Origin of the sequence: Sneathia sp. DSM 16631, from assembly GCF_014892235.1 — a bacterium.
GTDB lineage: Bacteria > Fusobacteriota > Fusobacteriia > Fusobacteriales > Leptotrichiaceae > Sneathia > Sneathia vaginalis.
This window is the reverse complement of the sequence record NZ_JADBHL010000005.1, coordinates 1-55,393: the sequence shown is the minus strand read 5'-3', so window position 1 is coordinate 55,393 and position 55,393 is coordinate 1. Positions and strand designations below refer to the sequence as shown.

The window sequence follows — 55,393 nt, the reverse complement described above, 5'->3', positions numbered from 1 at the left end:
CTCCAGGTTGTCCTGGATCTCCTTTTGGCCCTTTTTCTCCAGGTTGTCCAGGATCTCCTTTTGGCCCTTTTTCTCCAGGTTGTCCAGGATCTCCTTTTGGTCCTTTTTCTCCAGGTTGTCCTGGATCTCCTTTTGGCCCTTTTTCTCCAGGTTGTCCTGGATCTCCTTTTGGTCCTTTTTCTCCAGGTTGTCCTGGATCTCCTTTTGGTCCTTTTTCTCCAGGTTGTCCTGGATCTCCTTTCGGTCCTTTTTCTCCAGGTTGTCCTGGATCTCCTTTTGGTCCTTTTTCACCAGGTTGTCCTGGATCTCCTTTTGGCCCTTTTTCTCCAGGTTGTCCAGGATCTCCTTTTGGCCCTTTTTCTCCAGGTTGTCCAGGATCTCCTTTTGGTCCTTTTTCTCCAGGTTGTCCTGGATCTCCTTTTGGCCCTTTTTCTCCAGGTTGTCCTGGATCTCCTTTCGGTCCTTTTTCACCAGGTTGTCCAGGATCTCCTTTTGGTCCTTGCTTTCCATCTGCTCCTTTATCACCTTTAGGTCCTTTTAATGATTCTATGAATTTTTCCTCTGTTAATTCTGTTTCTTTTTTTCCTTTATTTTTATCAAGATTCTTCCAAATATAGTAAGGTGATATTTTCTTTAATTGTGATACATTGACTGCATCTGTATCATCTGTACCTTCTGCAACAAATTTTAATTGTCTTTTAGTAGTACTATTACCAATTGAAACTGCATTTGTTACTGGTGTACTACCATCTCCAATAACTATAGCGTTATTAACATTATCTATTGTTATATTACTACCTAAAACAATATTGTTGTTTACATTAGTTCCTTCTTTACCTATCTTATTATTTAAACCAAATGATATATTTTCATTTCCATATACCTTATTTTTATTACCATGTACTTGATTTGAATCACCATATACTTCATTTTCATTACCTATTGAGTAAGTTCCATCTCCTTTTGAAAATGACTTATCTCCTAATGTAAAGGAATTATCTCCCAATGTTGTTGTATCAGCACCTATAGTATAGCTGTCTTTGCTTTCCTTTTTATGCAAATCTAATAATTCTTTTTCTTTTTTACCTCTTTCATCTATTATTTTCTTTATTTCTTCTAATATCTTAATCTTTTCATTTGTATCGTTTTCTTTATCCATTTTTTTTCTTAAATCTGCTTCTTTTACTTCTAATTCTTTCTTTTCTTTTTCTAATTTTTTTATTTTTTCTATATCTTCTTCTGTTAATTCTTTATCACCAACTATTGAATTATTCCCTATTACAAATCCACCTCTTGAGTAGCTATCTTTACCTATAACCTTATTCGTTCCACTTGATATACCGTTAAAACTTCCCGTAATCATAAACAAAATTATTAGCGCCCTATTTACTGTAATCTTCTTTTTCAAACTAGACTTGACATATTTTTCAATATTTTTCATTTTTTACCCCCTATTTTTTTAAACACATATTTATCGAATCTAGTAGTATCCTACCCTCCCCCCGCAAGGTTTTGTCAAGTATTTTTGCAAAAAAAAATGACCATTTTGGTCATTTTCCTCTCTATATCACACAACTTGTGCAAGTGTGGTCTTCACTTCCTTCCAATATATCCTGTCTTATTCTCACATAATATATTGATGGACACTTCTTACTAAATGATCTAATATATGCCTTATTTAAATCTCTTGTTGTTGCCTTATCTGTCATGAATAGAGTTAATGAAATTGCTTGGTCAACATGTTTTGCTGCAGCTGCTGCTACATCTATTATCCATTCTGATCCTATTTCATACGCCCCTTTTTCATAGTACTTATAGTTCTTATCATCTATCATATATGCAGGCACATATACTCTTCCTAACTTACCTTCTTTTCTAACCTCTATTGGTGATACAACTGGTTGTAAGCTTGGAGTACATGATGACACATAACTAATTGACCCTGTTGGTGCAACTGCTAATAGATGGGCATTAGCAAGTCCAGATTCCTTAATATCTTTTGCTAATTTTATCCAATCTTCTTTTGTTGGAAGTTTTAACATATATTTTTTTAATAAGTTCTTTACTTTTTCACTACTTATTGTAAATTCATGTTCTGTATACTTTTTGAAATATTCTCCTGTGGCATATTCACTATCCTCAAATCCTTCAAATACTCCTACACTTTTTGCCAGCTTATTTGACGCCTTAAACGCATAATATGCTAGAGCATAGAAGAAAGCATCAGTAAAGTCTACTGCATCATTTGATGCATAATATATTTCGTTTGTTGCTAAAAAACCATGTAAATTCATTGCACCTAGTCCAACAGCATGATTTTTTTCATTACCCTTACGTATACTTGGTGCACAGTCTATATCCGTTAATCTTGAAACACTATCAAGACTTACAATACAAGTGTCTATTATCTTCTCCATATCGCAAGCATTTTCCATCATCTTCGCAATGTTAATAGATCCTAAGTTACAGCAAACATCTTCTCCAATATTTTCAAAACTCAAATCTTGTTTAAAGGTACTAATCGTATTAACTTGTGCTATTTCAGAACACAAATTAGACATTACTATTCTTCCTTTTTTCTTTTGAGGATTTCTCATATTTACTGTGTCATCGAATAATATATATGGATATCCTGATTCAAAATGCAATTCTGCTATCGTTTGGAATAGCTTTCTTGCACTAATATATGTCTTTTTGATTCTATCATCTTTTAGTAGGTTATAGTACTCCTTAGTTATACTAATATCACTCATAGGTACTCCATACACTCTTTGTATGTCATATGGTGAAAAAAGTGCCATGTCTTCATTGTTTTTTGCTAAGGTAAATGTAATGTCTGGTATAACTAAACCTAGGGCTAGTGATTTAATTCTAATCTTTTCATCTGCATTTTCTCTTTTAGTATCAAGGAAAGTCATAACTTCTGGATGGTGTACATTAAGATATACAGCACCTGCTCCTTGACGTTGACCTAATTGATTAGCATATGAGAAGCTATCTTCTAATAACTTCATAACTGGCACTATACCTGTGCATTGATTTTGTATTTTCTTAATAGGAGCTCCAAATTCTCTTAAATTTGTTAAACATAACGCAACTCCACCACCACGTTTTGATAATTGAAGGCTTGTTGATATTGCCCTTGAGATTGACTCCATATTATCTTCAACTCTTACTAGATAACATGATACATACTCACCACGTTTTTTCTTACCTGCATTTAAAAATGTAGGTGTTGCTGGTTGGAATATTCCTTTTAGCATTGCATCTAATATATCATATGCACTTTTAATGTTACCTTTTGCTAATAGTAGGGCGTTCATAGATACTCTATCAGTATATTCTTCAAGATAATATTTACCATCAAAGCTTTTTAAACAGTATGAGTTATAGAACTTATACGCACCCATAAAGTTTAGAAATTTAAAGTTATACTCCTTAGCTTTTTTGAATAGGTCTATTACATCTTTTCTATCATACTTATCTAATACTTCTTCATCATAATAGTCATTCTCTATTAAATACCCTATTTTTTCTTCTATGCTAGAAAACTTTTTTGTATTAGGTTCTACGTGTTCTTTAAAATACATATCAACTGCCTGTTTATCAGCATAAAAATTATGCGTATTATCTTGATTTTGTATCTTTGTAACTGCATTTAATGATATATACTCTTGTGACAAATCTTTCATTACTTCATCCCTTCTAATATTTTCTTTACTTCTTCTACATCCTTTGTAGTTCCTAAAAGCTCAAATTGGTATAGCAAAGGTACATTTATCTTCTTTGAGATTATGGGTCCTGCTATACAATATGTATCTCCAAAGTTTGTATTACCCGAAGCTATTACACCACGGCACAACTTCCTATTATTCTCATCATTTAAAAAATGTATAACTTGTTTTGGTACAGCTCCTCTAGTATCACCATTACCTCCACTGTATGTTGGAACTATTAAAATATATTCTTCATCTACAGTTATACTTTCTTTTATCTTAATCGGTATTCTAATTCCATCTACTCCCAATTTATCTACAAATCTTTTTGTATTATTTGATATTGAAGAAAAAAATACTACTCTCATTTAAAACTCCCAATCCTCATCTTCTGTTTCTTCTGTTACACCCATAACATATGATGAACCATTACCTGAGAAGAAATCATGATTTTCATCTGCTCTTGCAGATAATTGTGCAAATACTTCTGGCTTTATTTGTGTTTCTTCTTCAGTAAAAGGAGAATCATATCCTAAATTTTGCAAGAATTTTCCAGCATTATACACACTAAATTTAATTGCATCTTCTGCTAGAGAAAAGCCTTCATACAACTCATTTAAGTAATCTTTTTCTAAGTCTATTAATTTATACAATAAATTAAATACAAACTCTTTCATTTCTTTTTGCTTTTCAACAGATAATTTCTTTACCTTTTGTTGGTATTTGTATCCACTGTAGTAATTATGTATTACCTTATCACGTAGTATTAGACGTATAATATCTGATGTATTAGGTAATTTTGCACGTGATGCTAAGTAGAAAGGTAAATAGAATCCTCCGTATAGCAAGAAACCTGGCATAAGTGCTGCTGCTACCTTTGATTTTAAAGGATCGTCTCCTGTGTAATATGGTATTAATATTTCTGCTCTTTTTTGTAAGCTTTTGGTATGTATGACCCACTCATGTGCTTCCTCTATTTGTTCACTTGTACATAGTGTTGAAAATATTGTTCCATATGATCTTGCATGTACAGCAACCATAAATGCAAAGTTAGTGTATATTACTTGTTCATGATCTGTAAGTGAATTTTTAACTTGGGCAACATCACCTATTGTTGCTTGAATTGTATCTAATAGTGTTAATCCTGTAAATGTTCTTGTTATTAACCTTTGCCAATTTTCATCCAATGTATTCCATGATGGTAAATCATTTGATACTGGTATTTTTTCTGGCAACCAAAAGTTTTGAACTACTCTATTCCAAACTTCTAAGTCTTTTTCATCATCTATTTTATTCCAGTTAACCGATCTCATCGGCTTATTCACACCTTTTGAAAATTCTAAAGGTGAAACTGACTCTTCAAAATATTTTGACATAGTTTTCTCCTTTTTTGTATATTATACTTTACTATACCACAAAATATATGAAACGTCAATTTGATTTTACACAATATATTGTTGTGTATTATCTATTAGATATGCCCCTATAGGTGCTGTGAAAAGTATGGCAATAGCTGAAATTGTAAGCACAAGACTTCCACAATTAAGACCCATAGCTAAAGGTACTCCACCTATAGCTGCTTGAACTGTAGCTTTTGGTATGTATGCTAACATACAAAATACTCTTTCTTTTGTATTTAGATTTGTTCTTAATACACAAATATATACTGCCAACATTCTGAACATTAGTATTAATAATATTAGTAATATTCCTAGTATGAAGTTTTCTTTTAAATACTCTACCTTTATACTTACTCCAACTAGGACGAAAAGTAAGATTTCAAATACTTTCCATAAGTTCATATATGAAGTATTTAGCTTTTGACATATGTCCTTACTTCTATTTATTGTCATACCCATAACCATTAAACTAAGTAAAACAGCTATTGGTAAAAAATCTTGTATTTTAATAGCTAAAAATGATATTGATATTAGGGTAATTGTCATGCTAACACTACTCATCTCTATTTTTTTGTATATGTACAACATTATCTTACCTAAAATTATACCAAACACTATACCTAGAACTATTGATATTGGAAGTTTAACAAATTCCATATATGATAGAGTATTTTTGGATAATAGGGTTAAAAAGCTTGTGAAAAATACAATAACATACACATCATCAACACTAGCACCTGCTAAAATCATTTCTGGTATTCCCTTTTTAATACCCACCTTATTCTCTATCATTCTTATCATACGTGGTGAAACAACTGCTGGACTAACTGCTGCTAAAACTGAACCTAATAATGCACCTTCTAGATGTGAAATTTTAAATATCATAGGTGCTATTATACTGCAAGCTATCATCTCAAATGTTGCTGGTAAAAAGCATAAAAGCATTGCAGGTCTACCTACTTTTTTTAAATTATCTAAATTAAGTGAAAGACCTGATCTAGTAAGTATTACTATTAATGCAATTTGTCTTAAATCGCTGGATATATTAAATATTTTAGGATGCATAAACTTAGATATACATATACCTACTATTATCATACCAATAAGGCCTGGAATCTTAAATTTTTCTAATATTTTTGAAAAAACTAATCCTAATAAAAGGATTATTGCTAAACTTTGTAACATATTTACCTCCAAAAAAAAATGATTTCTAGCACTAAAAAAATCTTAGTGTAGAAGTCATTAGCATAAAGCAGTTTTGATATTTAATCATGGAGAACTTCATCTCCAATTTTATTATATACCTTTTTAAAAAAAATAGCTAGCCCAAAGGCTAGCATAATTTAATTTTAATTTCCATTTGTTAAGTTAAATTTGTTTAATACGTAGAATATTAAGCTAATAATTACAGCTACAACACTTGCTAATACCATTCCTTTTAATTGGATACTGAAGAAGTTAACTTCTAGTCCACTTAATCCTGCGATAAATATTACTGAAGTTAATATTAGATTTTGTGTCTTTGAATAGTCTACTTTTTGGTCAACTAATAGTCTAATACCTGATGCACCTATCATTCCGTAAAGTAGGAATGTTACTCCACCTATAACATCACCTGGTATAGTTTGGATTAACATATTAAGTGGTCCTATGAACGCCATACATATTGATATTATTGCAGCTCCTGCTATTACGTATACTGAATATACTTTAGTTACTGCCATTACCCCTATATTTTCTCCGTATGTTGTTGTTGGAACTCCACCAACTAATCCTGATAACATAGTAGAAAAGTTATCTGCAAATATACTTCTGTGTAATCCTGGATCTTCTAGTAGATTTGTTCCTATTATATTACTTGTTACTACTTGGTGACTAACATGTTCTGATGTTATTACCAACAACACTGGTAGCATTGTTAATGATGCACTTAGTGAGAATGAAGGTAATTGGAATGCTGGCATTGTGAATAGTTTTGCTTGTACTACTGGTGTGAAATCTATCATACCAAAGTACATTGCAGCAATATATCCTACTATTATTGAAATTAATATAGGTATAGTAGCGAAAAATTTTCTAAATATTACTGAACCTATTATTGCTGTTCCTAAAGTAATTAGAAATACTATAGCATCTGCTCTTGTTGCAGTATCTGTTAAGATGTTAGCTCCTATCTTTCCACCTCTGATAGTTACTCCTGCTAATTCAAACCCTATTAGTGATACAACAGCCCCCATAGATGCTGGTGGCAATACTATATCTATCCAGTTAGTTTTAAACTTGTAAATTAATAGAGCAAGAATACACCCTAAAAATCCAGTTGTTGCAAATGCTCCTGTTGCATAAGAAAATCCCATGTTTTGTATAATTAGTGTTCCAACACCTATAAACGCAAAACTTGACCCTAAATATGCTGGTGCTTTAGCTTTTGTTATTAGAATGAATAATAGGGTACCTATACCATTCATTAATAAGACTATACCTGGATTTACATTAAATAATATAGGTACTAAAACTGATGCTCCAAACATTGCAAATGTATGTTGTAAACTAAGTGGTAATAATAGTGCTGCTGGCACTTTATCCCTAACTCCAATAATTCCTTTAACCACGATTATCCTCCTTTATTTTAAAAAAAAAGAAATAACAAAATTGCTACTTCTCAATGGTTAATTCCTGTAAAGTGTAAAGAATTCTAATAAGTTTTTATTTCTTTTCTTTTTTATCATTCCTAACACCTCCAACACTTCTTCAGATACTATACTACATTTTTTGGAAAATGTAAAGTTTTTTTTTGAATTTTTAATATAAAAATGCTATTTTCTATGATTTATATATTCCATCATAAAAGATAACATCATTATTTATTTGATTTATTTTTCAATTTTTACTTTTACATCCAAATTCTTTTAAAAATTTAATTTTATTATCTTCTGTCCAGTAAATTAATGACATCCCATCAAATTCACTAACTACATTATCATAAACACACTTAAATTTCCACTCTACAACAGTTTGATCTCCCTTATGAAAAAATTGTAATATGTCCCATAGAATAACTTCACCTTTCATATTCCATTCATTAAACCATTGTTTTACACTTTTACAATCTTTATACTTTGGTCCCCAACTTTCAATATATATTACATTATTTGTAAAAATATCTTCTATACCTAAATCTTCTCGTTTAAGCCACATTGAAAACCACAAATAAATTATTTTTTCTCTTTTTTCCATAATATTTCCCTTATTAAATCACATATTATTTTAATAGCTATTTTCATATTCCTTTATTATTCTAACTATTTCCTTTTCTTTAGGTGGCAACATGTCCATTACATATGTTGAAGGTTTGTACCAAGATTTTTTAGAAAAATATTCCTTGTATTTAACGTCAGTAAAAATATATCCTCTTCTTGCATAGAAGGTATTACGTATTATTCCAAGTTCATCTTTATTAAAATTATTTAAATAATCATAGTTCCCCTTATTTATCACTTCGTCATATACTGTATCTGCTGTTGTTAGATCATCATCTGTATAGTCTGTAGATTCTGTTGTAGATTCTGTTGTAGATTCTGTATTTTGACTTGTATCTTCTGTACTATTTTGTGTATTTTCTGAGTAATTTTGTGTTTGTTCATATGTTTGTGTTTCCATATCCTTACCCTTTAAATCACTAAAAATATTTGTTGCAAAAGGAAAAAATGATATTAAGACTGCGTATTCTATAATACTGATTATGCTAAATATTCCACTAATTATTTGGGAGATAATAAAGATAATAGCCTTTGTATTTTCGCCACTATCAGCTATAATTTTGTATTTTACTATATCTATAGTATTATCTATAGGTATATATCCATAAATCATAAGTAGTGCTTTTGAGTATTCATCTGCTGGAACTAGTCCGTTTAAAAGCAATCTTCTTGTATATGCCTTATTATACCAAAAACCTAAATATATTCTGTATAAAAAAATACCAATGTACATTAAAGCATATATCACAATACTACCACTAAAGGCCATTAAAACACATATTACAAATACAAGTATTTCTGATAGAAGCACTTCCAAGAACCCTATAATATCAAGTCTAAATAGTGGAACTAGCAACCCAAAATATACTGTAATATAACTAAATCCTACAGCAGAATTCTTAATTTTTGTTTCACTTTTTAAAATTATTCTCTTTGCCATACATAATACTCCCGTTTTTTCCTTTATTATATACCCAAAAAATTTTAAGTTCAATTTTTTATTACATTTTTTTTTGTATTATGATAATATATGTAAAAGCAAAGGAGTGAAAAAATTTATGAGTATATTAATTAAAAATATTTCCTATCTTGATATAGAGAATGAAAAGATAGTAGATAATATAGATATACTAATTGAAGGCAATGTATTTAAAAAAATCGGAACAAATTTAAATATATGTGCTGATAAAATAATAGACGGAAATAATATGCTAGCAACACCTGGATTTATTAATTCTCATACTCACCTTGGAATGAGCTACTTTAGAAATTATGCAGATGATTTAAGTTTAATGGACTGGCTTCAGACTAAAATTTGGCCAATTGAAGATAAATTAAATGATGACGATATTTACTGGTCATCTGTATTATCTTTAATTGAAAATATTAAAAGTGGTGTTACAACAGTTTGTGATATGTATTGTTCAATGGAAAAAGTTGCAGATGCAACTATACTACTAGGAATACGTGGTGTTTTAACAAGAGGTCTAACAGATTTTGATGGTAAAGGCAAACAAAAGCTATTAGAACTTGATGAATTGTATAATAAATACAACAATGCAGGTAATGGTAGAATTAAAATAGTTCCTGGTCCTCATGCAATATATACTTGTAGTACAGAATACTTAAAAGAAATATCAAAATTAGCAAAAGAAAAATATGATAATATAATTAACATACATTTATCAGAAACTATTACCGAAATAGAAGATTCAAAAAAACAACATAACCTTACTCCTATTGAATATATATCATCTATAGGTCTATTAGAAAACCATGTAATAGCAGCTCACTGTGTACATATTACTGATAAAGAGATAGAGCTAATAAAAGGAAAAGACTTCTATCCTGTGTATAATCCAAGCTCAAATTTAAAACTTGCAAGTGGATTTACACCTATTGATAAACTTTTAAAGAATAAGATAACTGTAGGTATAGGAACAGATGGTGATTCTTCAAATAATAATCAGGATATCCTAGAAGAAATTCATATAGGTGGAATAGTTAATAAGGCTATTGAAATGAATGAAAAAGTTGTCCCAGCAATAGAAATGCTTAAAATGGCAACAATTAATGGTGCTACTTCATTAGGACTTAAAAATCTTGGGGTAATAAAGGAAGGATTTTTAGCAGACTTAAATATATTTAATTTAGATTCTAATTCTTTTACACCAAGAAACAACCTTATCTCAGCATTAGTATATTCAGCTAAAGCATCTGATATACAAACTGTTATCTGTAACGGTAAAATAGTAATGGAAGATCAAAAAATTCTAAGTATTAATGAAAAAGATGTACGAAGTATTATACAAAACAGATGGGAAGAAATACAAAAAAGATAAACCGAAATGCAGCTGTGCTGCATTTTTTCATTATACGAAATATTAAATTTAAATATTTTTGCTTATCCCTTTAATTTCTTAATTGTTACAAGAATATTTTTTTAATTTGTAAAATATACTTGAAATTTGTTATTGTAAATAATACTATACAATTAAGGAGGCAAAATGATTAAGGTTACTAATTTAAAAAAACAATTGCCAGAATTCTGTATTGACTTAAATTTTACTATACAAAAATCATGTATATTTGGAATAGTTGGTAGGTCTGGTAGTGGTAAAACAACCACTTTAAAAATGCTACAAGGTCTTTTAAAGTATGATAGTGGCAATATACAACTAAATGGAAGTAGTAATTTAATATTCCAAGATTTTAATTTGTTAAATAATTTAAATGTATTTGACAATGTTAATCTGGCCCTTAAATTAAAGGGTATAAAAGAAAAAGATACTGTAGTTGAAATTTTAAGTTTCGTAGGTTTAAAAGATTTTATGAATAAGTTTCCTAGTCAATTATCTGGTGGACAAAAACAAAGAGTCTGTATAGCAAGAGCCTTAGTTACAAGACCAGATATCATATTTTGTGATGAACCTACTGCATCACTAGATACAAAAACAAGTTTTGAAATTATACGCCTTTTCAAAAAAATACGAGAAGAGTACAAAACTACCATAGTTATTGTAAGTCATGATCTTGATGTTATCAAATACCTTTGTGACAAGGTTATGATAATGAAAGATGGTAAGGGGTTGATAAAAGATGGACTATGAATTAATACAAGCACTGCGTGAAACACTTATCATGATTACCATACCCACTGTAATATCAATATTATTTGGTATTCCAATAGGGGCTTGTATCTATTTAAAAAATAGATTCAGTATATTTTGTAATATATTCGTAAATACAATAAGAAGTATACCATACTTACTATTTGTAATACTCCTAATACCATTTACAAGATTAATATTCTCAACAGCATTTGGTGTTTTACCTGCAACTTTACCATTATGTTTTGTAGGTATTGCTACTTTTTCAAGATTTGTAGAACAATCATTTTGTGATGTAAATACAGGTGTAATTGAATTAGCAAAATCTATGAAAGTTTCAAATTATCAATTAGTTAGATACTTTTTAATAGTTGAATCAAGACAAAGCTTAGTCCTAGGATTAACATCAAGCATGATAAGTATAATCTCATATTCAACTGTAATGGGTATTGTTGGTGGAGGTGGTATAGGTGACTATGCTATTCGCTATGGATACTATGAATTCAATATGCAAGTTGTATACAAAGCTATTCTTTGTATAGTAATTTTAGTATTCACTATACAAATATTAGGTAAAAAAATATCAGAGATACTAGATAAGAAAGGAATAGATAAATGAAGAAAATTTTAACAGTATGTTTTAGTATGTTTTTAACAGTATTATCATTCTCAAATGATAAATTAATTAGAATTGCAGCTTCAGTATATCCAATGGAGAAAATTGTAAGAATTGCTGCAAAAGACTTAGAAAAAAAGGGATACAAAGTAGAAGTTAGAGTTTTAACTGACTACAAAACAGCAAATATTGGATTAAACGCTGGAGACTTAGATGCCAACTTTCATCAACATGAACCTTTTATGAATTTTTTCAATAAAAAAGCTAATGCACATTTAGTGAAAGTAAGAGCAATATATGATGTGTATGTTGGATTTTACTCAAAGAAACATAAATCAATTAACCAATTACCTAAAGGTAGTACAATAGCTATACCTAATGATCCAACTAATCAATCTCGTGCACTTTTAATACTACAAAAAGCTGGATTAATTAGACTAAACAAACATAATGGATTAGCTTCAGTAAATGATGTTATATGGACAAAAAATTCATACAAATTTATGCAAATACCTATACCATCATTAGTACAAGCATACCAAGAAGCAGATCTTGTATTTAACTGGCCTTCACATATGAGAAAAATAGGGGTTAGTGTAAAAGATGCATTATTAAAAGAAAAAGATGGTAATAATACATATGCAATAATACTAGCTTCAAGAAGCGATAACAAGAACTCTAAGAAAATTAAGGACCTTGAAAAAGCAATGACAAGTAAAAGTGTTAAAGATTTTCTAAGAAAAGAGTATAAGGAAGAAGGATATCCTGTATTCTAGATGTATATAAAAAAAGGCTACTTGTTCAGTAGCCTTTTTTCACCATTTTTCCTTTTTTTCTCAATTATGATAAATAATTTATAAAAATACTATCCATGATTATATGCACTATAATCAAAATCAAATCCTATTATGTGCAATACATTTTTATAATCTATAGACTTTATACATATAAGTCTATATTTTGTTGAATTAAACCTTATTGATATAACTTTATCATCTGACGATAAATCCAGTCCATTTGGTTTGAAATTCAACTGATTATAAAGTATTGTTTCTAAACCTTTTGCTTTATTTAATAAATTAAAACTTTCTGTAGTATAATTTGATATTTCTATTATCTTTTCCATCAAATTATCATAAGCTATTAATTTGTTCCTTTTATCATTAAAAAATTTAAAATTATATTTTTTATTTCTTGTTATATATTTAAAATCAAATATATAGTACTCTTGTTTGTAATTGTTTCTTAACTTTTTATTGGCATTAATAAACTTTAGACTATTCGACATAATTTTCCTTGAAATATTTTTTTATCTTATCTATTGTTATAACTTCATTTCTTTTTGTTTCTAACCAAGGAGATTCTTGATGTGTCATATTTCTTAATCCCCATGCTGAATATCTTCCAAATATATTATATACTTGAATCAAAACTTGTTCTGTATCATTATCAACTGAAATATTTTCAAAATATTCATCTATTCCATTAGAACCATTATGTTTAAATTCATCATATACTACTTTTACAACAGGTCCATGTGACCATGCTAATATTTCATCGCTGAACAATAACTTATCTTTTAATGCTAACATTGACCCTTGTGCATAGTATAACAACTTTTGTAGCTTTAAATTAGTTATATTGTCAGTATCTTCATTGTCTATATCCCTTAATTTTAAATTATAATTTATAAACCATTTAGCAATATCTAATGCTTTATACATTTATACTCCTCCCTAAAATAATAACTATAATTATTTATCCCTATATTACAATAATTTTAACTTATTTTTTTTTGAAAGTCAATTTTTTTAACTACTAATTACACATAAGTAAAAATGCACTCCCATGAGAGTGCAAAATAATACATTTTTAAAAATTTATTATCCTAGTGCTTTAACTTTTAGAGATAATCTAGACTTGTATCTTGAAGCAGTATTTTTCTTTAATACTCCTTTAGTAACTGATTTATCTAATTCTTTGAAAGCTAATGATAAAGTTGATTTTGCTTCTTCAACATTCTTAGCTTCAACAGCTACAAGAACTTTTTTAACGAAAGTCTTAACTCTGCTTTTTATTGCTTGATTTCTAAGTCTATTTCTTTCTCCTAAAACAACTCTTTTTTTAGATGATTTAGTATGTGCCATTTTTCCTCCTTCATTAATTCAATAGTACCTTACAATATTAACATTTTTTATACAAAAAATCAAGTGTTTAATATTCCACAATTTTACTATATAATATTTTACCTTCTTTGTCTATTCTAACTTCATATTGTTTACCATTTTGCATGGTAACAAAGTGGAAAATATCATTTTTTACATAAAATCCTACATCCTTATTATCCACTTTTTTTTGATATTTTTGTTCTAAATATTCCTTATTCGTAGCATAAAGCTTCTTTCTAAGCCTTATACCATCTACTTGTGTACAAGATAAAACAAAGAACAATGAAAGTATAATTATTTTCTTCATTTTAATAACCTCTTTGTAACTTCTATTATTTCCTCTAACTTCTTATCTGTTTTAAAGCCTGATGCTAATATATGTCCACCACCATTAAATTTAGAAGCTATCATATTTACATCTGGTCCTTTAGATCTAAAGCTACCCTTAATTGTGTTATCACTTTCTTCTTGTAAGAATAATGATACATCAACATCGTCTATAGTCAACATATATTCTGATACACCATCTGTATCATCCTTTGTATATTCACTATCCTTAGGTAAGAAGAAGTACATGAATTTTAAACTTTCATCGTATACACCATTTACTATACTCTTTGAAAAAAGACTAGCCTTCTTTCTTGTTTTAGAGAATAGTACTTGATATATTTTATTCATATTTATACCAGATTCAGCTAATTTTGAAGCAACTAAAAATGTTTTATCTGTAACATTGTTATGCTTAAAATTACCAGTATCATTTATTATACCTAAATACATATATGTTGCTATCTTTTTATCTAGAGTAATATTAAATACATCTAAAAATCTATAGATTAACTCTGATGCTGATGAAATATCTACAACGTAATTTATATCAAAATATTTTTTGTTACTTATATGATGATCTATGGCTATAGTTTTTTTAGCCTTACTTATACTTTCAGTGTCTATAGCAACCCTTTCAATATTAGCAACATCTAAAGAGATTAATAAGTCTATTTCATCATTTACTTTATCATATATTTTAGGTAAATATTCTAGTTTTTCTAAATACTTTGGCAATTCATCATTTATACAAACCTTTACTTGCTTAGTTGCATCCATTTTTTCTATCATATATTTAAACGCTACACAAGCACCTATACAATCTCCATCTGGTCTAACATGACCAACCAATACAATCTTATTAGCCTTTAATATTTCTTCCTTTATTTTTTCTAACATTCCATACACCTCATATATATTTAAATACATCTTGTATCATTACTATTATAGTCAAAGTTATTAAGAATAAAAAGCCTATAACATATATCTTTTCTTCTAATTTTTTATCTATTTTAACACCCACCATTTTTATTAATGTTAAATAGATTCTACTTCCATCAAGCCCTGGTATGGGTAGTAGGTTTATTATCCCAAGATTTATTGAGATGATAATAAGTAAAAAGGCACTTCCTTTAAATATTCCTAGAGCCTTTGTAGTGCTTACAACAGCACTATGTATACCAATAGGACCTGATAAGTCTTTTAATCCTGTTATATGTAAAAATGCTTCTACCATCTTGTATATCACACCTGTTAAGGAAACAAATGCTTTTACTACATCAAACTTACTAAAGTATAGTATTAATATATACGCTAAAAGAAAATTCATAAATATTCCTGCAAGCATTATTACAATTTGACGTGGTTTACTAGTATTTTCTAAGCTTTCTTCATCTAATTTTACATAACCACCTAGTGGTAATAGTCTTATAGAGAATTTATTATACCCAAATATTTTAGGCCCCATACCTATTGAAAATTCTAGAACCTTAGTCTTAAAAAATACTGCTGTTAAAAAATGCCCTAATTCATGCACCACTATCACTATGCTTATTATCACTATCGTTAAAACTACTAACATTTAATTCCTTTCACAATCAAGCTATTTCTTGTGTATACAGCATTTGCATATACATCATTAATATTTGCAATTAACGCTATTTCGTCATCAACTATGCAAATTAATTTTTCAGTATCCTCTGTATTAATATGCTCTATTTTACTAGTATCTTCAAAATATATGTCTGTATATCCAGAAATTACTACCTTATTCTTAGCCTCCATAACCATATCTTTTATCTTTTCCTTTATATTCTCAAGACCTTCAATATTGAATACTTTTTCATATTTTTCTTTGTTGTACATTTTATCTAAGTCTTGACCTATAGTTTCTAGGATATAGCTATATTCCCTTTTTAGTCTTTTTACTAAGTCTTGGGGATATATGGGGTTATAGTTTTTCTTGTCTGTTTGTGTTGGTATTAGGTATATTATATTCTTTTTAAGTAAACTTTCTAGACCCATATACACTGTACTTCTAGGTTGATTCATAGCCTTTGATAACTGTGTACCATTTTGACCTTGTTTTTCTAATAACTCTATATATATTAAGGCTTCTATTTCACTAAAACCTATACACATTAATTTTTCTTTTACACTCATATTTTTCTCTTTATCCATTCCTTACTAACATATCTTCTTATACAAGGATATAGCTTTATCAAATCATCAATTCTTGCAACTATATACACATAGTATACTGATAAGTGAAATACATTAATTGATATATATGTTAAAGGTATTCCGACTATCCACATTATCAATAGTTCAACTACCATACAGAACATTACATCTCCACCTGCACGTAATATACCAGATAAGTACAACATACTGTATGAATAGAATACCATGCTTATTGATTGTGAATACACTAATTTTCTAGTAATACTATACATATTGCTATCCAAATTCATAAATCTTAATACTATAGGTGAGAATATATTCAATGCAATTACAACTATTACAGTAAAGATGGTATATAGCTTAAGACAATCATTAGCATATCTATACACTTTTTCTCTATCACTTTTACCTATTTCATTACCAATAATTATTGAACTTGCATTTGATAGACCTATGAATAATGTGAATAAAAGTCCATTTATCCCTATTACTATCTGTATTCCAGAAAAAGCTTCCGTCCCAAGACTACCAAACATCATTACTTTCATCGCATCAGCTATTACCCATAAAAGTTCATGTACAAAAGTTAGAACAGATATGGCTAAAAGTTTTTTTGTAAATTCTATGTCTATATCCTTAAACTCTCTAACTTTAGGTAGTATAGGTATTCTTTTTATGATAAGGATAATGTATAGATATATTGTAGTTACAATTCTTGCTATTAATGTTGCAATAGCTGCCCCTTGTACACCATATCTTGGTATCAGTATCATATTTAAAACTACGTTTATAACAAGGGCTGACATTGAAGAATACAGCGAATACTTTGGCTTATTAATCGCTCTTAATTGCATTGCAAATGAAAAACCTATGGAAAATAGAGGGAAAGTATATATTGAATACTTTAAATATTGTTTTGCATATTCAATAACCATACTATCTTTTGTATAAAATGTTATTACATTTTCTGGGCTATGATTTATTAGTATAAAAAAAGGAAGTGACATTAATAGTCCTAGTCCTATTGTTAATGTCATTATTTTCCTAAGATTCTTATAGTTTTTAACTCCATAATACTGTGCTGCTAGTACATTAGCACCACTTAGTAAACCATAAACACTGCAAGTGAATATGAAAAATACTTGATTTGCTATTCCTAGTGCACTAATAGCTGATGTCCCTATCTTACCTATCATAAATATATCAACAAAATTTATTAAACTAAATATCATATTTTCAAATGCTATGGGTAGTGCCATTATTAGGATTCTTTTATATATCTTTTTCATGCTAATCCCTTTCATTATTTAACTCAATAAATATTAAAAGATGGTCTGATATATATTTTCTTACTTGTTCATAATTAGACTTTGTAAAATTATACACACCATATCTTTTAGTAAATGCTTTTAAATTTTTTAAATTTAGGAATATGTTGTCATAAGAATTAGCTAAACCTTTTTTAGATAAAGTCGTTTTATCTTCAATTGGATTTAATATATTTACCAGATTAAAATCCTTCTTTAGAATAGAAAAAGCCTTATCATTAGCTGGTAAATTAAAATCTCCTAGTATTATTATATCATCCTGATGTGTTTTATTAAAAAAATACTTATACACTTTTTTGTATTGGCTTGCCTCATAGGCCCTTTGTTTTTCATTTTTACCAAATACTGAATGAACTGGTATTAACACCATATCTAACTTATTAGATTTAATGTAAAAGCCTGATGGTTCTCTTATGAAGTCATCATCTTTGTCTATATAGCTTCCTAAATCTTTAATAATATCTACACTATCTTTTCTATAAATTACTGCATAATGTTCTTTATACTTCTTAGTTCCAACAGCTTTTGTCATTACATAATCATAATTATTAAGCCTTTGTTTCAACTCTTCTAAACCTTTATTATTCATAACCTCTTCTAGGGCTATAATATCGAATTTTGAGATTATCTTGCAAAATGCATCATAATCTTTTTTTGATTCTCCTAATCTTTCTGCATTAAATGATGCTAGAGTTATATTCTTAGAAAATGATATTAATTGTATGAATAATATTAAGGCTATTAATATTTTCTTCATAATCTCCTTTTTAAAAAAGACCTCATAGAGATCTTTTATTATTAATTTGCTCTTTCTATATATTCTCCTGTACGAGTATCTATTTTAATTTTATCTCCTATTTTACAGAATAATGGAACTTGTAATTGGTAACCTGTATTTATTGTTGCAGGTTTAGTTGCTCTACCTATAGTATCTCCCTTTAAACCTGGTTCAGTATAAGTTATTTCTCTTATAACTGTATTAGGTAATTCAACACCTACTGGAGTTCCTTCATACATTAATACTTGTATTATCATTTCTTCTACTAAATAGTTTACAGCATCTCCTAAATCTTCTTCACGCATACTTATTTGTTCAAAAGTTTCTTGATTCATAAAATTGTATTCATGGTCCATTGCGTATAGGAATTGCATTTGATATCTATCTAGCATAATATCATCCATAATATCTGTAGTTAATACTATTATTTCTTGAGTCTTACCACTAATTAAATCTCTTATTTTAAATTTCATTTCAGCAGCTCTTTGTCTTTTACCTGATGTTGATTGATGTCTTTCTGCTTTTAAAATTATGTATGGAACACCATCCTTTCTATATGTGCTTCCTTGTCTTAATTCCATTGCTGGTTTCATATTTTCCTCCTAAAATTATTAATTTATTTCATATGTTGCTGTAACAGTTACAGAAACATTTTTATCGTTTATAACTAATCTTTCTTGCTTTATTTTAACTATTGAGCCTAAGCCTTTAGAATTTTCTTTAGCTAGGTTATATGCCTTATTCTTTGCATCTTTTGAAGCTTTTTCTATTAGAGAATTTGCATTAATTTCTCCATATTTTACATCTATATCTGACAATGATATGTCTGGATATTGTGCACTGAACTTATTAACATCTTCTCTAATCTTCTTTATATCATCTAAATTTTTAGATGTAAATGTATATACAGATGTTAGATCATATCCTATTACAGTCTTATCATCTTTTTTTGTAATAGGTGTTAAGTCTACCTTATCTTTTGTGTACTTATACTGTATATTATTAGAAATCTTATCTTCCTTATCGTACATTGCTTCATATACACTATCTATTTCTTTTGATGTAGTATCCAATGTCATTGTAAAACTATACTCATCTATGGGTCTTTCCATAGTAGCTGTACCTTTGACTATAACTACCTCACTTTTTTTGTTTATTCTATCTATTGCATTAGAAAATATCGCAACTGATATTATTGCACCCAAAGCTAATATTATTGCAATAACTATATCATACATTTTTTTCATATCTACACATCCTTAATATGATCCATAATAATTTTGATATTCTTCACCTATGGTAGTCGAGTCTCCATGCCCAGGATAAACTATGATATCACTATCTAATTTTAATAATCTATTTAAACTATCACGCATCTTGTAGCTATCTCCTGTTGGAAAGTCCACTCTTCCATAAGCCATTTTAAATAAGGTATCACCTGTAAATATTATTTTATCTGATTCAATATAGTAACAAACACTACCAGATGTATGACCTGGTGTATGTAAGACTGTAATATCATCAAATATCACATCATTATCATTTAATTCTACTATTTTAGCATCCTTATTTATCATATACTCTGTACCATTAAATATTCTAGCTAATGAAATACTTGGGTCATATAGCTTTTCCTTATCTTCTTTTCCTATGTAGATAGGAACATCAAAGTTATCTAATAGCTCATTAATACTCAAAATATGGTCAAAATGTCCATGTGTTACAAGTATAGCCAAAAGATTTAACTTATTTTCTTTGATATAACTAACAACTTCACTAATATTATCCCCTCCAGGATCTATTAATAAGCAATCTTGTTTTTTTGATAATAAGTAGATGTTTTCATCTAGCACCGTACTTATGAATCTTTTAATTTCCATAAAAAATCCTTCCTTACTTCATATATACATCTAATTTATTATATGGTATTTCAATATTATTTTCATCAAAAACTTTCTTTATATTTTCTAAAATATAGTATCGGGCTTCTTGGTATTTACCTTTTTTTACATATACTTTAATGTCAAAGTCTATTGATGAAGAATTTAAATCCACTACTCCTATTATAGGCTCACTTATAGTATAATCAAATAATTTTTCTTTTTCCCTATTAATTATAGATAATATCAGATTTTTTACTTTTTGTATATCACTTTCGTATGAAACACCAACTTTTAAGTCTAATCTTCGTATATTATTAATATCAATATTCTTTATTTCATTATTTATCAAATTCCCATTAGGTATTATCAAATACTCATTTTGTAGAGTTAAAATGGTTGTATAGAATATTTCAATTTTTTTAATTGTCCCTATATTTGAATTATAGCTTATTAAATCTCCAACTTTAAATGGCTTAAATGTTAGTAAAATAACACCACCACAAATATTACTTATTGTTTCCTTAAATGCAAACCCTAAAACTAGTCCTAATGCACCTACTAAGGCAAAGATGCTACTTAAATTTATACCCACTAACTGTAATATTATTGTTAATAACACTAACTTTATTACTATATTACTAAGTGAATTAAAAAATGTTCTAACAGCTTTTTCTTTTAAAATCTTGCTATTTACCTTACATAATATTTTATGAAATATACTAGCTATTTGATTAAAAAATATTAATAGTAATATTGCTAATATAACATTAAAAAAATGTAACTTTACATATTTCAATAAATTATCTAAAGATAATAGATTGTATACCTCTTTCATGAATATCTCCTTATACATTAAATCTAAAGAACATTACATCTCCATCTTTAACTATATATTCTTTACCTTCTAATCTCATTGCTGCATTTGTCTTAGCACCATTCCATCCTGAATATTCAATAAATTTATCAAAGTCTACTACTTCTGCTCTAATAAATCCTCTTTGTATATCTGTATGTATTTCACCTGCTGCATTTTGTGCATTTGTTCCTTGCTTTATAGTCCATGCACGTACTTCTTTTTCTCCTGCTGTAAAGAATGTAATTAATCCAAGTAGTTCATAACCCTTAGAAATTAGTCTATTTAAACTAGGTTCTTTTATTCCTAATGATTCTATAAATTCTTTTCTTAATTCTTCATCTTCAATTTCAATTAATTCTGACTCAACTTTTGCAGAAAATACTACTGCTTCACTCATATTTTCCTTTGCATACTCTTTAACTATCTTTACATACTTATTCTTATCAGGATCTGCTAAGTCATCTTCTGAAACATTTAGAGCATACATCATTTGCTTTATTGTTAAAAATTGATATTGTTTAATTAATTCTAATTCATCTTCATCTAAATCTAAACTTTTTAGTAACTTTCCTTTTTCTAGGTGTTCTTTACACTTAATTAGTGTATCTACTAAAAATTTAATATCTTTATTCCCACCTCTTAACATCTTTTGATTCTTAGTTAAATTTCTTTCAACTGTTTCAAGGTCTGAGAATATTAATTCATAGTTAATAATTTCTATGTCTCTTATAGGGTCTATACTACCCTCCACATGTATTATATCATTATTTTCAAAACATCTAACAACTTGACATATTGCTTGAGTATTACGTATATTACTTAAAAATTGATTTCCAAGTCCTTCACCCTTAGATGCTCCTTTTACTAACCCTGCTATATCAACAAATTCTACTGTCGCATTAACAACTGATTTAGGATTAATTAAATCTACTAATTTTTGTATTCTTTCATCTGGAACTGCTACTGTACCTACATTTGGTTCTATAGTTGCAAACGGATAATTTGCTGCCAGTGCGTTTTGTGTTTTTGTTATTGCATTAAATAATGTTGATTTACCTACATTAGGTAATCCTACTATTCCTATTGCTATCATTTATTTACTCCTCTTAATATATCTGCCATTTTCTTTTTTTCGTTATATGTCAAACTTTTAACTTTAAACATATCGTATATAGGGATTAAACCTATTCCGTAAAAATCATATACATTCCCTACACACTTTGAAATATCTATTACTAACTTTTCATTTTTTGTATTTGTATAGTATTTGTATAAGTAGTTAAAGACTTCTTCACCTATACATACTATATATTTAGGTTTAACTAAGTATATTTCTTGTAATAGATATATCATGCTCTCTTTTCTTTCACTTTCTTCCACCAAATTTAATGGTTCATACTTAACTAAGTATGTAAAATAGCAATTATTTAAGTCTATTTTTACAAAATTAAATATATTACTTAAAACCTTAAAGTTCTCACTTCCAACAAGTTGCTTTTCAAAAGGATGGTCAAATACTACCAATATATCTGCATCCTTATTACCTTCTCCAAAGTATGGAGTATTTTTAGCATATATTTTTATTCCTGTTTCTAATTCTTCCCACATAATACCTACTTTTTAAAATCAAATAGCTTAGTCGCTACTTGTCCTGTTATATTAATTTTAATTCTTTTATCAATTTTTTCTTCAAGTGTCTTATACGCTATATTCGGTGTATTATTCTCTTCGCTAAGATGTAGCAAAAAAATTTCCTTTAATCTGTTATTTGATATATTTTCTAAAAAAGTTGATGCTTCATCATTTGAAATATGACCAACATTACTTTTTACTCTATTTTTTAAATCCCATGAATACCTACCATTTAAAAGCATTCCTAAATCATAGTTACTTTCAAATGCAATATAGTCACTATCCATACAATTTTGTCTTACAATATTTGTAATCTTCCCTATATCTGTAACATATGATAGTTTTTCATTTTGATAATTAAATGTATAGCCCAAATTATGTTTTGAATCATGCATAACATCAAAATTTTCAACTAATACATTATCTAAAAAAACTTTTCTATCTTCTAGTACTACTATATTATCAGTATTAACATTACCTAATTTTCTTTGTATTTGTCTTAGTGACTCTTTATGAATGTATATAGGTATATTTTGTCTTCTTGATAGAGTACTAACAGACTTCATATGGTCGCCATGATCATGGGTGATAAAGATAGCATCTATATCCTCTAAATTTTGGTCTATAGTCGAAAGCTTTTCACGTATTTTTTTTACGCTATATCCTACATCAACTAAAATTTTCTTGCCACCTATTTCAATATAGCTACAATTACCTTTACTTCCACTACCTAATACTGCTAATTTCAATTTTATTAAATTCCTTTTCTATTGTGTTTATAGATATATTGTATATTATACCTAATATGATTAATATGAATATTATTTTTTTTATCATAACATTTCATCTTGCCTTTTATTTGCGTACTTTATTTTCTCTCTAACAACTACCTTAACTTCTTCAGGGTGCTTTATACTTAAAGTTACACTACTATTAGCTTCAACATACCCTAGACCTAATATATCTAGTGCATCATCTCTTGTTAATGATATTGTATCTATTACAAATTTGTGGTTATAGTACTCATCAGTTTCTTCTTTACTTAACAACGTAAAGAAACCATTGGTCATAAGCTCATCTACCTTTTGCTTATTTGTTACATGAAATTGTATATTTTTAGAAGCATAACAGTCTAATTCACATTTATTCTCTACCTTAATATATATTAAATTAGAAAATGTTAAGTACTGCCCTTCATTTAATCTCACCTTATTTTTCTGAACAGATTTACTATTTAAAAGTAGTACTGCTTTATCCTTAGGAAGCATCTCATTCATTCTACCTTCTGGAACTATACCAGGTGTATCTATGAATGTTATCTTTATATCCTTGTATTTTACAGTAGTCTTTATACTTCTTTTTGTAGTTCCAGAATATTTTGATGTAGTTAACTTATTAGACCCTATTAATCTATTAAGTAAACTTGACTTGCCTACATTTGAAGCACCTAGTACACAAACTTTAACTTGTTTTTTACCACATATGTCCTTTATTTTATGTAATATACCATTTATACCCTCATTTGTCTTAGATGAAACAAAGCAAAAACTTTGAGGAAATATATTGTTTTCTATTATCTTTTTTCTAAACCATGAAGATATTTCTGGCATAGTGTAATTTTTTTCTAGTAAGTCTATCTTGTTTAATACTACTATTGATTCTTTTTCATCTAATAAGTCTAAAATTTCAGTTACCATAGAAGATTCAATATCAACAGCATCAAATATACCAAGCACTATATCTGCTTCTTTTATGCTTGCTATAGCTACATCTTTATACTCTTTCTTACTCATTGTTTCTTCAGGTATCTTACCATAATTTTTTAATCTAAAACAATTTTGACATATTAAATTATCTTGTAATAGAAGCTTTTCAAAGGGTACATATCCTTTTAAATTTTTATCTTCACTTTGTAATTTTTCTCCACAACCTTTACATTGTTTATCACTCATCTACTTCTTCTCCTTTTGAAAACGGCCTTGTTTTTAAATACATCTCTCTTAACTTAGTTTTACTTATATGGGTATAGAATTGAGTGGTTGCAATAGTTGAATGTCCTAATAGTTCTTGAACATAACGTATATCTACACCACTATTTAATAGTTCTGTTGCAAATGTATGTCTAAATACATGGGGTGTAATTTCCTTATCTATACCACTTTTTTTAGCATAGAACTCTATTATTCTTCTTAGTGATCTTGTTGTAAGTCTTCCACCTTTAGAATTACAAAAAACTATATCTTTATCATATATATTTTTTTGCTTTTTAGCTTCTATATATTCTTTTAAATATTTTTTGGCTGTATTGCTAAAAAAAGTTATTCTTTCCTTGTCACCCTTACCAATTACACGCAATTCTCTTTTATCAATATCTATCATACTTTCAGATAATTCTAATAATTCCATAGATCTTAGTCCACTTGAATAGAGTACCTCTAAAATTGTTCTATCACGAAGACCTAGTATATTATTTGTATCTATACACTCTCTTAGCTTTGCTATATCATCTTTCAATAAAAAATTAGGCAATTTATTCTCAAACTTAGGTGTACTTACATATATTGCCTTATTTTCTTCTATTACATTGTTTCTTACCAAGTAATCAAAAAAACTTCTAACTGCTGAAACTTTTCTATTAATACTTCTTTTAGAAGACTTTTTCTCTACACTAAGGTAAGCTATAAAGGACCTAAGCGTTATTATCTCAACCTTACTAAAGTCCTTTATTCCCTCATTTTCTTCTAAGTATTCTATTAGTTGCGTTATATCATTCCTGTATGATCTTATGGTATTATAGCTTTTACCTAGTATTACCTCGTTATAATAAAGGTATGCATCTAACTGTTTTCTCATTATTTACTCTTCTTTTTTAAGTTTTTAATGTTTTTACAATCTGGATATCCACTACAAGCTAGAAACTTTCCAAATCTTCCTTTCTTTATTGTAAATGGTTTTCCACATTTTTCACATTTACCTGCTTGTTTTATTAGTTTTTCATTTTCTTCTTTTTCTTTTAAGATGTATTCGTTAAGTTCTAATACACCTTCATTTTCCTTTATTTCACCCTTTTTTAGCTTTGCTCTAATAAGGGGTGTAAGTGTAATTCTTTTGTTATCTTCACTAAAGTTTTCACTTTCAAGATAAGGTCCGAATCTTCCTATTTTTAAATAGAATTTAACACCTTGTTCTGTATAGTCTGTAAGTTTACCTTGTTTTTCTTTTAATATCTTTTCTACTTTATCCTTAACTGCTACCTTACCACTTTTTATTTCTTCTTTAGGGACATCTATACCCTTTAGAGAAATTTTTTCTTCTTCATTAGTTTCACTTATTAAGTATTTACCATATATACCTGTTTTAAGTATCATAGGAAGGCCCTTACTATCCATTACATCACTAACTACTTTAAGACTTTGCATCTTATTTATATCTTCTTCATATTTTATTACATCTTGGTTTATAGTATTGTAGTATCTAGATAAAATATCGTGCCATTCTTTATGACCTTCTGCTATTTCATCTAACTCACTTTCCATATTAGCTGTAAACTTAATATCCATGATGTTTTTAAAATGTTCTTCTAATTCTTCTTTAACGCTATAACCTTGAACAGTTGGTATTAATTTTTTTTCTTCTATTACTACATACTCTCTTGTAATTAATGTGTCTATTATACTAGCATATGTAGATGGTCTACCTATACCTTCAGATTCAAGTTTCTTTATTATACTAGCTTCTGTAAATCTTGCAGGTGGCTTAGTTACACCTTCTTTTGTATTAACTTTTTCTATTTCTAATTTGTCATTTTCATGTATGTCTGGTAAGTCTTCTGTTAAGATATCTTCTTCTGATTTTTGATATTTATAGTACCCATCAAATGTTATCTTATTTGCTGTCCCTGTAAATTCTAAATTATCTTTTATAGATGTTATTTGCATTTGATCATATTTAACTGCAGCGATTTGTGATGTAATAAATCGTCTAAATATTAGGCTATATAGCTTGTTTTGATCTTTTGATAAGTATCCACTTATTTTATCTGGTTCAAGCTCTATATATGATGGTCTAATACCTTCGTGGGCATCTTGTGCATCACTCTTATTCTTTGATATGTATTTACCAACATACTCTTGTCCTAAATTTTTAACAATATATTCTTTTGCTTTTTCTTGTGCTTCTTTAGAAATTCTTGTAGAATCTGTTCTCATGTATGTTATTAAACCTTTTGTTTGCCCCGCTATATCTAATCCTTCATATAGCTGTTGAGCTATTCTCATAGTTTTAGATGCTGAAAAACCTAAATATGACGCTGCCAATTGTTGCAACGTACTAGTTTTAAATACTAATGGAGGTCTTTGTGTTTTCTTTTTAATTTCCACCTTATTAGCAATTAAATACTTATCAAGTTCTAATTTAAAGTCTTCATCAAAAACTTTATCTACTTTTTTACCATCTATTTTTGATAATTTTAATTCTACACCATTTTTTAATAAGACACTAAATTCCCTATAATTCTTAGGAACAAAATTTTTAATTTCATCTTCTAAATCACAAATTATCTTAAGTGCAACAGATTGTACTCTCCCTGCACTTGCATTTCTATTTACTGTCTTCCATAATAGGGGGCTTATCCTGTATCCCACTATTCTGTCTAATAACCGACGTGTTTGTTGAGCATCAACTAAGTTTAAATCTATTTCTCTAGGTGATTTTATAGCGTGCTTAACGGCTGTTGCTGTTATTTCATTAAATACTATTCTCTTAGTCTTTTCTGGGAATTTTATATAATTAGATATGTGCCACGCTATAGCTTCTCCTTCTCTATCTAAGTCGGATGCAAGATATACAATGTCTGCATTCTTAGATCTAGATTTCAAGTCTTTTAATATCTCACCTTTCCCTTTTATTGTCTTATACTTCGGTATAAATCCATTTTCAATATCTATACCTAATGTTGTTGTTGGTAAGTCTATTACATGACCGTATGAAGCTTTTACTTCATAATTTTTACCTAATATTTTTTCAATAGTTTTCGCTTTAGACGGTGATTCAACTATTACTAGATATTTTTTCACTTTTTTTCCTCCAACCATACTCATAAGCTATGTCATCAGAACTCCTAACAAGTTTTGCAATATTTTTAGCTATTAATTCATTACAACCTTCAAACGACTTGTTAAATATATCAGCTGGGCTAGTATATATTTCTTTATTGTACATATTAGCAAATTTTGCAGTTATTAATGAACCTCCACTAATGTATGACTCTGGTATATACACAAGTCTAGATAAACCTGCTATCAACCGATTTCTAATAACAAAATTGGCTTTTGTTAATTTAGTGTTAGGTTTAAATTCTGATACAACAGTACCATTACAAGATATATATTCTTTTAATTTCATATTTTCAATTGGATAACAACTAAATATATCCGTTGGCAATATTGCTATGGTATTCATACCATATTCTATTGCACTTTTATGTGCTATAGAATCTATACCTCTTGCCATACCACTAACTATTGTTATATCATAATCAGATAACCCCTTTATTATCTTCTTACAAGTAAGTTCCCCTAGTTTTGTATTTTTTCTTGTGCCCACTACAGCTACTTTAAGACTCTCATCAAGTCTTTTACCTCTAAGAAACAAAAATGTTGGAAAGTCCTTTAAATCCCTCAAGTATTCAGGATATTCATCATCAAAATACGAGATTACTCTAACATCTTCGTCTATATTATAACTTTTACAGTTTTCTATCTCTCTTTTCATATCATCACTTAATTTAGAAAAATTGGATAATAGCAAGTCCATACTACTGTATTTTTTCATAAGTCTACGTATATCACAATTTCTAATGTTTGTATTAAGTAAATCAATCCATTTCATAACTCTCCTTAATGTGAGCTTAAAACATTGATGTCTTGTTGTATTCTTCTTGAATTATCATGACTTTGATATGTTCTTAAGTAAGATAGGGCTTGTTTGTAATTACCCTTACCCTTGTATGCCATTGCTAAACCTAAATATGTCTTAGGATGACCAGAATCTCTTTTTAATAATTCATTGTACAATTGTATTGATCTATCAAATCTTCCTATCATTCTTGCTGCTGTTGCTGCTAAATATATATTTCTTGTACTTCTTGATTTATCACGCAATGCCAAATTCATGGCACTTTCATAAAGTCCTTCTCTAACATACATCATTGCTAATGAGTGTATTGCTTCTGAATTACCTGTTGCAACTACTTGATTTTCATACTTTTTGTATCTTGCAAAAGTTGCACTATCAAATGTTTTTTCACTTGGTAAACTAGGTAAAGTACCTGTATCTGTTGCTGATAATTCATCATTGTTTTCTATATCAATACTTTCACCAAGATTATTAATCACATTAGTTGCTGCATCTTTAATTTTTTTCTGTACATCATTTAATACTGACTCAATAGCACGTCTATCATCTTCTGAAGTTACCTTTTTTAGTGCTTCTTTCCCTTTATTTATTGCACTATCATATTTTTTATTTTGTACATCTTTATCTATATTTTGTAAATCACCAATAATATCAGCAAAAACTAGTGTTGCAATTGAAATATATATTACAACTAATAATCTTTTCATATTCCCTCCTAATATTCAAGAGATTTGTTTGTTCTTGGAAATGGTAATACATCTCTAATATTTTCTACTCCTGTAACATACATTAACATTCTTTCAAATCCTAATCCAAATCCAGAATGTGGAACAGAACCATATTTTCTTAAGTCTAAATACCATTCATAATTATCTATGTTTAAGCCTTTTTCCTTCATTATTTTAACTAATTTATCATAATCTTCTTCTCTTTGGCTTCCACCTACTATTTCACCTATACCTGGTGCTAGAAGATCAACTGCTCTTACTGTTTTAGCATCTTCATTTAATTTCATATAAAATGCCTTAATGTCTTTAGGATAATCTGTTACAAATACTGGACGTTTAAAGATTTGTTCTGCAAGGTATCTTTCATGTTCTGTCCCTAAATCCATACCCCAAACTACCTTTTCTTCAAATGTATGTTTTGAAGCTATTAATTTTTCTATAGCTTCTGTGTATGTAACTCTTGCGAAACCATTTTCTAGTATATTATTTAATCTATCTAATAATCCTTTATGAACAAAGGTATTGAAAAATTCCATTTCATCCTTTGCATTTTCCAACACATACCCTATTATATACTTCATCATATCTTCAATTACTTCTAGTAAAACATTTAAATCTGCAAATGCTATTTCAGGTTCTACCATCCAGAACTCTGCAGCATGTTTTTTAGTATTTGATTCTTCAGCTCTAAATGTTGGACCAAATGTATATGTATTTTTGAATGCACTAGCAAATGCTTCAACATGTAATTGACCTGTAACTGTTAAGTATGCAGGCTTACCGAAGAAATCGTCTTTGTAATCTAATTTCTTTAAATTTTCTAAATCTAATGTTGTAACTTGGAACATTTCTCCAGCACCTTCAGCATCTGTACCTGTTATTAGAGGAGTTTGAACATATACAAAGCCTCTTTCTTGGAAAAATTTATGAATTGCATATGAAAGTAATGATCTTACTTTGAATACTGCATTAAATGTGTTTGTTCTTGGACGTAGATGAGCTATAGTACGTAAAAACTCAACACTATGTCTCTTATTTTGCAATGGATAATTTTCATCACACGCATTATATACACTAATATTACTTGCTGATATTTCATAAGCTTGACCCTTACCTATAGACTTAACAACCTTACCAGTAACTTTTATTGATGAGTAAATATTTAATTTAGCTATTTCATCAAAATTACTTATCTTTTCATCATAAACTACTTGTATTCCTTTAAATGAAGTACCATCATTAAATTCAATAAATCCAAAGTTCTTTTGATCACGATTCTTCTTTATCCATCCTGATAATGTAACTTCCTTATCTAAATATTTATCTATATCTTTCAATAATATTCTTAACTCCATAATCAATCTCCTTCTTGTTCTTTATAGGGAATTATACCATTTTTTAGTATAAAAAAACAAGGTAAAAGAAAAATAGCTAGTGAATCTAGCTATAAATTTAGTGTATAGTATTGAGTCTTATTCGTTTTCTTAACACTTATCATACTTTTCTTAACACCACTTACAACACTAGTATTTACTAGGTTTACAGCTATTGTTTTCCTATATTATTCGTTTTCTTAACACTTATCATACTTTTCTTAGCACCACTTACAACACTAGTATTTACTAGCTTTATTCCATTTCATTTAACTTCTTAACCTAACTTCTTCGTTTTTTCTTCATTTTCTTCGTTTTTTCTTACCACTAAAAAAATGCCCTAAGGCATTTTCTTAAAATTGATTTATTCTATCTAAACATCTCTTCTTACCTATTACTGCAATTACTGTGTATAAGTCTGCTCCTCTTGATTTGCCTGTTAATACAGCACGAAGTGGCATTAACACTGCTGATGGACCTTCATTTAGTTCATCTTGTAATTCTTGTAATATATTCTTAGCTTCTTCTTCACTAATTTCTTCATCATGTTTTTCTAATTTTTGTTTGAATAGTTCTATAGCTTTTTTACCTACTTCACTATTTAATGCATCTAATATTCTAGTAACTGATTTTCTTTCTTTTTTGTTCATACCTTCCTTTATTTCAGGTAAAGTATATTTATCTTCAAAGTAGATATCACTATTTTGTGCTAGTTCTTTTAGTGTGTGTGAACCTTCACGTATTATTTCAACTATTCTTTCATATTTTTCATTAGATATTGTTGATAGATCATATAGTTCTTCATAGAAAGGACGAGCTAATTCTGCTAACTCTTTAACTGGTTTTAGTCTCATATGTTGGTTATTAACCCAAGCTAATTTAACTAAATCAAATACTGGACCTCCTAATGAGATTCTATCAAATGTAAACTCTTTAACCATTTCATCTAGAGTGAAGATTTCCTTTTCACCTTCCATGCTCCATCCCATTAATGCTAAGAAGTTTAACATTCCTTCTTTTAAATATCCTTCTTGTCTATAGTAATTTAATGACACTGGATTTTTTCTCTTTGAGATCTTAGTTTTATCTGCATTTCTAAGAAGAGGCATATGATACCAATTAGGTTCTTGCCATCCAAATGCTTTATACAATTGTACGTGCTTAGGTGTTGAAGCTATCCATTCTTCTGCACGTATTACATCAGTTATTCCCATCAAGTGATCATCTACAATATTTGCTAAGTGATATGTAGGGAATCCATCTGATTTTAATAGTACTTGATCATCAATACCACTATTATCAAATGCAATATCTCCTCTTAACTTATCTTTTACTATTGTTTGACCATCATACGGCATCTTTAATCTTATTGTATATGGTGTATTTTTCTTTTTTAAGTCTTCTACTTCTTCTTTTGTTAATTTTCTACAATGTCCATCATACCCTGGTGCTTGATGCATTGCTTCTTGTCTTTCTCTTAAAGCTTTTAATCTTTCTTGAGTACAAAAACAATAATATGCTTCTCCTTTTTCAACTAATTGTTCAGCATATTTAGCATACATTCCCATTCTTTCAGATTGTCTATATGGACCACAAGGCCCTCCTACATCTGGACCTTCCTCATAATTTAGACCTAACCATTTCATTGCATCAAATATTTGTTGTTCAGATGTTTCTGAATATCTTGTTCTATCTGTATCTTCTATACGGAGTATGAATTTACCTCCGTTGTGTTTTGCAAATGCGTAATTGAATAATCCAATATACGCTGTACCTACATGTGGATCTCCTGTTGGTGAGGGAGCTATTCTTACTTTAACTTTTCTATCCATTAAATTAGGTTCTCCTTTTTTCATATATGTTTTATGATATCATTAATATTTTTACTTGTCAATTTATGCTTCTTTCACACAAAAACTGTATAATCCCATTTTAGATAATTATCATTAACTTTTTGATATACACCAAATTCTCTATTTCTAGTATCTTCTGTTTCTAGTAAATACGAGACTTGATAATATTCTTTCAATATTTTTTTCATTTGTGCCTACAACATCTTTTTTATCTTTTAATAAAGGTGTTAAATACTCTAACAGTTCTATATCTGTTTTAATTTTCAACAATTCCAATGTAGATTTCCCTACACGTCTCATTCCTGTTATAACTTCTATTACAGGCTTATTAATAAAGGGCTTTATTTTATCAATATATTCTTTTCTTTTAACAAAATCCATAGCACCACCTTATGTAGATTATACTATGGATTTTTATATATTTTAACATTTTTGTAGACTATACTCGACAAATTATTTTCTTAATTTCTTCCTTGTATTCTTTTGCTTTTTCTTCACCTATAGCATAAATATATACCTTTAATTTAGGTTCTGTTCCTGATGGTCTAATTAGAATTCTTGTTTTATCAGGATAGTCAAATTGTAATACATTAGATTTTGGTAAGTTAGTATCATCATTTAAGTAGTCTATCTTCTTAATATCTAACTTTCTAAATTCTTCCATAATCTTTTTGATTTTTTCCTTACCTTTTTCACCATCAATAGTTAGGTTTATTCTTTCTTCCCTGTAATCCCCATATTTATTACGTATACTTTCTAATTGTTCTATTAGATTACTTCCATTATTCTTGTAATATGCTGCCATTTCAGCAACCATCATAGTAGCACTAACTCCATCTTTATCCCTTGTTGTTGTTCCATAAAGGAATCCAAAGCTTTCTTCAAAACCAAATAAGTAGTCTTCTTCACTCTTCTTTATTATCTCACCTATATACTTAAATCCTGTCAAAGTCTTTTTAACCCGTATACCTTTAACATTATCAACCATAGGTGTAGATACTATTGTAGTGGCAACGACATTTCTTTTTGATGTATCTCTTGTTTTTAGGATATAGTCTAGGACTAACATACCTATTTCATTTCCAGTTAAATATACAAATTTACCCTTATTAGGTACTACAACACCTATTCTGTCTGAATCTGGATCATTTCCTATTAATATATCACTATCTTTATCTACATATTTTAAAGCTTCATCAAACGCTTCCTTATACTCTGGATTGGGACTTTTTACAGTAGGAAAGTTCCCATCTGGTTTAAATTGTGTATCCACTATTTTAACTGTATATCCCATTTCTTTTAATATTTTTGTTACAGGTATACCTGCTGTACCATGTAATGGTGTATATACAATATTTACATTGCCTTGCTTTATACTAAGTTTTTTTATATCGGTTATAAAGCAATCGTCTATTGTTTTATCTAGTACAAAAATATTTTCTTTAACTTCATCTAGTTTAACGTCTTCTAAACCAACCTTCTTTATTTCCTCTATTATCCCATCAACATATGGAGGTACAACTTGCCCACCATCTTGCAAATATACCTTATACCCATTATACTCCTTAGTATTATGGCTAGCAGTTATTGCTATACCTGCATTTGTTTTTAATTTACGTATAGCATATGTCATTTCAGGTGTACTTCTAACTCCATCGTAAATATATACCTTTATTCCATTGGAAGATAGGACTTTTGCTGCCTCATTTTGAAATAGTTCTGAATTAATTCTACAATCTCTTGCGATTACTACACTAAGTTCTCCTGTATATTCTTTTTTGATATAGTTTGCTAGACCTTGTGTTGCAAGGCGAATAATATACTTATTTAATTTATTAGACCCTAGCCCCATCTTAGCCCTTATACCACCTGTACCAAAGCTAATATACTTACAAAAGTTTTCATCAATCTCATCTTTATTCATTTTTCTCATTATCTTCTTATCTTCTTCGTCTATATATGGGCTATTTATCCATTCATCATATATCATTTTGTATTTCCTCCAATATTTTTTCACTGCATTTGATTCCATCAACAGCAGCTGTCATTATACCACCTGCATACCCTGCACCCTCACCACAAGGTATTAATCCTAAAATATTACAATACATTGTATCTTTATCCCTATTAATTCTAACTGGGGATGAACTTCTACTTTCTACACCTGTTAATACACTAGACTTATTAGAAAAATCTTTTAATTTTCTATTAAGACCAACAAGTCCTTCTTTTAGTGCATCATTTAAATATTTTGGTAATATTTCATTTAAATCTGCTAGTGTATACCCTATACTATAGCTTGGCTTAACATCTAATAACTTAGTTGTCTTAACTCCTGCGATATAGTCTTTGGCTAGTTGTACAGGTGCTTTGTAATTAGAACCACCTAGTAAGAATGCCTTATGTTCTATTTCTCTTTGAAACTCTATACCACTCATAACATCTTCTGGTAAATCACTAGGTTCTACATTAACTAAAACTGCAGAATTTGCATTTTCTAAATTTCTTTTATTGTAACTCATACCATTTATTGCAAGATAACCTTGTTCACTAGAAGCTGGTACAACTACACCACCTGGGCACATACAAAAAGTGTATACACCTCTACCTGTTTTTGTTCTAACATTTATCTTGTACTCAGCTGGTGGTAATTTTTTTGAATAGTTCTTACCATATTGACATTCGTTTATATACCCCTGCTTATGTTCTATTCTAAATCCTACAGCAAAAGATTTCTTTGTTAAGTAAACTCCACGATTTTTTAGCATATATATTGTATCTCTTGCACTATGACCTATTGCTAGGATACAATAATCTGTCTCTATTTCATAGGTACTCCCATCAGCTTTTTTCACCACTAAAGCCTTGAGTCTATCGTTAGTATACTTAATATCCACTAACTGATTTAAAAATCTATACTCTCCACCTAATTTTTCTATCTTTTCTCTAACTTTTTTTACTACATTTACAAGTATATCTGTTCCGATATGTGGTTTTGCAATATATGATATACTCTCATCTGCTCCAGCATTAATTAATTCGTCTATAACTATTCTTATTCTACTATTATGGCTATTAGTAGTTAACTTACCATCAGAAAATGTTCCAGCACCACCTTCACCAAATTGTACGTTAGATGTAACATCTAACTTACCTGTATTAAAAAAATTATACACATCAGTTATTCTATCATCTACTGCCTTACCACGTTCTAAGATTATGGGATTAAGTCCTGCTTTGGCTAGGATTAACCCTGCAAATATTCCTCCTGGTCCACTACCTACTATTACAGGTCTTAAACCCTTATACTCACTTAAGTTTGGTATAACATACTTTTCGTTTACTAACTTTTTAATTGTATTACCATCTACATATTTATCTTCGTTATCAACTTCAATATCTACTGAATATACTATATATATATTAGGCTTTTTTCTTGCATCTATTGCCTTATTTGAAATCTTAAATTCCTTTATTTTAACTTTTTCTCCCAATTTATCGTATATCGCTGTATATATATCACTTTTTTCATGATCTACGCTTAATTTTAATCCTGTTAATCTTATCATATACTATCTCCTACTAATAGACCTGTTGCAAAAGCAAATTGCAGATTATACCCTCCGCATTCTCCATAAATATCAAGAATTTCACCAGTAAAGTAAAGATTTTCTACTTTTTTAGACTCTAATGTTGTATCTACATCATTTGTATCTACTCCACCTGCTGTAACTTGAGCATTATTAAATCCCATAGTATCATTTGCTTTTATCCTATACCCTTTTAAAAGTGTAGCCAATCTTTCTATACTCTCATTCTCTATATCCCTTATTAAGATATTTAATTTTTCAAGTCCAGATTTTTTTAATAAGAACATACCTAATTTTTTAGGCAAAAATCCATTTAAAAATTCAGTTGTTTCTAAGTCTTTTAACATATTTTTTCTTTTGTATAAGTAAGGTAATAGGTCTTTTTTTGATATTTCTGGGACAAAGTCTACTACATATTCCATCTTAAACTTATACTTCGGTAAAAGATATGTTAAATTAAAAATCGTAGGCCCTGATATACCATAAGTTGTGAATAGCAATTCACCTTTTTCTTGCCTTACAATCTCACCTTTATACATTGCACTAACTATACAATCTACCTTTATGCCTTCTAACCCCTTTATATATTCTTTTTCTGTTTTAAGTTGCACTAAAATTGGTGTAAGTTCTGTTATCTTATGACCTAATTTTTTAGAAATTTCATATCCTGAACCATCAGACCCTAAATTAGGATAACTATAGCCACCTGTTGCAAGTACTAATGACTTAGCAAAAAATTCATTATTAATACAAAAAACGCCATCTCTTTTTTTGACACTTTTTACTTCATATCCTAACTTTGTATCTACTCCTAAAACTTCTAACTTTAAACGTATGCTATCAACCATAGAAGCTGCTTGAAGAGATCTTGGATAAGTTTTACCATTAGTTTCTGTATATGGATAAATACCCATATTCTCAAAAAATTGTATAATCTTGTCTGGTCCATAACTAGTTAATACATTTACAATGTCTTTTGTATTGTTTCCAGTATAATTCTTGTATGTTGCATTAATATTAGTGAAATTACATCTACCATTACCTGTGACTAATAGTTTTTTCAAAATTCTATCTTTATGTTCTAAAAGCAAAACTTTTTTGTGATTCATTGCAGCTTTTATCGCACAAACCGTCCCCGATGCTCCTGCACCTATTATTATACAATCAAAAACCATGTTCTTTCCCTTCTTTAATAGTCTGTCTGAATTTATCCCTATCTGCTGCAAAAATACAACCACAGTAACATTGTCTATATACATTATATATCTCACATAATTCTATAGATCTTTTATACCCATTATTCTTTTTAAAGTCTGATGGCAAGTACTTTGTCTTATATATACTTTGTATAGAAAACCCTATCTTATTAATCAACTGAGAATTTTTCATGGGACTTATTGTAAGTGCTGAACCAAAATAGTCATAATTTAACTCTACCGCCTTTTTTGCAACTATATCTAACCTATATGCAAAACAAGCACTGCAACGAAGTCCTCCTTCTGGTTCTTTTTCCAAACCACGCATAATCTTAAAAAATTCTAGTGGCTTATATGGCTCTTCTATATACTTAACATTATTCCCAGTTTGCTTATTAAATTTTTCTATAAACGCTCTTTGTTCACTACTTCTTTTTCTATACTCATATTCTGGATGTATGTTTGAATTTGCAAAAAGTATGGTAATATCTGCATAATTACACATAAATTCTAATGTATATGTGCTACAAGGTGCACAACAACTATGTAATATTACTCTTGGTTTTTCATCATGCTTCTTCCATTCTTCTATTACTTGCATAAGCATCTTTTGATAATTTATTACTTCATTAGGTCTCATTAGTTTTAATAGATCACTTGCATCAAACATATTATCCGCTCCTTTTTTCTTATGTCAATTATATTATTTTTTCAAAAAAAATGCTACTATTACGAGAATAATAGTAACATCTTTAATTAATTAATATTTTATTTAGCTTGTTTCTTTATTGCTTCTAATTGTTTTAATATATTATCTGCACCTGTAACCTTATTTGCTACAGCTTTTTTAGCGTGTGTAATAGCTAAGTCTATTTTACCTGTCTTACCATATATTAGTGATAGTAAAAGGTCTGCATCTTTAGATTTATCTTTAAGTGCTAATTTTGCATATTTTTCTGCTGGTTCATATATTCCATTATTGTGTAGTAAGACTGCTAATGTAATATTTTTAGCTCCTTTTTTCTTTAATAGATTTGCATATTTTGCTTCACCTTTACTGTCTTTAGTTATTGTTGATAATACAAATACATAATTTAAGTATTCATTAACAGCTGGTGAATTGTTGTAAGCTTTTTCTGCATATGAATAAGCTGTTTTAACATCTCCTATATAATTTAAAAATCTATTAGAAATTAAATAATAATTGTCTTTATCTACTGATGCTCCATTTAAATATCTAGTTGCACTTTTAACGTCTTTTTTTGCTAAATAGTAATCTGCATAAGCTAAATATACACCAGACTTAATATTAACAAATTTTGAATTTGCTGCCTTATTTAAATATGATATACCATCTGATTCTTTATTTGTACCTAATAAAGCTCTTCCAAGTAATAGGTTAAAGTTATCTATTACATCTTGTCTTTTTGTATTTTCAATTAATTTTACAATATCATTGAATTTAGATGTTTCATTTTCTACTTTGTATAGTGCAGCTAAAACTGATAAAGTATCTAAGTCACTTTTATTTAATCTTTCGTTTAGTATTTCTAAATATTTAATTTTTTCTTTATTTGTCTTAGCAGTGCTTACTAAATACATATTAGCTTGTACTGCTGCTTGACTATTTGATTTTGGATTTTCAGCTGCCTTTTTTAAGTATTCAATAGCTTCTTCATTTGTTTTTGAAAATTTTGTTGCTAATGCATAGTTAATCAATTCATATTCTGCTTCTTCACCTTTTGTGTTTTTGCTATCCTTTAGAACTTTAACTGCTTGGTCAACTTTTTTTTCTACTAACAATTTGTTTGCAGTTTGTAAATCAGCTTTTGGCCCAGCTATTGCTAATAGGCTTGTTAATAAAGCTGAAATTGCTATAATTTTTTTCATTTTATATCTCCTTTTTTTTATTTAAATTATACACTATTTTTTAATTTGTGTCTATTATTTTTGATTTTCATTCAAAAATTGTCTTATACTGCTCTCGTATTTGTCTTTACAATACATATCCATTTCTGAATGTTTAATGCCATTAAACTTAATGTATTCTTTCTTCCCATTATACTTATCATATATCTTTTTACTTTGATTTGGGGTTACAAAAGTATCAGCTGTACCGTGTAAGAATAAGATGGGTACATTTGTGTTATTTATATTCTTACTTGCATTTATCCCCTTTATATCCACACCTAATTGTAAGAAGGCAACAATTCTTGCAAGTGGTAATACAGGATATTCAGGTAAATTAAATCTTTTCTTCAACTCTTGTTTAAATACTGAGTATATGTCATCGTATGGGGAATCGACTATAAGGACTTTAACATTTTTAGGAAAATCTTTTTCACCTGCAGCTTGAAGAACAGTTGCTGCACCCATAGACATACCATATAGTGTGATATCTTTATCTTTGTACTGTTTTAATATGTCTATTAATACTCTTTTTTCATTTTTACCAAATGTATAGTATTTACTTTGGTTATCGATTAATAGGACAGAATAATTCATTTTTAGGAATATGTCTTTTTCTCTTTCCATTCTTTTTGCATCCGTCTTATACCCATGTAGTATTACAGCCAATTTCTTATCATCCCGTTTTATATACTCCACATTAATTCCACGTGGATTAGGATTTTTCATTGCATATCGAACGAAATACTCACCTATTCCTGCACAAAGTATCACAATTATTGCTAAAATACTTAAAACTTTCTTCCTCATAATGTAGCTCCTTTCTGCAATTTACCTTATTATACTTTATGACAAATAATTTTACAATATTTTACTTTACTTTCATATGAATATATGATAATATAGTTTGAAGAAATAAACATGAAAGGAGTTTCCACAAATGAAAAAAGGTTTACACCCTGAATACAGATTAGTTGTATTTGAAGACACAAGCAATGGGTATATGTTTTTAGGAAAATCTACTAAAGAAACTAAAGATACTGCTACTTTTGAAGGTAAAGAATACCCTGTTATTAAAGTGGCTATAAGCTCAACTTCACATCCGTTCTACACAGGAAAATCAAAATTTGTTGATGAAACTGGAAGAGTTGATAAATTTAAGAAAAAATATAATTTATAATTTTTGCAGAGTACGTGCTCTGCTTTTTTTTGAAATAATTTAGGAGGTATATTTAATGGCAATTTTCGAATTTAATCACCCACTTATTGAACATAAGTTGACTAATTTAAGAAACAAGGATACTGACACAAAGTTGTTTAGAGAAAGTCTTTATGAAATAGCTGCACTTATGGTTTATGAAGCAACAAAAGACTTCAAGGTTAAGGACACTGAAACTACTACACCTATAATGACAACAACTACTAAAGTATTAGCTCAACCAGTTACAATTGTTCCTATCCTAAGAGCAGGACTTGGTATGGTTGACGCTCTACTTGACTTAATACCTAATGCTAAAGTAGGACATTTAGGGGTTTACCGTAATGAAGAAACATTCAAACCTACATACTACTATGCAAAAATGCCTACAAACATTCTTGAAAGTAAGGTAATAATAACTGACCCTATGTTAGCAACTGGTGGATCTATAATTTACACATTAGATTATCTTGTAAATCTAGGTGTTGATATTAAGAATATTACTGTAATGTGTATAATAGCCGCACCAGAAGGTATAAAGGCAATTATTGAAAAATATCCAAAGATAAATCTTTATGTTGCTGCTATTGATCAAGGTTTAAATGAACACGCATACATTTACCCTGGTTTAGGTGACGCTGGAGACAGAATTTTTGGTACAAAATAGGAAAAAAGTGGTATAATATGACTGGTATAAAACATACAAAATTAAATTTTAATGAAATAAATAATATCATTGATCACATTGCTAGTAAGATATCAGAAAATAAGGAAAAAAGTATTTGTATCGCCTTAATAGGTGATTTAGGTACAGGAAAAACTGCATTCGCCAAGAGACTTTTAAAGGACCTTGGCGTTTGTGTGCCTGTAAAGAGTCCAACTTTTACATTCTTAATTGAATATACTACCCCTAGCATTGACATCGCACATTTTGATGTATATAGAATTAGTAACGAAGATAGCCTTTATGAAATCGGCTACTTTGACTATATTGATGCTCCTGGTTTAGTTTTAATAGAATGGGCTGATTTAATACCTCATTCACTACCAGATAACTGTCTTTTCTTTAAAATAGAACATGATAGTTTAGACACAAGATATATATCAATATATACTATGAAAGATGGTGAAAAAAATTATGTTGACATTTACAATTACAACTTCAACTAAACTTGCTAGCATGAGTCTTTTTCAAGATGATCTTTTACTAGGATCTATTGACGTTAATGTTAAAAAGACCCATTCGGTTAATATATTAAATCAAGTAAAAAGTCTTTTTGAATGGACTGGTGAAAGTATACAAAATGTTAAACGTGTAATAATTTCTAAAGGACCTGGATCTTTTACAGGTATTAGAATAGCTATGTCTTTAATTAAAGGTATCTTTGCTTTAGAAAAAGATGTTGAAATTTTTAGCGTGTCTGAATTGGACGCCATATTCTATCCTGCAAAAGACTTAGCTAGTATTGTTGTATCTGGAATTGATTCAAGAAAAGGTAAAATATATTACAACATTCACGAAAATGGCGTAAAAATTAAAGATGATACTATAGGGAACATATATACTCTAGTTGAAGAATTAAAAAATACAAAGAAAAGTATTGTATTTGCTGGAGATATAGCATATAACTATAGAGAGGTGATTGAAACTTTAGATACTGTTAAAGTCAGTTACCATAAACTTCTAGTTGATTCTAAAGTATTTTATGATATGTTTAAAGATAATCTTGCACAAAAAGAAGATATTGCAAGTGTTCATCCATATTATCTTGAACAATCACAAGCTGAGCGTGAGTATAAAGGAGTGTAGAATATGTCATTACTTAAACCTAAAAAAGGATTTTTCACAAAATTAAAAGAATTTTTTGTAGGTCAAAGCATAACAGATGAACTATACGAAGAATTAGAAGAACTTTTAATCCAATCTGATATGGGTATAAAGACTACAAGTAGTATAATAGAAGAGTTAATGAAGAATAATTTTTCTACTACTGATGAAGTCTATGCTAAGCTAGAAGAGATATTAATAGGTAAGATAAATAAGTTTAGTGATAATTCACTAAGATTAGATAAGTCTAAAAAGAATGTAATACTACTTGTAGGTGTTAATGGAGTTGGTAAGACTACATCTGTTGGTAAAATAGCTAATATTATTAAAAACAGTGGCTATACATTAGTAATAGGTGCAGCTGATACTTTCCGTGCTGCAGCTATTGAACAACTAGAAGAATGGGGTAAGAGAGTTTCAGTTAAAGTAATATCACAAAAAAAAGGAACTGATCCTGCTGCTGTTGTTTTTGATACATTAAACTATTTAAACAGCGAAAACATACAAGTTAGTATAATAGATACTGCTGGAAGATTACATAACAAAAAAGATTTAATGGATGAATTGGGTAAAATTAAAAAGATAATAACTAACAAAATTGATTCTGCAAATATTGAAACTTTGCTTGTAATAGATGCTACAACTGGTCAAAATGGTTTAGAACAAGCTAAAATATTTAATGAAATAACCTCTATTACTGGTGTAATACTTACAAAATATGATGGAACAGCTAAGGGAGGTATAATATTCCCAATAATAGAAGAATTACAAAAACCTGTGAAATTCTTAGGTGTTGGTGAAGGTATCAATGACTTAAAAGTCTTTGATCCAAAAAGTTTTGTAAAAGAAATTTTTAATAAATAAGGGGGACATAATATGTCTAGAAATTTAATTGAAGAAATAAAGAAAGAAGTGCAATCTAACAAAAAGTGTATAGTGCTTCCTGAAACTGAAGATGAAAGAGTTATTAGAGCTGCGGCTAAAATTCTTAAACAAGGTTTTGCTAATCTTATCCTTATAGGTTCTAAAGATAAGGTTGAAAGCGATGCAAAAAAATACGGTGTTGATATAGCTGGTGTTAAAATAATAGACCAAACTAATTTTGACAAAATAGATGATTTTGCTAATGAATACGCAAAATTAAGAGCAAAAAAAGGTATGACTTTTGAACAAGCTAAGACTATCATGACTACTGACCCTAGATTCTTTGGAGCTATGTTGGTTAGAATGAAAATGGCTGATGGTATGGTAGCAGGTTCATTATCACCTACTGCTAGTGTTTTAAGAGCAGCTATACAAGTAATAGGCCCAAAAAAAGGATTAAAAACAGTATCAAGTTCTTTCGTTATGCTTTTAAAGGATAATACTTATGGTGAAAACGGTACTATGGTATTCTCTGACTGTGGTGTTATACCAGAACCAACAGCAGAACAAATAGCTGATATTACTATCTCAGCTGTAGAAAAAGCAAGATTAGTTGCAAGAATTAAAGAACCTAAGGTTGCCCTACTTACTTACTCAACTAAGGGTAGTGCTGAAGGTGAAACAGTAACTAAGATGAGAGAAGCTAAAAAGATACTTGATGAAAAGAATGTAGATTTTGCATATGATGGTGAATTACAATTTGATGCTGCTGTAGTTCCTAAGGTTGCTCAATTAAAAGCTAAAGGTTCTACTGTTGCAGGTAGTGCAAATGTATTCATTTTCCCTAATTTATCAGCTGGAAACATTGGTTACAAACTAGTACAAAGATTAGCAGGTGCTACTGCATTAGGTCCACTTATCCAAGGTCTTGCAAGTCCAGTTCATGATTTATCAAGAGGATGTAGTGATGATGATATAGTAAGTATAGTAGCAATTGCATGTTGTGAAGCAAAATAAGGAGAGAATATATATGAAAATATTAGTAATTAACAGTGGTAGTTCATCACTTAAATTTGAACTTATAGACACAGAAACTAAAAAAACTCTAGCCAAAGGAATTTGTGAAAGAATAGGTATTAGTAACCAAATATTCACTTACAAAAACAAGGTTACTGGTTACAATGAAATTGAAAAACCTACTCCTATGCAAGACCACAAAGTTGCAATACAAGTTGTACTAGAAAAATTACAAGATAAAACTAATGGTGTAATTTCTTCTATGGATGATGTAGATGCAATAGGTCATAGAGTTGTTCATGGTGGTGAATACTTCGATGATGCAGTACTAGTAAATGATGATGTTATTAAAAAAATAGAAGAATTGGCTGACTTAGCTCCACTACATAATCCTGCTAACTTAATGGGTATAAAGGTTATACAAAAACTATTACCTAATACACCACAAGTTGTAGTATTTGATACAGCTTTCCACCAAACTATGCCAGATTATGCATATAGATACCCTGTACCTGAAGAAGACTATACTGAATTAAAGGTAAGAAAATATGGATTCCATGGTACATCACATAAATTTGTAAGTAACAGAGCAAGTGAATTATTAGGTAAAAAAGATTCTAAAATTATTGTTTGCCATTTAGGTAATGGTGCCTCTATATCTGCCGTTAAAAATGGTAAGGTAATTGATACTTCTATGGGATTAACTCCATTAGCTGGTGTTATGATGGGTACACGTTGTGGTGATATAGACCCTGCTGTTCCTTTATACATCATGCAAAAGAGAAATTTAAGTGCTAGTGAAACTGATACTAGATTGAATAAGAAATCAGGATTATTAGGTATATTCGGTAAGAGTTCTGACTTTAGAGATGTACAAGATGCTATGATAAATGGTGATAAACGTGCTAAATTAGCATATGAAATGTTCTGTTACAGAGTAAGAAGTTACATAGGATCATACATAGTAGCACTTGGTGGTGTAGATGCAATAGCATTCACTGGTGGTATAGGTGAAAATGCATTTAGAGCTCGTGAAGGTATATGCCGTGGTCTTGAATTTTTAGGAATAGAATTAGACTATGAAAAGAATAAAGAAATGATTTCTGGAGATGTTGAATATTCAAAACCTACTTCAAAAGTTAAAATTTACAAGATAGAAACTGCTGAAGAATTAATGATAGCAAATGATGCAGCTAGATTGGTTAAATAGTATGCATATGTTTAATAAGGAATATATTTATGCTCTAAGTTTTGCGACTATAGTGCTTTTAGTACTTTTCTCTATGGGCTTTGTTGTAAGGAATAAGTATAAGTATGCTAAGTTTTTAGGTATAGTATTAGTAATATTTAAAGCTTTAGATATCTCATATATCATCTTTAAAAAATGGTCAATATTTACTAATTTTTCTTTAGTAAGTACTGTCGTTCTAATTAGTTGCATAATATTCTTAATTACAAATAACAGGATGTGCTATAACCTATCGTATCACTTTATGTATGTGATACTCTTAATACTACTATTTATCCCTATTAAATGTGATAATCTACTACACCTGTTTTTAATAACTACCAACTATTTCTTAATAATCTTAGCCATACTTTATGGTTCTTACTTTTTAAGACAAAAGGTGGTATTTGCAGGTTTAGTTTGTAGTATCATATCCCTATTTATCCTAATATCTTTTGCATATGTAGGAAACAAGGGATTAGGAACAAATATGTTTTTCATACAAAATAGCATAGTGCCATACTTTAATACATTATCACAACATATATACTTAGCTATTTTGATGATATTAAATTTATTAGGAATTTGTTTTATGTATGTTATAAAGAAAAATTAATCGAGGGTGTTTGCCCTCGATTTTTATACTATTCAGTTCACTCTATTTTGTATATTTCCATCAATATACTGTATAACATTATCAATGCATATTTTTAATCTTCTAACCATAGATTCATGAGTCAGATATGCAATATGATCTGTTACAAATACATTATCATATTCTTTTAGCAAGTCATAATCATTAAACACGTCTAAAGCTACAGCATAAATTCTTTTTTCTTTTAATATTCTAGCTAGATCATTTGTATTTAATACACTAGGACGTGCTGTATTTATTAAAATAGCAGTAGGTTTTAAAAGTCTTAATTTATCATAATTCATGAAATTTTCTGTTTCTTTATTTAAAGGCATATGCAGAGTTAATATATCCGATCTTCTTAAAACTTCTTCTAGTGTGCTAGTACCTACCTGATGGGGATCATAGTATATGGTACTTGCTCCAAAACTACTAAATAATTTAGAAACTCTTTGCCCTATATTCCCATAGCCAATGATACCAACTGTTTTCCCGTGTATTTCATATCCAGAATGTACGCCTCTTTTATTCAACTCTCTATAAATATTCAATACTTGCCCTATAACAAGTTCAGCTACACATATATCTGAATATCCTCTAGAATTTGAAACAACTATTCCCATGCTTTTAGCTTTCTCTACATCTATATGATCAAAGCCTGTAAAAGCTATAGAAATATACTTTGTTTTTTCTAATTTTTCTAGAACTTCATTAGGAAATTTTGTATTAGCAATTACAAGTACATCACTATCTTTTGCTCTTTCATACAGTTCATTAGCATCTTTAGCTTTTGTTTCATAAACTACAAAATCAATTCCTTTTTCTTTAAACATATTCTTGACTTCTGTCATATCAACATTTAAAGGTTCTATCACTGTTACTTTCATTATTGGTTAGCTCTTTTCTTTTCTATGATCTTTACAGCAATTTCTTGTGGTACTTCTTCATAGTTTAAAAATACCATTTCAAATTTACCCTTTCCTTGAGTCATAGATTTTAAATCATTAATATATTTAAAAGTTTCCGCCATAGGTGCTACTGCTTTTAAGGTTTGCTTACCGTTGTATAAGCTTTCCATTCCTAGTACCTTACCACGTCTTTTACTAATATCTCCCATAATATCACCAACATAATCTTCTGGTATAGTTATGCTTAATTGCATTATGGGTTCTAACAATACTGGATTAGCTTCTTGCATACCTTTTTTGAATGCTAGTGAAGCTGCAACTTTGAATGCCATTTCTGATGAGTCTACTTCATGGTATGAACCATCATAAAGCACTGCCTTTATACCAGTAACTGGATAACCTGCTAATACTCCTTCTTTCATGGCTTCTATTAACCCTTTTTCAACGGCTGGGATATATGATTTAGGTACAGCTCCTCCTACTATTTCTTCACTAAATTCAAAGTGTTCCTTAGTATGTGAGAATCTAATTTTTACATCTCCATATTGCCCGTGACCACCAGATTGTTTTTTGTATTTACCTTGCACATCTGATGTTCCCTTTATTGTTTCCCTATATGGAACTTTAAGTTCTGTTACAATGACCTTAACTCCATAACGTTTTAGTAACTTTTCTATTATCCTATTAGCATGAATTTCTCCTTGAACACCTAATACTGTTTGCCCTGTTTCTTGATCACGTCTCCAATAGAATGATGAGTCTTCATCTCTTAATTTATGCAACGCATTAGATATCTTTTCTTCATCGGCTTTCTTTTCTGGAACTATGGCAATTAGCATTTGTTCTTTAGGAAATTCTATTGCAGGTATAGGTTCCATATTAGGATTAGTGCTTAAAGTATCTGAGTTTTTGGTGTATAAAAGCTTTGTAAATACAACAATATCTCCAACTATTGCCTTAGGTAATTCTACTAAATTGTCATGTACCCAAGTATATATCTTACCTATTTTTTCTGTTTCTTTTTTGTTGATATTATACACTTCGGTATCACTCTTTATTTCCCCTGAAACAACTTTAGCATATGACAAAACTCCTAAAAATGGATCTATTACTGTCTTAAATATTTGTGCACTAAAGTCTTTTACATGGCTTTTTACACTTACATTATCAATAGGTGATGGCATATATTCTCTTATCATGTTAAATGTAGTATGTAGTCCAATATTCTTGTAACTAGATCCGCATATTACAGGCACTAATGTTCCATCTAAAACACCTTTTCTTAATCCTTCATGCATTTGTTCTGTTGTAAATTCTTCACCTGCAAAGTATTTATCCATTAATTCTTCACTAGTTTCAGCTACAGCTTCTAATAACATGTCCCTTATTTCTGTATAATATATGTCTTTAGGCATAGGTGCATCATTACAAGATTTTCCGTCATATATTCTGGCATATAGGTCTACAACATTAATATGACCTTTAAAGTCTTTACCTGTTCCCCAAGGTATGTGGAAAGGTGCTATTCTTTTACCAAATTTTTGTTTTAATTCACGTATTATCTTGTCAAAATCTGCTTTTTCGCTGTCTATTTTGTTAATAAAGATTATCTTAGGAAGTTTTTTTTCATCTACCGCTTCAAAAGCTAATTCTGTACCTATTGATACATCAGTTGTTGCATCTACTACAATAATTGCACCAGCAGCTGCTGCTAATCCTGATTTTACTTCTCCTACAAAGTCTGAATAACCTGGTATATCCAAAAAATTATACTTAATATTTTGATATTCCATTGTGTTTAACATAGTCGTATTAGTCATTTTAAATATATCATTAGGATTTGAAATTTTATCTACTAATCCAACTGTATATTCTAAAGATTCAATGAAATTGCTTTTACCAGCACCAGTCTGACCCAACACTGCTATATTTCTAATATTTTTGATATCATAAATTCTCATATCTAACCTCCACAATCTTTATATACTATATTATATCCCTGTTTTGATATTTGTGTATAACTGAAAAAAAATATTTTAGTTAAAAAACAAGAAGTGCGTATAAGTAAGGATATTATAAAGAAAGAGCACATATTCTATTTTAAGTTAAATTATTAACAAATTTTTCGTTAAATTGCACTTTTTTTCTTTTTTTTAAAGAGTATAATAATATTTATCATGTAAAAAAGGAGTATATATGAAAAAAGCAACAATAAGTTTAATATTTTTAATTTCAAGTAGTTTGACATTCACTAATCAATTACTTTGTGGAAATCATCAAGCAGGTGCACATGGTTGTCCGAAATATTCATTACAACAACAAGATGATACACCTAGTGAAGAAGATCAAAAAATAGCAGCGTTAAGAAACGAGATAAATAATAAAATTGACAGACTTGCAAAAAATGATGACGATAAGATAGATATTAAAAATGCTTTTGAAATTGATAGCACAGATGATTTAAATAAATTAAAAAAAGCAAAAGAATATGTAGATGCTCTATTTGAAGATTATGATACTAACATTCATTATCTTCGTACTGTACATGCCTCACCTGATAATGACGGTTTTCTATATTTTGTAAATCGTAAAAAAAGTATTGACCAAAAAATCGATGCATTATCTAAAACTGCCAATCACGCTTTAGATGGTGTTTCATTAGCTGTTGCTATGGCTAATTTACCTACAGTATCAAGTGAATACAATCATAATATTTCTGCTTCATATGGTACTTATGCTGGTTCTCATTCATTTGCTTTAGGTCTTAGTGGACATATTGCTAATGATAGATTAAGTTACAAGCTATCTGGTGCTGTTAATACTAAAGGTAATCTTGCATTCGGTGTTGGAGTTGGTGTTAATCTTGGTAAGAAGAATCAATCTAATAAAGAATTACTTGATAGAATAGAAAAATTAGAAAATTTAGTTAAACAATTACAAAACAAGTAAAATATGGTACACCCTTTAATGGGTGTATTTTTTTATTTGACGATGAACAAAAAAGGATTGTTTCAATAGATGAAACTACAATTAAAATATTATATATATAGTTTAATATGGAGCTTACTAAAATTTAATAGATTTTAACGATTTTTCATGTGATTTTGAATATGTGAAAAAAATATTGATTCTTTACAATAAAATATCTTTTGATATAATACGGGTGAAGAAGGTGATATAATGCTAAGGAAAATTATTTTTCTATTCAGTATAAGTTTATTCCTCGCGTGTTGTATGCAGGATAAATTTAATCCCACTAGAGACATAAATGTCATCACAAGAGAGCAAGGCTCAGGTACTAGGGGTGCATTTATGGATATTTTCAAACTAGAATTGAAAGGTAAAAATCTTAAAAAAGATTTAATTACCAAACAAGCAAGTGTTGAGAATAATACCAACACTATTATTCAGACTGTAAAGAACGACAAGCATGCCATAGGATATGTTTCTTTAGGGTCAGCTAATAAGGATATTAAAATTTTGAAAGTCGATAATATTTACCCAGATATTGAGAATGTTCAAAATGGTAAATATACTGTCGTCAGAAATTTTTCAGTGATCGTTAATAAAAGCGACCACGATAATCCTTTATTCAATCATTTTATTTCATTCATTTTTTCAAATCAAGGACAAGAAATTATCAAAAAAAATTCCTACATTCCTATTCCAAATCAATTTTTTGCAAATTATCCAACCCAGAAAGTAAAAGGAAAGTTAATTATCGGTGGATCAAGTTCAGTCTCACCACTTATGGAGAAAATAATAGAAGCGTACTGTAAGGTTAATAAAGATGTAAAGATTGAACTACAAATTAGTGATAGTACAATTGGTATAACCAAAACAGCAGAAAAGGTATATAACCTAGGTTTAGCTAGTAGAAGTTTAAAAGATGAAGAAAAAGCAAATCTAGAGGAAATAAAGATAGCGTTAGATCCTATTGTTTTAATTGTAAATAAGGAAAATACTACAGAAAGTCTCACTAAAAATGAAATAAAAAATATTTATTTAGGAAATATTAAAAAATGGATAGAGGTGACTAAAAAATGAACAAAGAAAAGGTAATGTCCTACGTTTTTTTAGCTATTTCAACTACAACAATATTATGCGTTGTATTAATTTGTTCTTTTCTACTAATTAATGGTTTCCCTGTGATAAAACAATTAGGTCTTAGAAATTTCATTTTCAATATTGATTGGTCTCCTACGGATATACCTGCAAGTTACGGTATATTACCAATGATACTAGGAAGTGTTGTAATAACAATAGGTGCTATTATCATCGGTGTACCTATAGGTATTATGACTGCAATATATCTTGCAAATTACTGTCCTAAAAAGATATATCCTTTTTTAAAAAACACCGTTGATTTATTAGCTGGAATACCATCAATAGTATTTGGTTTTTTTGGATTGGTAATGATAGTCCCATTTGTTAGAACAGTATTCGGATATACTGGTAAAGGAATATTAAGTGCATCAGTACTATTAGGTTTAATGATTTTACCTACAATAATTTGCATAACAGAAACTTCTATAACCACAGTCCCCAAATTCTATTATGAAGGAGCACTAGCCCTTGGTGCTAGCCATGAAAGAGCGATATACAGTATAGTATTACCTGCAGCCAAGAGAGGTATATTCTCAAGTATAATCTTAGGTATAGGTAGAGCTATAGGTGAAACTATGGCTGTCGTAATGGTTGCTGGTAACCAAACTATTCTACCTACAAATATATTAAAAGGAGCTAGAACTCTAACAACTAATATAGTTATAGAAATGGGATATGCAACAGGATTCCACAGACAAACACTTATCGCAACAGGATTAATTCTATTTATTTTCATACTATTAATCAATTGTACTTTTGTATATTTAAACAGAAAGGATAACAAATGAAGATAAAAGACTATTTATTTAAATTTTTTGTGTATTCTTCTGCACTTTTAGCATTTGGTATGTTTGTATTTTTAATTATGTACATAGTGATAAACGGAATAAAGAATATAGACCTCTCTATTTTCTCAATAAACTATACTAGTGAAAATAGCTCTATTTTTCCATCATTCGTATCTACTATAGCCATAATCATACTAACATTAATATTTTCAATACCATTTGGAATAGGTAGTGCAATATATCTAACTGAATATGCAAATAAGAAAAATAGGATTATTCAATTAATCTCTATTACTACTCAAACATTAGCTGGTATACCCTCTATTGTTTACGGTCTATTTGGAATGCTTTTTTTCGTTACAAAGCTCAAACTAGGCTTTTCTTTAATATCAGGATCATTAACACTTGCAATAATGATTTTACCAATAATCATGGAAACAACAGAAAACGCATTAAACTCTGTTCCTGATAGCTATAGACAAGGTGCTTTTGGTTTAGGTGCTGGAAAATTAAGAACTGTATTTTCCATAGTATTACCTGCAAGCATGCCAGGTATACTTTCTGGAATAATACTTTCAATAGGTAGAATAATTGGAGAAAGTGCTGCCCTAATTTATACTGCAGGAACAGTAGCACAATTACCTAAAAGTATTTTTTCATCATCAAGAACATTAGCAGTACATGTATATAGTTTATCTAGTGAAGGCTTACATACCGATAAAGCATATGCAACAGCATTTATACTTTTAATACTAATACTAGGTATTAACTTACTTGCCAAAAAAATTACTAATAATTTGAAAAAGGGGTAAATATGGACAAAATACAAGTAAAAAATTTAAATCTCTATTACAACAAATTTCAAGCATTAAAAGACATTAATATTTCAATAAAAGAGAATAAAATAATGTCCTTTATAGGGCCATCTGGATGTGGTAAATCTACTCTTTTAAAATCTATCAATAGAATGAATGATTTAGTAGAAGATTGTAAAATTGAAGGTGAAATTTTATTAGATTCTAAAAATGTTAATGATATACAAGTTAATCAATTAAGAAAAAGAGTTGGTATGGTTTTTCAAAAACCAAATCCTTTCCCCATGAGTATATATGACAATATTGCTTTTGGTCCTAGAACTCATGGTATAACGAAAAAATCTGAGTTAGACTTCATTGTAGAAAACTCTCTTAGAAAAGCTGCTCTTTACGATGATGTTAAAGATAGGATATATAAGTCAGCACTTGCATTATCTGGAGGGCAACAACAAAGATTATGTATAGCAAGAGCATTAGCTGTCGAACCTGAAGTTTTACTTATGGACGAACCTACAAGTGCATTAGATCCAATTTCTACTGGGAAAATAGAGGACTTAGTTAGAGTTTTAAAAGAAAAATATACAATAATTATGGTAACCCATAATATGCAACAGGCTATAAGAATAAGTGATGATACTGCATTTTTCTTACTAGGTAGAATAATAGAAGTCGGAAAAACTGATGATATTTTTAGTAATCCTCGTGATAAAAGAACAGAAGACTATATCACAGGAAGATTTGGATAGGAGTGAATAAAATGAGAGAAAAATATGATGAAAAATTAAACTTACTAAATGATAACCTTGTTAAAATGGGTGAAATGGTAAAAGAACAAATAGCCAATACTATACGTATCCTTGAGAATCAAGACAAAGAAATTGCTAAAGAAATTTTGCAAAATGAAAACGATATTAACTCAATGGAAAAAAATATAGAACGTTTATGCCTTAATTTAATATTACACGAACAACCCGTTGCCAAAGATTTAAGAACAATATCTTCAGCATTTAAAATGATAATAGACTTAGAACGTATAGGTGATCATGCAACAGATATTTCAGAAATAATACTTGAAACTAAAAAGACATTGAAAAATATTGAAAACTTTAAAAACTTCATTGCTATGTCTAATAAGACGACTGAAATGATAACTAACAGTATTAATGCATATATTAATAAGGATATTAATCTTGCTAATTTAGTTATTAAATCTGATGATGTAGTAGATGACCTATTTGAAAAAATAAAGAAAGAAATGATGCATTTAATAAAAGACACTGATGAAGATGGAGAAAAAATAATAGAAGACCTATTAATCGCAAAATATTTTGAAAGAATAGGTGATCACTCAGTAAATATTGCAGAATGGGCGATATTTTCAATAACTGGAGAACATAAGAATTCAAAAATACTCTAATTCATGTTTTCAATTAAAAATTTTTCTTCAAAGTTAAAAAAGTACTTAATTCAATTTTTGAATATATAATGCATTAAATTCGTTAAGTCTAATTGTGGTTAAAAAATAAACTTTTATTTATTTTCAAACCACTTTTTTTTTTTTTTTTTAGCTAAAATATACTTGACTACTATAGAAATATTAAAAAATCTTTTTGAAAAGGAGAGAAATTATGAAAAAAACAATATTATTAGCAAGCGTGATTGCATCAATGACTGCATTAGCAGTAGAATCACCAAAAGGATTTGTTGAAGGTACTGCTAAAGGTGGAGTAACATTTAAACAAAATGTAAGTAATGAAACTAAAATATCTGGTGATGTAGAAGAATTATCAGTTAAAGGTGAAGTAAAAGTTAATAGATTTACTTTAGGTGCTGTATTAGCTAACAAGGATCTTAAGGGTATATCAAAAGAAAATCCATTAACAACTGAAAAATACACTGATAATCTATTAGATCATTCAAGTGTATACGCTAAATATGAATTACCAGAATTCTCTGGAATTAAATCATATGTAAAAGGAACATTAAATCCTAAAGCACCAACTGAAGATGGAAAACATAACTTCAAAAAAGGTAATGTAGAATTAGAAGGACAATTAGCTCACAGCTTCAATAACGGTGTAGAAGTATCATTAACTTCAAAGACTAAATTCCCATTTGAAAAGAAAGATGGAGAATATGGTAAAGGTGTAGAATCAGAACACGTATTAAAAGTAGCTGCTAAGA

Annotated in this window: 59 protein-coding genes, 1 pseudogene and 1 riboswitch; of the genes and pseudogenes, 19 read left to right on the top strand and 41 right to left on the bottom strand. The window is 29.0% G+C overall.

What is annotated here, in order from left to right:
- From IMK15_RS06720 to IMK15_RS03290, 9 genes and pseudogenes are all read right to left on the bottom strand, one after another.
- Positions 1–510, bottom strand: a 510-nt coding sequence (locus tag IMK15_RS06720) for a magnesium transporter MgtE N-terminal domain-containing protein (protein WP_226869194.1), incomplete at its 3' end; no start/stop codon positions are given.
- 142 nt (positions 511–652) lie between these two features.
- Positions 653–1,159 (bottom strand): annotated as a pseudogene (locus IMK15_RS06715) (hypothetical protein); the annotation flags it as partial.
- Positions 1,160–1,562: 403 nt separating this feature from the next.
- Positions 1,563–3,692: a class 1b ribonucleoside-diphosphate reductase subunit alpha gene (nrdE, locus tag IMK15_RS03320; RefSeq protein WP_192941883.1), complete on the bottom strand. Its 2,130-nt coding sequence runs from the start codon at positions 3,690–3,692 to the stop codon at positions 1,563–1,565.
- Positions 3,692–4,084, bottom strand: a complete 393-nt coding sequence (gene nrdI, locus IMK15_RS03315; protein ID WP_046328974.1) for a class Ib ribonucleoside-diphosphate reductase assembly flavoprotein NrdI — start codon at positions 4,082–4,084, stop codon at positions 3,692–3,694. The genes nrdE and nrdI overlap by 1 nt, the downstream gene beginning before the upstream one ends.
- Positions 4,085–5,092 carry a class 1b ribonucleoside-diphosphate reductase subunit beta gene (gene nrdF / locus IMK15_RS03310; protein ID WP_192941882.1) on the bottom strand — a complete coding sequence of 336 codons (1,008 nt, stop codon included), beginning with the start codon at positions 5,090–5,092 and terminating at the stop codon, positions 4,085–4,087.
- Positions 5,093–5,158: 66 nt separating this feature from the next.
- Entirely contained in the window at positions 5,159–6,301 is a 1,143-nt protein-coding gene (locus IMK15_RS03305) for a cation:proton antiporter (protein ID WP_192941881.1), read from the bottom strand.
- 41 nt (positions 6,302–6,342) lie between these two features.
- Positions 6,343–6,414, bottom strand: a riboswitch (Fluoride riboswitch).
- 51 nt (positions 6,415–6,465) lie between these two features.
- Positions 6,466–7,728 (bottom strand): uracil permease, encoded by a 1,263-nt coding sequence (gene uraA / locus IMK15_RS03300; RefSeq protein WP_237223916.1) that lies wholly within the window; start codon positions 7,726–7,728, stop codon positions 6,466–6,468.
- A gap of 268 nt (positions 7,729–7,996) precedes the next feature.
- A complete protein-coding gene (locus IMK15_RS03295) occupies positions 7,997–8,353 on the bottom strand; it encodes a nuclear transport factor 2 family protein (RefSeq protein ID WP_192941880.1) in 357 nt (118 codons plus the stop codon).
- A gap of 30 nt (positions 8,354–8,383) precedes the next feature.
- Positions 8,384–9,316 carry a YARHG domain-containing protein gene (locus IMK15_RS03290; protein ID WP_192941879.1) on the bottom strand — a complete coding sequence of 311 codons (933 nt, stop codon included), beginning with the start codon at positions 9,314–9,316 and terminating at the stop codon, positions 8,384–8,386.
- Between the two features lie 118 nt (positions 9,317–9,434).
- Here IMK15_RS03290 and IMK15_RS03285 point away from each other — a divergent pair, with 118 nt between their 5' ends.
- The 4 genes from IMK15_RS03285 to IMK15_RS03270 all read left to right on the top strand — a co-directional run bounded on the left by IMK15_RS03285 (position 9,435) and on the right by IMK15_RS03270 (position 12,878).
- Positions 9,435–10,718, top strand: a complete 1,284-nt coding sequence (locus IMK15_RS03285; RefSeq protein WP_192941878.1) for an amidohydrolase — start codon at positions 9,435–9,437, stop codon at positions 10,716–10,718.
- A 165-nt stretch (positions 10,719–10,883) separates the two neighbouring features.
- Entirely contained in the window at positions 10,884–11,486 is a 603-nt protein-coding gene (locus tag IMK15_RS03280; RefSeq protein WP_192941877.1) for an ABC transporter ATP-binding protein, read from the top strand.
- Positions 11,476–12,105 carry an ABC transporter permease subunit gene (locus tag IMK15_RS03275; protein ID WP_192941876.1) on the top strand — a complete coding sequence of 210 codons (630 nt, stop codon included), beginning with the start codon at positions 11,476–11,478 and terminating at the stop codon, positions 12,103–12,105. Before IMK15_RS03280 ends, IMK15_RS03275 begins: the two co-directional genes overlap by 11 nt.
- A complete protein-coding gene (locus tag IMK15_RS03270; protein WP_046328982.1) occupies positions 12,102–12,878 on the top strand; it encodes a MetQ/NlpA family ABC transporter substrate-binding protein in 777 nt (258 codons plus the stop codon). Before IMK15_RS03275 ends, IMK15_RS03270 begins: the two co-directional genes overlap by 4 nt.
- An 89-nt stretch (positions 12,879–12,967) precedes the next feature.
- On the opposite strand, the gene IMK15_RS03265 is transcribed toward IMK15_RS03270, so the two are convergent.
- From IMK15_RS03265 to IMK15_RS03120, 30 genes are all read right to left on the bottom strand, one after another.
- A complete protein-coding gene (locus IMK15_RS03265; protein ID WP_192941875.1) occupies positions 12,968–13,390 on the bottom strand; it encodes a hypothetical protein in 423 nt (140 codons plus the stop codon).
- Positions 13,380–13,826: a Panacea domain-containing protein gene (locus IMK15_RS03260; protein ID WP_192941874.1), complete on the bottom strand. Its 447-nt coding sequence runs from the start codon at positions 13,824–13,826 to the stop codon at positions 13,380–13,382. Before IMK15_RS03260 ends, IMK15_RS03265 begins: the two co-directional genes overlap by 11 nt.
- Before the next feature lie 159 nt (positions 13,827–13,985).
- Positions 13,986–14,249, bottom strand: coding sequence for a 30S ribosomal protein S20 (gene rpsT / locus IMK15_RS03255; protein ID WP_046328983.1), 264 nt, complete (start codon positions 14,247–14,249; stop codon positions 13,986–13,988).
- 67 nt (positions 14,250–14,316) lie between these two features.
- Complete coding sequence (locus IMK15_RS03250) at positions 14,317–14,577, bottom strand: hypothetical protein (protein WP_192941873.1); 261 nt, start codon at positions 14,575–14,577, stop codon at positions 14,317–14,319.
- On the bottom strand, positions 14,574–15,497 hold the full coding sequence (locus tag IMK15_RS03245) for a DHH family phosphoesterase (RefSeq protein ID WP_192941872.1): 924 nt from the start codon (positions 15,495–15,497) through the stop codon (positions 14,574–14,576). The genes IMK15_RS03250 and IMK15_RS03245 overlap by 4 nt, the downstream gene beginning before the upstream one ends.
- Positions 15,498–15,507: 10 nt before the next feature.
- Positions 15,508–16,179, bottom strand: a complete 672-nt coding sequence (locus tag IMK15_RS03240) for a site-2 protease family protein (RefSeq protein WP_046328986.1) — start codon at positions 16,177–16,179, stop codon at positions 15,508–15,510.
- Entirely contained in the window at positions 16,173–16,760 is a 588-nt protein-coding gene (locus tag IMK15_RS03235; protein ID WP_192941871.1) for a TrmB family transcriptional regulator, read from the bottom strand. The genes IMK15_RS03240 and IMK15_RS03235 overlap by 7 nt, the downstream gene beginning before the upstream one ends.
- Positions 16,757–18,070 (bottom strand): MATE family efflux transporter, encoded by a 1,314-nt coding sequence (locus IMK15_RS03230; protein WP_192941870.1) that lies wholly within the window; start codon positions 18,068–18,070, stop codon positions 16,757–16,759. Before IMK15_RS03230 ends, IMK15_RS03235 begins: the two co-directional genes overlap by 4 nt.
- Position 18,071: 1 nt before the next feature.
- Positions 18,072–18,866: an endonuclease/exonuclease/phosphatase family protein gene (locus tag IMK15_RS03225; RefSeq protein WP_192941869.1), complete on the bottom strand. Its 795-nt coding sequence runs from the start codon at positions 18,864–18,866 to the stop codon at positions 18,072–18,074.
- A gap of 41 nt (positions 18,867–18,907) precedes the next feature.
- Positions 18,908–19,480: an elongation factor P gene (efp, locus tag IMK15_RS03220; RefSeq protein ID WP_046328990.1), complete on the bottom strand. Its 573-nt coding sequence runs from the start codon at positions 19,478–19,480 to the stop codon at positions 18,908–18,910.
- 18 nt (positions 19,481–19,498) lie between these two features.
- The gene (locus IMK15_RS03215) at positions 19,499–20,134 is read right to left on the bottom strand and encodes an SIMPL domain-containing protein (RefSeq protein WP_192941868.1); all 636 of its coding nucleotides are present in this window, start codon (positions 20,132–20,134) and stop codon (positions 19,499–19,501) included.
- A 12-nt stretch (positions 20,135–20,146) separates the two neighbouring features.
- Positions 20,147–20,767 carry an MBL fold metallo-hydrolase gene (locus IMK15_RS03210; protein ID WP_192941867.1) on the bottom strand — a complete coding sequence of 207 codons (621 nt, stop codon included), beginning with the start codon at positions 20,765–20,767 and terminating at the stop codon, positions 20,147–20,149.
- 13 nt (positions 20,768–20,780) lie between these two features.
- Positions 20,781–21,605, bottom strand: a complete 825-nt coding sequence (locus IMK15_RS03205) for a mechanosensitive ion channel family protein (RefSeq protein WP_192941866.1) — start codon at positions 21,603–21,605, stop codon at positions 20,781–20,783.
- A gap of 10 nt (positions 21,606–21,615) precedes the next feature.
- On the bottom strand, positions 21,616–22,719 hold the full coding sequence (ychF, locus tag IMK15_RS03200) for a redox-regulated ATPase YchF (protein WP_046328994.1): 1,104 nt from the start codon (positions 22,717–22,719) through the stop codon (positions 21,616–21,618).
- Positions 22,716–23,234, bottom strand: coding sequence for a uracil-DNA glycosylase family protein (locus tag IMK15_RS03195; RefSeq protein WP_046328995.1), 519 nt, complete (start codon positions 23,232–23,234; stop codon positions 22,716–22,718). Before IMK15_RS03195 ends, ychF begins: the two co-directional genes overlap by 4 nt.
- Positions 23,235–23,239: 5 nt before the next feature.
- The gene (locus IMK15_RS03190) at positions 23,240–24,007 is read right to left on the bottom strand and encodes an MBL fold metallo-hydrolase (protein ID WP_192941865.1); all 768 of its coding nucleotides are present in this window, start codon (positions 24,005–24,007) and stop codon (positions 23,240–23,242) included.
- 84 nt (positions 24,008–24,091) lie between these two features.
- Positions 24,092–25,210, bottom strand: coding sequence for a GTPase (locus tag IMK15_RS03185; protein ID WP_192941864.1), 1,119 nt, complete (start codon positions 25,208–25,210; stop codon positions 24,092–24,094).
- On the bottom strand, positions 25,203–26,111 hold the full coding sequence (gene xerA, locus IMK15_RS03180) for a site-specific tyrosine recombinase/integron integrase (protein WP_192941863.1): 909 nt from the start codon (positions 26,109–26,111) through the stop codon (positions 25,203–25,205). Before xerA ends, IMK15_RS03185 begins: the two co-directional genes overlap by 8 nt.
- Positions 26,111–28,357, bottom strand: a complete 2,247-nt coding sequence (gene topA / locus IMK15_RS03175; RefSeq protein ID WP_413469364.1) for a type I DNA topoisomerase — start codon at positions 28,355–28,357, stop codon at positions 26,111–26,113. The genes xerA and topA overlap by 1 nt, the downstream gene beginning before the upstream one ends.
- Positions 28,308–29,147, bottom strand: a complete 840-nt coding sequence (gene dprA, locus IMK15_RS03170; protein ID WP_192941862.1) for a DNA-processing protein DprA — start codon at positions 29,145–29,147, stop codon at positions 28,308–28,310. The genes topA and dprA overlap by 50 nt, the downstream gene beginning before the upstream one ends.
- Before the next feature lie 8 nt (positions 29,148–29,155).
- Positions 29,156–29,881, bottom strand: coding sequence for a tetratricopeptide repeat protein (locus tag IMK15_RS03165; protein ID WP_192941861.1), 726 nt, complete (start codon positions 29,879–29,881; stop codon positions 29,156–29,158).
- Positions 29,882–29,889: 8 nt separating this feature from the next.
- The gene (gene asnS / locus IMK15_RS03160) at positions 29,890–31,257 is read right to left on the bottom strand and encodes an asparagine--tRNA ligase (RefSeq protein WP_192941860.1); all 1,368 of its coding nucleotides are present in this window, start codon (positions 31,255–31,257) and stop codon (positions 29,890–29,892) included.
- Positions 31,258–31,628: 371 nt separating this feature from the next.
- Entirely contained in the window at positions 31,629–33,131 is a 1,503-nt protein-coding gene (gltX, locus tag IMK15_RS03155; RefSeq protein ID WP_392445727.1) for a glutamate--tRNA ligase, read from the bottom strand.
- A gap of 123 nt (positions 33,132–33,254) precedes the next feature.
- Positions 33,255–33,509, bottom strand: a complete 255-nt coding sequence (locus tag IMK15_RS03150) for a hypothetical protein (protein WP_192941859.1) — start codon at positions 33,507–33,509, stop codon at positions 33,255–33,257.
- A 58-nt stretch (positions 33,510–33,567) separates the two neighbouring features.
- Entirely contained in the window at positions 33,568–35,118 is a 1,551-nt protein-coding gene (locus IMK15_RS03145) for a phospho-sugar mutase (RefSeq protein ID WP_192941858.1), read from the bottom strand.
- On the bottom strand, positions 35,108–36,697 hold the full coding sequence (locus IMK15_RS03140; RefSeq protein WP_192941857.1) for an NAD(P)/FAD-dependent oxidoreductase: 1,590 nt from the start codon (positions 36,695–36,697) through the stop codon (positions 35,108–35,110). Before IMK15_RS03140 ends, IMK15_RS03145 begins: the two co-directional genes overlap by 11 nt.
- Complete coding sequence (locus IMK15_RS03135) at positions 36,694–37,893, bottom strand: NAD(P)/FAD-dependent oxidoreductase (RefSeq protein WP_192941856.1); 1,200 nt, start codon at positions 37,891–37,893, stop codon at positions 36,694–36,696. The genes IMK15_RS03140 and IMK15_RS03135 overlap by 4 nt, the downstream gene beginning before the upstream one ends.
- Complete coding sequence (locus IMK15_RS03130) at positions 37,883–38,584, bottom strand: epoxyqueuosine reductase QueH (RefSeq protein WP_192941855.1); 702 nt, start codon at positions 38,582–38,584, stop codon at positions 37,883–37,885. Before IMK15_RS03130 ends, IMK15_RS03135 begins: the two co-directional genes overlap by 11 nt.
- 98 nt (positions 38,585–38,682) lie before the next feature.
- Positions 38,683–39,804, bottom strand: a complete 1,122-nt coding sequence (locus tag IMK15_RS03125; protein ID WP_192941854.1) for a tetratricopeptide repeat protein — start codon at positions 39,802–39,804, stop codon at positions 38,683–38,685.
- 54 nt (positions 39,805–39,858) lie between these two features.
- Positions 39,859–40,632 carry an alpha/beta hydrolase gene (locus tag IMK15_RS03120; protein ID WP_046329008.1) on the bottom strand — a complete coding sequence of 258 codons (774 nt, stop codon included), beginning with the start codon at positions 40,630–40,632 and terminating at the stop codon, positions 39,859–39,861.
- Between the two features lie 130 nt (positions 40,633–40,762).
- Between IMK15_RS03120 and IMK15_RS03115 the strand changes: the two genes are divergently transcribed.
- From IMK15_RS03115 to IMK15_RS03080, 8 genes are read left to right on the top strand one after another with little or no spacing between them, the layout of a single operon-like run.
- Entirely contained in the window at positions 40,763–41,002 is a 240-nt protein-coding gene (locus IMK15_RS03115) for a type B 50S ribosomal protein L31 (RefSeq protein WP_046329009.1), read from the top strand.
- A gap of 55 nt (positions 41,003–41,057) precedes the next feature.
- On the top strand, positions 41,058–41,687 hold the full coding sequence (gene upp / locus IMK15_RS03110) for a uracil phosphoribosyltransferase (protein ID WP_192941853.1): 630 nt from the start codon (positions 41,058–41,060) through the stop codon (positions 41,685–41,687).
- Between the two features lie 17 nt (positions 41,688–41,704).
- Positions 41,705–42,190 (top strand): tRNA (adenosine(37)-N6)-threonylcarbamoyltransferase complex ATPase subunit type 1 TsaE, encoded by a 486-nt coding sequence (gene tsaE, locus IMK15_RS03105; RefSeq protein WP_046329011.1) that lies wholly within the window; start codon positions 41,705–41,707, stop codon positions 42,188–42,190.
- Positions 42,159–42,830: a tRNA (adenosine(37)-N6)-threonylcarbamoyltransferase complex dimerization subunit type 1 TsaB gene (gene tsaB, locus IMK15_RS03100; RefSeq protein WP_192941852.1), complete on the top strand. Its 672-nt coding sequence runs from the start codon at positions 42,159–42,161 to the stop codon at positions 42,828–42,830. Before tsaE ends, tsaB begins: the two co-directional genes overlap by 32 nt.
- A 3-nt stretch (positions 42,831–42,833) precedes the next feature.
- Positions 42,834–43,712, top strand: coding sequence for a signal recognition particle-docking protein FtsY (ftsY, locus tag IMK15_RS03095; protein ID WP_084710373.1), 879 nt, complete (start codon positions 42,834–42,836; stop codon positions 43,710–43,712).
- Between the two features lie 12 nt (positions 43,713–43,724).
- On the top strand, positions 43,725–44,729 hold the full coding sequence (pta, locus tag IMK15_RS03090; RefSeq protein WP_192941851.1) for a phosphate acetyltransferase: 1,005 nt from the start codon (positions 43,725–43,727) through the stop codon (positions 44,727–44,729).
- 13 nt (positions 44,730–44,742) lie between these two features.
- The gene (locus tag IMK15_RS03085; protein WP_192941850.1) at positions 44,743–45,939 is read left to right on the top strand and encodes an acetate/propionate family kinase; all 1,197 of its coding nucleotides are present in this window, start codon (positions 44,743–44,745) and stop codon (positions 45,937–45,939) included.
- Positions 45,940–45,946: 7 nt separating this feature from the next.
- Positions 45,947–46,573, top strand: coding sequence for a hypothetical protein (locus IMK15_RS03080; RefSeq protein ID WP_192941849.1), 627 nt, complete (start codon positions 45,947–45,949; stop codon positions 46,571–46,573).
- 32 nt (positions 46,574–46,605) lie between these two features.
- Here IMK15_RS03080 and IMK15_RS03075 read toward each other — a convergent pair whose 3' ends face one another.
- Together IMK15_RS03075 and IMK15_RS03070 are read right to left on the bottom strand one after the other, a co-directional pair.
- On the bottom strand, positions 46,606–47,478 hold the full coding sequence (locus tag IMK15_RS03075) for an NAD(P)-dependent oxidoreductase (protein ID WP_192941848.1): 873 nt from the start codon (positions 47,476–47,478) through the stop codon (positions 46,606–46,608).
- Positions 47,478–49,460 carry an elongation factor G gene (locus tag IMK15_RS03070; protein ID WP_046329017.1) on the bottom strand — a complete coding sequence of 661 codons (1,983 nt, stop codon included), beginning with the start codon at positions 49,458–49,460 and terminating at the stop codon, positions 47,478–47,480. Before IMK15_RS03070 ends, IMK15_RS03075 begins: the two co-directional genes overlap by 1 nt.
- 235 nt (positions 49,461–49,695) lie before the next feature.
- On the opposite strand from IMK15_RS03070, the gene IMK15_RS03065 reads away from it, so the two are divergent.
- From IMK15_RS03065 to IMK15_RS03035, 7 genes are all read left to right on the top strand, one after another.
- Positions 49,696–50,448: a YadA family autotransporter adhesin gene (locus IMK15_RS03065; RefSeq protein ID WP_192941847.1), complete on the top strand. Its 753-nt coding sequence runs from the start codon at positions 49,696–49,698 to the stop codon at positions 50,446–50,448.
- Positions 50,449–50,679: 231 nt separating this feature from the next.
- Entirely contained in the window at positions 50,680–51,546 is an 867-nt protein-coding gene (locus IMK15_RS03060) for a substrate-binding domain-containing protein (RefSeq protein ID WP_192941846.1), read from the top strand.
- On the top strand, positions 51,543–52,394 hold the full coding sequence (gene pstC / locus IMK15_RS03055; protein ID WP_192941845.1) for a phosphate ABC transporter permease subunit PstC: 852 nt from the start codon (positions 51,543–51,545) through the stop codon (positions 52,392–52,394). The genes IMK15_RS03060 and pstC overlap by 4 nt, the downstream gene beginning before the upstream one ends.
- Positions 52,391–53,206 (top strand): phosphate ABC transporter permease PstA, encoded by an 816-nt coding sequence (gene pstA, locus IMK15_RS03050; RefSeq protein ID WP_192941844.1) that lies wholly within the window; start codon positions 52,391–52,393, stop codon positions 53,204–53,206. The genes pstC and pstA overlap by 4 nt, the downstream gene beginning before the upstream one ends.
- Before the next feature lie 2 nt (positions 53,207–53,208).
- The gene (pstB, locus tag IMK15_RS03045) at positions 53,209–53,955 is read left to right on the top strand and encodes a phosphate ABC transporter ATP-binding protein PstB (protein WP_192941843.1); all 747 of its coding nucleotides are present in this window, start codon (positions 53,209–53,211) and stop codon (positions 53,953–53,955) included.
- Between the two features lie 11 nt (positions 53,956–53,966).
- Entirely contained in the window at positions 53,967–54,626 is a 660-nt protein-coding gene (phoU, locus tag IMK15_RS03040; RefSeq protein WP_192941842.1) for a phosphate signaling complex protein PhoU, read from the top strand.
- Positions 54,627–54,837: 211 nt separating this feature from the next.
- Positions 54,838–55,393 (top strand): hypothetical protein (locus IMK15_RS03035; RefSeq protein WP_192941841.1); only part of this gene is annotated, 556 nt, incomplete at its 3' end.

Coding starts and splice junctions, on each gene's coding strand:
- nrdE (WP_192941883.1), bottom strand. CDS start 3,692: ATGAAAGATTTGTCACAAGAGTATATATCATTAAATGCAGTTACAAAG.
- nrdI (WP_046328974.1), bottom strand. CDS start 4,084: ATGAGAGTAGTATTTTTTTCTTCAATATCAAATAATACAAAAAGATTT.
- nrdF (WP_192941882.1), bottom strand. CDS start 5,092: ATGTCAAAATATTTTGAAGAGTCAGTTTCACCTTTAGAATTTTCAAAA.
- IMK15_RS03305 (WP_192941881.1), bottom strand. CDS start 6,301: ATGTTACAAAGTTTAGCAATAATCCTTTTATTAGGATTAGTTTTTTCA.
- IMK15_RS03295 (WP_192941880.1), bottom strand. CDS start 8,353: ATGGAAAAAAGAGAAAAAATAATTTATTTGTGGTTTTCAATGTGGCTT.
- IMK15_RS03290 (WP_192941879.1), bottom strand. CDS start 9,316: ATGGCAAAGAGAATAATTTTAAAAAGTGAAACAAAAATTAAGAATTCT.
- IMK15_RS03285 (WP_192941878.1), top strand. CDS start 9,435: ATGAGTATATTAATTAAAAATATTTCCTATCTTGATATAGAGAATGAA.
- IMK15_RS03280 (WP_192941877.1), top strand. CDS start 10,884: ATGATTAAGGTTACTAATTTAAAAAAACAATTGCCAGAATTCTGTATT.
- IMK15_RS03275 (WP_192941876.1), top strand. CDS start 11,476: ATGGACTATGAATTAATACAAGCACTGCGTGAAACACTTATCATGATT.
- IMK15_RS03270 (WP_046328982.1), top strand. CDS start 12,102: ATGAAGAAAATTTTAACAGTATGTTTTAGTATGTTTTTAACAGTATTA.
- IMK15_RS03265 (WP_192941875.1), bottom strand. CDS start 13,390: ATGTCGAATAGTCTAAAGTTTATTAATGCCAATAAAAAGTTAAGAAAC.
- IMK15_RS03260 (WP_192941874.1), bottom strand. CDS start 13,826: ATGTATAAAGCATTAGATATTGCTAAATGGTTTATAAATTATAATTTA.
- rpsT (WP_046328983.1), bottom strand. CDS start 14,249: ATGGCACATACTAAATCATCTAAAAAAAGAGTTGTTTTAGGAGAAAGA.
- IMK15_RS03250 (WP_192941873.1), bottom strand. CDS start 14,577: ATGAAGAAAATAATTATACTTTCATTGTTCTTTGTTTTATCTTGTACA.
- IMK15_RS03245 (WP_192941872.1), bottom strand. CDS start 15,497: ATGTTAGAAAAAATAAAGGAAGAAATATTAAAGGCTAATAAGATTGTA.
- IMK15_RS03240 (WP_046328986.1), bottom strand. CDS start 16,179: ATGTTAGTAGTTTTAACGATAGTGATAATAAGCATAGTGATAGTGGTG.
- IMK15_RS03235 (WP_192941871.1), bottom strand. CDS start 16,760: ATGAGTGTAAAAGAAAAATTAATGTGTATAGGTTTTAGTGAAATAGAA.
- IMK15_RS03230 (WP_192941870.1), bottom strand. CDS start 18,070: ATGAAAAAGATATATAAAAGAATCCTAATAATGGCACTACCCATAGCA.
- IMK15_RS03225 (WP_192941869.1), bottom strand. CDS start 18,866: ATGAAGAAAATATTAATAGCCTTAATATTATTCATACAATTAATATCA.
- efp (WP_046328990.1), bottom strand. CDS start 19,480: ATGAAACCAGCAATGGAATTAAGACAAGGAAGCACATATAGAAAGGAT.
- IMK15_RS03215 (WP_192941868.1), bottom strand. CDS start 20,134: ATGAAAAAAATGTATGATATAGTTATTGCAATAATATTAGCTTTGGGT.
- IMK15_RS03210 (WP_192941867.1), bottom strand. CDS start 20,767: ATGGAAATTAAAAGATTCATAAGTACGGTGCTAGATGAAAACATCTAC.
- IMK15_RS03205 (WP_192941866.1), bottom strand. CDS start 21,605: ATGAAAGAGGTATACAATCTATTATCTTTAGATAATTTATTGAAATAT.
- ychF (WP_046328994.1), bottom strand. CDS start 22,719: ATGATAGCAATAGGAATAGTAGGATTACCTAATGTAGGTAAATCAACA.
- IMK15_RS03195 (WP_046328995.1), bottom strand. CDS start 23,234: ATGTGGGAAGAATTAGAAACAGGAATAAAAATATATGCTAAAAATACT.
- IMK15_RS03185 (WP_192941864.1), bottom strand. CDS start 25,210: ATGAGTGATAAACAATGTAAAGGTTGTGGAGAAAAATTACAAAGTGAA.
- xerA (WP_192941863.1), bottom strand. CDS start 26,111: ATGAGAAAACAGTTAGATGCATACCTTTATTATAACGAGGTAATACTA.
- topA (WP_413469364.1), bottom strand. CDS start 28,357: ATGAGTATGGTTGGAGGAAAAAAAGTGAAAAAATATCTAGTAATAGTT.
- dprA (WP_192941862.1), bottom strand. CDS start 29,147: ATGAAATGGATTGATTTACTTAATACAAACATTAGAAATTGTGATATA.
- IMK15_RS03165 (WP_192941861.1), bottom strand. CDS start 29,881: ATGAAAAGATTATTAGTTGTAATATATATTTCAATTGCAACACTAGTT.
- asnS (WP_192941860.1), bottom strand. CDS start 31,257: ATGGAGTTAAGAATATTATTGAAAGATATAGATAAATATTTAGATAAG.
- gltX (WP_392445727.1), bottom strand. CDS start 33,131: ATGAAAAAAGGAGAACCTAATTTAATGGATAGAAAAGTTAAAGTAAGA.
- IMK15_RS03150 (WP_192941859.1), bottom strand. CDS start 33,509: ATGGATTTTGTTAAAAGAAAAGAATATATTGATAAAATAAAGCCCTTT.
- IMK15_RS03145 (WP_192941858.1), bottom strand. CDS start 35,118: ATGATATATGATGAATGGATAAATAGCCCATATATAGACGAAGAAGAT.
- IMK15_RS03140 (WP_192941857.1), bottom strand. CDS start 36,697: ATGATAAGATTAACAGGATTAAAATTAAGCGTAGATCATGAAAAAAGT.
- IMK15_RS03135 (WP_192941856.1), bottom strand. CDS start 37,893: ATGGTTTTTGATTGTATAATAATAGGTGCAGGAGCATCGGGGACGGTT.
- IMK15_RS03130 (WP_192941855.1), bottom strand. CDS start 38,584: ATGTTTGATGCAAGTGATCTATTAAAACTAATGAGACCTAATGAAGTA.
- IMK15_RS03125 (WP_192941854.1), bottom strand. CDS start 39,804: ATGAAAAAAATTATAGCAATTTCAGCTTTATTAACAAGCCTATTAGCA.
- IMK15_RS03120 (WP_046329008.1), bottom strand. CDS start 40,632: ATGAGGAAGAAAGTTTTAAGTATTTTAGCAATAATTGTGATACTTTGT.
- IMK15_RS03115 (WP_046329009.1), top strand. CDS start 40,763: ATGAAAAAAGGTTTACACCCTGAATACAGATTAGTTGTATTTGAAGAC.
- upp (WP_192941853.1), top strand. CDS start 41,058: ATGGCAATTTTCGAATTTAATCACCCACTTATTGAACATAAGTTGACT.
- tsaE (WP_046329011.1), top strand. CDS start 41,705: ATGACTGGTATAAAACATACAAAATTAAATTTTAATGAAATAAATAAT.
- tsaB (WP_192941852.1), top strand. CDS start 42,159: ATGTTGACATTTACAATTACAACTTCAACTAAACTTGCTAGCATGAGT.
- ftsY (WP_084710373.1), top strand. CDS start 42,834: ATGTCATTACTTAAACCTAAAAAAGGATTTTTCACAAAATTAAAAGAA.
- pta (WP_192941851.1), top strand. CDS start 43,725: ATGTCTAGAAATTTAATTGAAGAAATAAAGAAAGAAGTGCAATCTAAC.
- IMK15_RS03085 (WP_192941850.1), top strand. CDS start 44,743: ATGAAAATATTAGTAATTAACAGTGGTAGTTCATCACTTAAATTTGAA.
- IMK15_RS03080 (WP_192941849.1), top strand. CDS start 45,947: ATGTTTAATAAGGAATATATTTATGCTCTAAGTTTTGCGACTATAGTG.
- IMK15_RS03075 (WP_192941848.1), bottom strand. CDS start 47,478: ATGAAAGTAACAGTGATAGAACCTTTAAATGTTGATATGACAGAAGTC.
- IMK15_RS03070 (WP_046329017.1), bottom strand. CDS start 49,460: ATGAGAATTTATGATATCAAAAATATTAGAAATATAGCAGTGTTGGGT.
- IMK15_RS03065 (WP_192941847.1), top strand. CDS start 49,696: ATGAAAAAAGCAACAATAAGTTTAATATTTTTAATTTCAAGTAGTTTG.
- IMK15_RS03060 (WP_192941846.1), top strand. CDS start 50,680: ATGCTAAGGAAAATTATTTTTCTATTCAGTATAAGTTTATTCCTCGCG.
- pstC (WP_192941845.1), top strand. CDS start 51,543: ATGAACAAAGAAAAGGTAATGTCCTACGTTTTTTTAGCTATTTCAACT.
- pstA (WP_192941844.1), top strand. CDS start 52,391: ATGAAGATAAAAGACTATTTATTTAAATTTTTTGTGTATTCTTCTGCA.
- pstB (WP_192941843.1), top strand. CDS start 53,209: ATGGACAAAATACAAGTAAAAAATTTAAATCTCTATTACAACAAATTT.
- phoU (WP_192941842.1), top strand. CDS start 53,967: ATGAGAGAAAAATATGATGAAAAATTAAACTTACTAAATGATAACCTT.